At 39.0% G+C, this 57,671-nt stretch carries 60 protein-coding genes and 5 pseudogenes (1 of these 65 running past the window's edge); 64 read left to right on the forward strand and 1 reads right to left on the reverse strand.

The window, feature by feature from the left end; all coding sequences use genetic code 11:
* Nucleotides 1-130: 130 nt before the first annotated feature.
* From ACOMA9_RS01345 to ACOMA9_RS01565, 45 genes and pseudogenes are all read left to right on the forward strand, one after another.
* Nucleotides 131-769: a peptidylprolyl isomerase gene (locus ACOMA9_RS01345; RefSeq protein WP_371507341.1), complete on the forward strand. Its 639-nt coding sequence runs from the start codon at nt 131-133 to the stop codon at nt 767-769.
* Nucleotides 770-807: 38 nt separating this feature from the next.
* Nucleotides 808-1,896 (forward strand): DNA primase, encoded by a 1,089-nt coding sequence (locus ACOMA9_RS01350; protein ID WP_421424410.1) that lies wholly within the window; start codon nt 808-810, stop codon nt 1,894-1,896.
* A 54-nt stretch (nt 1,897-1,950) separates the two neighbouring features.
* Nucleotides 1,951-2,178, forward strand: coding sequence for a DUF5965 family protein (locus ACOMA9_RS01355; protein ID WP_007520115.1), 228 nt, complete (start codon nt 1,951-1,953; stop codon nt 2,176-2,178).
* On the forward strand, nt 2,175-2,564 hold the full coding sequence (locus ACOMA9_RS01360; protein WP_058669452.1) for a DUF5945 family protein: 390 nt from the start codon (nt 2,175-2,177) through the stop codon (nt 2,562-2,564). The genes ACOMA9_RS01355 and ACOMA9_RS01360 overlap by 4 nt, the downstream gene beginning before the upstream one ends.
* A 43-nt stretch (nt 2,565-2,607) precedes the next feature.
* On the forward strand, nt 2,608-2,895 hold the full coding sequence (locus ACOMA9_RS01365; RefSeq protein WP_421424411.1) for a hypothetical protein: 288 nt from the start codon (nt 2,608-2,610) through the stop codon (nt 2,893-2,895).
* A 69-nt stretch (nt 2,896-2,964) separates the two neighbouring features.
* Nucleotides 2,965-3,441: a type II toxin-antitoxin system antitoxin PezA gene (gene pezA, locus ACOMA9_RS01370; protein ID WP_003024006.1), complete on the forward strand. Its 477-nt coding sequence runs from the start codon at nt 2,965-2,967 to the stop codon at nt 3,439-3,441.
* Nucleotides 3,441-4,229 carry a type II toxin-antitoxin system toxin PezT gene (gene pezT, locus ACOMA9_RS01375; protein WP_421424413.1) on the forward strand — a complete coding sequence of 263 codons (789 nt, stop codon included), beginning with the start codon at nt 3,441-3,443 and terminating at the stop codon, nt 4,227-4,229. Before pezA ends, pezT begins: the two co-directional genes overlap by 1 nt.
* Nucleotides 4,230-4,331: 102 nt before the next feature.
* Complete coding sequence (locus ACOMA9_RS01380; protein WP_150867728.1) at nt 4,332-5,354, forward strand: nucleotidyltransferase domain-containing protein; 1,023 nt, start codon at nt 4,332-4,334, stop codon at nt 5,352-5,354.
* Between the two features lie 8 nt (nt 5,355-5,362).
* On the forward strand, nt 5,363-7,129 hold the full coding sequence (locus ACOMA9_RS01385; RefSeq protein ID WP_421424415.1) for a ThiF family adenylyltransferase: 1,767 nt from the start codon (nt 5,363-5,365) through the stop codon (nt 7,127-7,129).
* Entirely contained in the window at nt 7,107-7,571 is a 465-nt protein-coding gene (locus tag ACOMA9_RS01390) for a Mov34/MPN/PAD-1 family protein (protein WP_041791155.1), read from the forward strand. The genes ACOMA9_RS01385 and ACOMA9_RS01390 overlap by 23 nt, the downstream gene beginning before the upstream one ends.
* Before the next feature lie 6 nt (nt 7,572-7,577).
* Nucleotides 7,578-8,432, forward strand: coding sequence for a hypothetical protein (locus ACOMA9_RS01395; protein WP_003036855.1), 855 nt, complete (start codon nt 7,578-7,580; stop codon nt 8,430-8,432).
* 391 nt (nt 8,433-8,823) lie between these two features.
* Complete coding sequence (locus ACOMA9_RS01400) at nt 8,824-9,183, forward strand: SAG1252 family conjugative relaxosome accessory protein (RefSeq protein ID WP_150867729.1); 360 nt, start codon at nt 8,824-8,826, stop codon at nt 9,181-9,183.
* Between the two features lie 9 nt (nt 9,184-9,192).
* A complete protein-coding gene (locus ACOMA9_RS01405) occupies nt 9,193-9,558 on the forward strand; it encodes a MobC family plasmid mobilization relaxosome protein (protein ID WP_150867730.1) in 366 nt (121 codons plus the stop codon).
* Nucleotides 9,545-11,422 carry an SAG1250 family conjugative relaxase gene (locus ACOMA9_RS01410; protein WP_150867731.1) on the forward strand — a complete coding sequence of 626 codons (1,878 nt, stop codon included), beginning with the start codon at nt 9,545-9,547 and terminating at the stop codon, nt 11,420-11,422. The genes ACOMA9_RS01405 and ACOMA9_RS01410 overlap by 14 nt, the downstream gene beginning before the upstream one ends.
* Before the next feature lie 161 nt (nt 11,423-11,583).
* Nucleotides 11,584-12,339, forward strand: coding sequence for a DeoR/GlpR family DNA-binding transcription regulator (locus ACOMA9_RS01415; protein ID WP_024052547.1), 756 nt, complete (start codon nt 11,584-11,586; stop codon nt 12,337-12,339).
* A 199-nt stretch (nt 12,340-12,538) separates the two neighbouring features.
* Complete coding sequence (gene lacA, locus ACOMA9_RS01420) at nt 12,539-12,964, forward strand: galactose-6-phosphate isomerase subunit LacA (protein ID WP_191620833.1); 426 nt, start codon at nt 12,539-12,541, stop codon at nt 12,962-12,964.
* An 18-nt stretch (nt 12,965-12,982) separates the two neighbouring features.
* Nucleotides 12,983-13,498: a galactose-6-phosphate isomerase subunit LacB gene (gene lacB / locus ACOMA9_RS01425; protein ID WP_024052545.1), complete on the forward strand. Its 516-nt coding sequence runs from the start codon at nt 12,983-12,985 to the stop codon at nt 13,496-13,498.
* A 12-nt stretch (nt 13,499-13,510) separates the two neighbouring features.
* Nucleotides 13,511-14,440, forward strand: coding sequence for a tagatose-6-phosphate kinase (locus ACOMA9_RS01430; protein ID WP_024052544.1), 930 nt, complete (start codon nt 13,511-13,513; stop codon nt 14,438-14,440).
* A gap of 3 nt (nt 14,441-14,443) precedes the next feature.
* Nucleotides 14,444-15,424 carry a tagatose-bisphosphate aldolase gene (gene lacD / locus ACOMA9_RS01435; RefSeq protein ID WP_150867733.1) on the forward strand — a complete coding sequence of 327 codons (981 nt, stop codon included), beginning with the start codon at nt 14,444-14,446 and terminating at the stop codon, nt 15,422-15,424.
* 391 nt (nt 15,425-15,815) lie between these two features.
* A complete protein-coding gene (locus tag ACOMA9_RS01440; protein WP_049512063.1) occupies nt 15,816-16,649 on the forward strand; it encodes a PRD domain-containing protein in 834 nt (277 codons plus the stop codon).
* A gap of 20 nt (nt 16,650-16,669) precedes the next feature.
* Nucleotides 16,670-16,987, forward strand: a complete 318-nt coding sequence (locus tag ACOMA9_RS01445) for a PTS lactose/cellobiose transporter subunit IIA (protein ID WP_002894735.1) — start codon at nt 16,670-16,672, stop codon at nt 16,985-16,987.
* Nucleotides 16,987-18,693, forward strand: coding sequence for a lactose-specific PTS transporter subunit EIIC (locus ACOMA9_RS01450; RefSeq protein WP_024052540.1), 1,707 nt, complete (start codon nt 16,987-16,989; stop codon nt 18,691-18,693). The genes ACOMA9_RS01445 and ACOMA9_RS01450 overlap by 1 nt, the downstream gene beginning before the upstream one ends.
* 95 nt (nt 18,694-18,788) lie before the next feature.
* Nucleotides 18,789-20,195, forward strand: a complete 1,407-nt coding sequence (lacG, locus tag ACOMA9_RS01455) for a 6-phospho-beta-galactosidase (protein ID WP_150867734.1) — start codon at nt 18,789-18,791, stop codon at nt 20,193-20,195.
* Nucleotides 20,196-20,291: 96 nt separating this feature from the next.
* Nucleotides 20,292-21,185, forward strand: a complete 894-nt coding sequence (locus ACOMA9_RS01460; protein WP_150867735.1) for an aldose 1-epimerase family protein — start codon at nt 20,292-20,294, stop codon at nt 21,183-21,185.
* A 224-nt stretch (nt 21,186-21,409) separates the two neighbouring features.
* Complete coding sequence (locus ACOMA9_RS01465; RefSeq protein WP_150867736.1) at nt 21,410-21,631, forward strand: helix-turn-helix domain-containing protein; 222 nt, start codon at nt 21,410-21,412, stop codon at nt 21,629-21,631.
* 276 nt (nt 21,632-21,907) lie between these two features.
* Nucleotides 21,908-22,036 carry an SHOCT domain-containing protein gene (locus tag ACOMA9_RS01470; protein ID WP_306665188.1) on the forward strand — a complete coding sequence of 43 codons (129 nt, stop codon included), beginning with the start codon at nt 21,908-21,910 and terminating at the stop codon, nt 22,034-22,036.
* Nucleotides 22,037-22,091: 55 nt separating this feature from the next.
* The gene (locus tag ACOMA9_RS01475; RefSeq protein ID WP_421424423.1) at nt 22,092-23,873 is read left to right on the forward strand and encodes a recombinase family protein; all 1,782 of its coding nucleotides are present in this window, start codon (nt 22,092-22,094) and stop codon (nt 23,871-23,873) included.
* Nucleotides 23,833-24,150 (forward strand): annotated as a pseudogene (locus tag ACOMA9_RS01480) (23S rRNA (uracil(1939)-C(5))-methyltransferase RlmD); the annotation flags it as partial. The gene ACOMA9_RS01475 and the pseudogene ACOMA9_RS01480, both read left to right, overlap by 41 nt.
* 18 nt (nt 24,151-24,168) lie before the next feature.
* Nucleotides 24,169-24,450: a CD1845 family protein gene (locus tag ACOMA9_RS01485; RefSeq protein WP_006526032.1), complete on the forward strand. Its 282-nt coding sequence runs from the start codon at nt 24,169-24,171 to the stop codon at nt 24,448-24,450.
* A gap of 87 nt (nt 24,451-24,537) precedes the next feature.
* A complete protein-coding gene (locus ACOMA9_RS01490) occupies nt 24,538-25,317 on the forward strand; it encodes a replication initiator protein A (RefSeq protein ID WP_040627765.1) in 780 nt (259 codons plus the stop codon).
* Nucleotides 25,314-26,165, forward strand: coding sequence for an ATP-binding protein (locus ACOMA9_RS01495; protein ID WP_018365309.1), 852 nt, complete (start codon nt 25,314-25,316; stop codon nt 26,163-26,165). The genes ACOMA9_RS01490 and ACOMA9_RS01495 overlap by 4 nt, the downstream gene beginning before the upstream one ends.
* Entirely contained in the window at nt 26,162-26,647 is a 486-nt protein-coding gene (locus ACOMA9_RS01500; protein ID WP_421424427.1) for a PcfB family protein, read from the forward strand. The genes ACOMA9_RS01495 and ACOMA9_RS01500 overlap by 4 nt, the downstream gene beginning before the upstream one ends.
* Nucleotides 26,644-26,973: pseudogene (locus ACOMA9_RS01505) on the forward strand (VirD4-like conjugal transfer protein, CD1115 family); the annotation flags it as partial. The gene ACOMA9_RS01500 and the pseudogene ACOMA9_RS01505, both read left to right, overlap by 4 nt.
* A 59-nt stretch (nt 26,974-27,032) precedes the next feature.
* Nucleotides 27,033-28,871: a DUF4368 domain-containing protein gene (locus tag ACOMA9_RS01510; RefSeq protein WP_421424430.1), complete on the forward strand. Its 1,839-nt coding sequence runs from the start codon at nt 27,033-27,035 to the stop codon at nt 28,869-28,871.
* Nucleotides 28,872-28,951: 80 nt separating this feature from the next.
* Nucleotides 28,952-29,134, forward strand: a complete 183-nt coding sequence (locus ACOMA9_RS01515; RefSeq protein ID WP_009428460.1) for a transposase — start codon at nt 28,952-28,954, stop codon at nt 29,132-29,134.
* Nucleotides 29,135-29,303: 169 nt separating this feature from the next.
* Complete coding sequence (locus ACOMA9_RS01520; RefSeq protein WP_009429000.1) at nt 29,304-29,921, forward strand: DNA alkylation repair protein; 618 nt, start codon at nt 29,304-29,306, stop codon at nt 29,919-29,921.
* Nucleotides 29,922-30,049: 128 nt separating this feature from the next.
* Nucleotides 30,050-30,370, forward strand: coding sequence for a DUF3847 domain-containing protein (locus ACOMA9_RS01525; RefSeq protein WP_009429568.1), 321 nt, complete (start codon nt 30,050-30,052; stop codon nt 30,368-30,370).
* A 243-nt stretch (nt 30,371-30,613) separates the two neighbouring features.
* A complete protein-coding gene (gene mobQ / locus ACOMA9_RS01530; protein ID WP_009428357.1) occupies nt 30,614-32,074 on the forward strand; it encodes a MobQ family relaxase in 1,461 nt (486 codons plus the stop codon).
* 6 nt (nt 32,075-32,080) lie between these two features.
* Nucleotides 32,081-33,133 (forward strand): DMT family transporter, encoded by a 1,053-nt coding sequence (locus tag ACOMA9_RS01535; protein ID WP_019117184.1) that lies wholly within the window; start codon nt 32,081-32,083, stop codon nt 33,131-33,133.
* A 158-nt stretch (nt 33,134-33,291) separates the two neighbouring features.
* A pseudogene (locus ACOMA9_RS01540) lies at nt 33,292-34,758 on the forward strand (VirD4-like conjugal transfer protein, CD1115 family); the annotation flags it as partial.
* Between the two features lie 164 nt (nt 34,759-34,922).
* Complete coding sequence (locus tag ACOMA9_RS01545) at nt 34,923-35,234, forward strand: single-stranded DNA-binding protein (protein ID WP_421424434.1); 312 nt, start codon at nt 34,923-34,925, stop codon at nt 35,232-35,234.
* Nucleotides 35,235-35,237: 3 nt separating this feature from the next.
* Nucleotides 35,238-35,366: pseudogene (locus tag ACOMA9_RS01550) on the forward strand (Maff2 family mobile element protein); the annotation flags it as partial.
* A gap of 657 nt (nt 35,367-36,023) precedes the next feature.
* The gene (gene tet(W), locus ACOMA9_RS01555) at nt 36,024-37,943 is read left to right on the forward strand and encodes a tetracycline resistance ribosomal protection protein Tet(W) (RefSeq protein ID WP_000691721.1); all 1,920 of its coding nucleotides are present in this window, start codon (nt 36,024-36,026) and stop codon (nt 37,941-37,943) included.
* 81 nt (nt 37,944-38,024) lie between these two features.
* Entirely contained in the window at nt 38,025-38,480 is a 456-nt protein-coding gene (locus ACOMA9_RS01560) for an XRE family transcriptional regulator (RefSeq protein WP_001071126.1), read from the forward strand.
* A gap of 255 nt (nt 38,481-38,735) precedes the next feature.
* Nucleotides 38,736-39,479: a class I SAM-dependent methyltransferase gene (locus ACOMA9_RS01565; protein ID WP_106052388.1), complete on the forward strand. Its 744-nt coding sequence runs from the start codon at nt 38,736-38,738 to the stop codon at nt 39,477-39,479.
* A 41-nt stretch (nt 39,480-39,520) separates the two neighbouring features.
* Here the strand turns inward: ACOMA9_RS01565 and ACOMA9_RS09775 are convergent, their stop codons facing one another.
* Nucleotides 39,521-39,982 carry a hypothetical protein gene (locus ACOMA9_RS09775; protein ID WP_021659603.1) on the reverse strand — a complete coding sequence of 154 codons (462 nt, stop codon included), beginning with the start codon at nt 39,980-39,982 and terminating at the stop codon, nt 39,521-39,523.
* 82 nt (nt 39,983-40,064) lie between these two features.
* Here ACOMA9_RS09775 and ACOMA9_RS01575 point away from each other — a divergent pair, with 82 nt between their 5' ends.
* The 19 genes and pseudogenes from ACOMA9_RS01575 to ACOMA9_RS01665 all read left to right on the forward strand — a co-directional run.
* Nucleotides 40,065-40,262, forward strand: a complete 198-nt coding sequence (locus ACOMA9_RS01575; RefSeq protein WP_001909500.1) for a helix-turn-helix domain-containing protein — start codon at nt 40,065-40,067, stop codon at nt 40,260-40,262.
* Nucleotides 40,263-40,393: 131 nt separating this feature from the next.
* Nucleotides 40,394-40,585, forward strand: a complete 192-nt coding sequence (locus tag ACOMA9_RS01580) for a hypothetical protein (RefSeq protein ID WP_000841357.1) — start codon at nt 40,394-40,396, stop codon at nt 40,583-40,585.
* A 646-nt stretch (nt 40,586-41,231) separates the two neighbouring features.
* The gene (locus ACOMA9_RS01585; RefSeq protein ID WP_001126628.1) at nt 41,232-41,630 is read left to right on the forward strand and encodes a plasmid mobilization protein; all 399 of its coding nucleotides are present in this window, start codon (nt 41,232-41,234) and stop codon (nt 41,628-41,630) included.
* Nucleotides 41,602-43,269: a relaxase/mobilization nuclease domain-containing protein gene (locus ACOMA9_RS01590; protein ID WP_009249723.1), complete on the forward strand. Its 1,668-nt coding sequence runs from the start codon at nt 41,602-41,604 to the stop codon at nt 43,267-43,269. The genes ACOMA9_RS01585 and ACOMA9_RS01590 overlap by 29 nt, the downstream gene beginning before the upstream one ends.
* 10 nt (nt 43,270-43,279) lie before the next feature.
* Nucleotides 43,280-43,645 (forward strand): cysteine-rich VLP domain-containing protein, encoded by a 366-nt coding sequence (locus ACOMA9_RS01595; RefSeq protein WP_446197452.1) that lies wholly within the window; start codon nt 43,280-43,282, stop codon nt 43,643-43,645.
* Between the two features lie 72 nt (nt 43,646-43,717).
* Nucleotides 43,718-44,512, forward strand: a complete 795-nt coding sequence (locus ACOMA9_RS01600) for a replication initiator protein A (RefSeq protein ID WP_001205019.1) — start codon at nt 43,718-43,720, stop codon at nt 44,510-44,512.
* The gene (locus ACOMA9_RS01605; protein ID WP_000200031.1) at nt 44,509-45,348 is read left to right on the forward strand and encodes an ATP-binding protein; all 840 of its coding nucleotides are present in this window, start codon (nt 44,509-44,511) and stop codon (nt 45,346-45,348) included. Before ACOMA9_RS01600 ends, ACOMA9_RS01605 begins: the two co-directional genes overlap by 4 nt.
* 14 nt (nt 45,349-45,362) lie before the next feature.
* On the forward strand, nt 45,363-45,551 hold the full coding sequence (locus tag ACOMA9_RS01610) for a transposon-encoded TnpW family protein (RefSeq protein WP_000427739.1): 189 nt from the start codon (nt 45,363-45,365) through the stop codon (nt 45,549-45,551).
* A 111-nt stretch (nt 45,552-45,662) separates the two neighbouring features.
* Nucleotides 45,663-47,282 carry a recombinase family protein gene (locus tag ACOMA9_RS01615; protein WP_421424442.1) on the forward strand — a complete coding sequence of 540 codons (1,620 nt, stop codon included), beginning with the start codon at nt 45,663-45,665 and terminating at the stop codon, nt 47,280-47,282.
* An 85-nt stretch (nt 47,283-47,367) separates the two neighbouring features.
* Nucleotides 47,368-47,463, forward strand: a pseudogene (locus tag ACOMA9_RS01620) (Maff2 family mobile element protein); the annotation flags it as partial.
* A gap of 19 nt (nt 47,464-47,482) precedes the next feature.
* Nucleotides 47,483-48,346: a VirB6/TrbL-like conjugal transfer protein, CD1112 family gene (locus ACOMA9_RS01625; RefSeq protein WP_006525981.1), complete on the forward strand. Its 864-nt coding sequence runs from the start codon at nt 47,483-47,485 to the stop codon at nt 48,344-48,346.
* A gap of 17 nt (nt 48,347-48,363) precedes the next feature.
* Nucleotides 48,364-48,627, forward strand: a complete 264-nt coding sequence (locus tag ACOMA9_RS01630) for a conjugal transfer protein (RefSeq protein ID WP_421424443.1) — start codon at nt 48,364-48,366, stop codon at nt 48,625-48,627.
* 3 nt (nt 48,628-48,630) lie between these two features.
* A complete protein-coding gene (locus tag ACOMA9_RS01635) occupies nt 48,631-49,020 on the forward strand; it encodes a PrgI family protein (protein ID WP_421424445.1) in 390 nt (129 codons plus the stop codon).
* Entirely contained in the window at nt 48,932-51,361 is a 2,430-nt protein-coding gene (locus tag ACOMA9_RS01640) for a VirB4-like conjugal transfer ATPase, CD1110 family (protein ID WP_421424448.1), read from the forward strand. Before ACOMA9_RS01635 ends, ACOMA9_RS01640 begins: the two co-directional genes overlap by 89 nt.
* A 3-nt stretch (nt 51,362-51,364) precedes the next feature.
* The gene (locus ACOMA9_RS01645) at nt 51,365-53,497 is read left to right on the forward strand and encodes a CHAP domain-containing protein (RefSeq protein WP_421424450.1); all 2,133 of its coding nucleotides are present in this window, start codon (nt 51,365-51,367) and stop codon (nt 53,495-53,497) included.
* 11 nt (nt 53,498-53,508) lie between these two features.
* Nucleotides 53,509-53,748, forward strand: a complete 240-nt coding sequence (locus ACOMA9_RS01650) for a conjugal transfer protein (protein ID WP_187327789.1) — start codon at nt 53,509-53,511, stop codon at nt 53,746-53,748.
* Nucleotides 53,723-55,186, forward strand: coding sequence for a CD1107 family mobile element protein (locus tag ACOMA9_RS01655; RefSeq protein ID WP_421424453.1), 1,464 nt, complete (start codon nt 53,723-53,725; stop codon nt 55,184-55,186). Before ACOMA9_RS01650 ends, ACOMA9_RS01655 begins: the two co-directional genes overlap by 26 nt.
* A 96-nt stretch (nt 55,187-55,282) precedes the next feature.
* Nucleotides 55,283-56,989 (forward strand): DNA topoisomerase 3, encoded by a 1,707-nt coding sequence (locus tag ACOMA9_RS01660; RefSeq protein ID WP_421424455.1) that lies wholly within the window; start codon nt 55,283-55,285, stop codon nt 56,987-56,989.
* A gap of 84 nt (nt 56,990-57,073) precedes the next feature.
* Nucleotides 57,074-57,671, forward strand: the 5' end (the start) of a protein-coding gene (locus ACOMA9_RS01665) for an RNA-binding domain-containing protein (RefSeq protein ID WP_421424457.1). The gene runs 869 nt beyond the window's last position; 598 of the gene's 1,467 nt are visible here — the first part of the coding sequence; its start codon is at nt 57,074-57,076; its stop codon lies beyond the right edge, outside the window.

A 57,671-nucleotide genomic window follows, 5' to 3' on the forward strand; every position in this document is an offset into this window, starting at 1 on the left:
TCTCCTACCGATAACAATTTATTATCACTAGTATATCATAAATTATAATGATTCTTACGATATTTTTGTGATAACTTTTCCAAGGCAATCTTGTTATGATGTTGCTATCTTGTGAAAAAAGGAGAAAGCCATGTTAAATAAAGTAAAGGCTAGATTTCTGATTGGAGTAGGAGGTTTAGTCGCAGTAAGTTTTATGGCCATGATTGGCTATACGATTGGCTCACAATCCGTTTCAAAGCAAACTGAGCATCAAATACGAGCAGAAGCAAATAAACTTGTGACAAAGGAAAAGCAGGAAGAAAAAGCAACAGTCTTATCAGATGAGTTTGTCAAAGAATTTCTCACTCAATACTACACTAAGGAAAGGCTTGGCGAGAACAACAATCGTATCAAGCCCTATATGACGGATTCTGCTTATAAGGAAGAAGTGGCTCGCCAAGAGGATTCCATCAATCAGGTCTATAAGGACTATATTTTGGATTACCGCTTTGAAACCGCTCATATCTATGTTAATACGGAAACCAATGAAGCTCTCGCAGAAGTATCCTATCAAGTGACCTATGTATCTGATTTGAGTAAGCAGCAACAACGAACTACTCAGACAGAAACTAAGACGATTAAGTTGTCCTACTCCAAGGTTTCAGACAAGCTCCTGGTTAATCATCTAACCATTTGTAATGGAAAACTAGAGAACTTAAAAGAAGCTACTGATGGGGCTAACTCTAGTATTCCAAACATTCAAGGAGATACCACACATGAGACAAACTAGCAGGAGAGATTCTTCTGCTTTTTTGATAGGGAGATGAGATGACAATAATTAAAGCAGTAAAACAAAAGTCCATTTTAGATGTGGCTGAGAGTCTGGGTTATTCCTTTAGACGTTTATCAGGACAAGTTTATGAACACCCAGAACATGATTCCTTTCGGATTTTTGCTGATACCAATACTTTCAAATGGTTTTCAAGAGATATACAAGGAGATGTGATTGACTTTGTTCAGTTAGTGGCAGGTGTTTCTTTTAAAGAAGTCGTGTCCTATCTTGAAACTGGAGATTTTAAACAGGCTAAAACGATAGAAGAAACTTATCGCCCTTTTCGTTATTATTTGCCTGAAGAAACTTTTCAGCAAGCAAGAACTTACTTGACCCGGGTTCGTGGATTAAGTGATGATGTTATTAATGCCTTCGGTAGAAAAGGAATCTTGGCTCAAGCATGTTACCAGACAAAGACCTTTCAGGAATCTATCCTTGTCTTTAAGAGCTACAACCACCATGGTCAGCTAGAAGGAGCAAGCCTTCAAGGTCTCGTCAAAAATGAACAAAGACATGATCGAGGATACTTGAAGAAAATCATGAAGGGGTCTCATGGTCATGTGGGTATTAGTTTTGATGTTGGCAAACCTAATCGACTCATCTTTTGTGAATCGGTTATTGATATGATGAGCTATTATAAGCTTCATCAAAAGCAGCTATCAGATGTTCGCCTGGTTTCAATGGAAGGCTTAAAACTTTCAGTGATTACATACCAAGTCTTGCGTCTAGCAGCAGAGGAACAAGGGAAACTAGATTTTTTAGACATCGTCACACCTAATCGGTTAACCAACTACCTATATGCCATCAAAGATACGACACTCTATTTTAATGAACACCCTGAAATGATAACATTGGCAGTTGATAATGATGAAGCCGGGAGAGACTTTTGTCAGAAATTGTCAGAGAAAGGTATTCCAATCGTTCAAGAATTGCCACCATTACAGGGATTTGAAACCAAGTCAGACTGGAATGATTTGGTGAAACAACAAAGGGAAATTTCTTTAGGGGAAGTTATCCAATCAGTCCAAGCACAAGTCATTAGGAATCATCCTCCACCTAAACGAGAGACTGTTTTAGAATTGTGATAACAAAATCAAGAGTCTTGTCATAAGCTAGAGTGTGACAAGGAGGAATGTTTTATGAGTGTGATTGAACGTCTGGCTGAAAAAGTGGCTAGACAAGAAGAAAAAGTCTCGCGAGAGACGGAAAAATTGGAAAACTATCGTGACCAACTTCAAACAGTTATGTACAGTACCTTTATCAAACGGCAACAATCTAGTCATTTATCCTTTCATGAAGCTTTAGAACAGGCCTTTGGTAAAGAAGCCCCACTCCACCCAAATGATAGAAATGAGGATACAGAATGAGTAAATCATGGAATTTTGATCAGCCACTAGACGATGCGACACCAACATCTTCAAATGAAGAGCGAGCTAAAATCGCAGCACTCTTCCATAAAAAGGATGATCAGCCAAATGAAGAAGTGGATTATGTGGCTGCTTTTGAAAAGCAAAAAAAGAATCCAGAAGCTAAAGTAGAATCAAAGACTGAAGAAAAAGATAAGCAAAGTCAGTCGCTGAAAGTAAATATCACTAGTGACTACAAACAACATTTGGCGAATACAATTGCACAAAACAACAATGACATTTCAGCTTGTCAAAAGCAAATTGAAGAACTCCATCAGCTGATTGATGAAAAGAAGATTCAAAATAAAAAGCTACAGGCTATTTCCGCAGCTATTGATGACCTATAAGCGAGAGCAGTCCAGCTGGACTGCTTTTTATAAGGAGAAAAATATGCGATTATTCAGAAAGAAAACTCATAACCAGAATAGCTTTAAACGTCTCATTCATCGCTTATCAGGGATGTCTGAAGCCGAATTATTTAAGGTAGACCAATTACTAGATGTTGTCTTTGATTCAAAAACTCAGACCACTAGAGCAGAAGAAACCATCTCAAAACCTATACCAAGGGAACGAACTTTAGATGAAACCATTACTGATGCCAAGAACAAACTTAATTCAGAGCAACTGGCGAAACGGATTGAAGAATTTAAGCAGGTAAAGAAGCCGAAGAACGGATAATGCACCAATTTTGGTGCATTATCCGTTCTTTGTGGTATAATAAGAGTAAATACAAGGAGGAAACAGTATATGATTGGAGATAATATTAAGTCCTTACGAAAAACTCATGATTTAACCCAGCCAGAATTCGCAAAAATTGTTGGGATTTCACGCAATAGCCTAAGTCGATATGAAAATGGAACTAGTTCTGTTTCAACAGAACTCATCGACCGAATTTGTCAGAAATTTAATGTTTCATACGTTGATATTGTAGGGGAGGACAAAATGCTAACACCCCTTGAAGATTATCAATTGACCTTAAAAGTAGAAGTGATAAAAGAACGTGGAGCGGCCATTTTATCCCAACTCTATCGCTACCAAGATAGTCAAGATATTGCTTTTGATGACGAAACCAATCCTTGGATTTTGATGAGTGATGATTTGGCTGAATTGATCCATACAAAGATTTACCTTGTTGATACTTTCGATGAAATAGAGCGTTATAATGGCTATTTAGACGGTATAGAGCGGATGTTAGACACGGTGTATCATCGGGTGGTGGCTTGATGAGACTGGAAGAATTTAGTGAGGATGAATTTCAGAAAGCCTTACAGCGAACGATTCGAGCTCTAACTCTAACTCGTGGAAAGACGATTCCAGACCAACCGAAAGCCATTTTGCTTGGTGGGCAAAGCGGAGCAGGAAAGACGACCATCCATCGAATTAAGCAAAAAGAATTTCAAGGGAATATCATTATCATTGACGGTGATAGCTATCGTTCTCAGCACCTAAATTACTTAGCTCTGCAAGAAAAGTATGGTAAAGATAGTGTGGATTATACAAAGGGATTTGCAGGAAAAATGGTAGAGCATCTAGTTGATGAACTCAGCACACAAGGCTATCATTTGTTGATTGAAGGGACTTTGCGAACCACTCAAGTCCCACGGCAGACTGCTCAATTACTACGAAAAAAAGGCTACCATATTTCTTTGGCTGTGATTGGCACCAAACCAGAACTTTCCTATCTCAGTACCTTGATTTGTTATGAGGAACTTTACACAATAAATCCTAATCAGGCCAGAGCAACCCCTAAAGAACATCATGATGGTATTGTAGAGCATTTGGTTGATAACCTAAGAGAGTTAGAAAACGATAAACTCTTTGACCGCATTCAAATTTACCAAAGAGATAGGACTTGTATTTACGATTCTGAAACGGATGAGATTTCCGCAGCAACAGTTCTTCAAGAATGCCTTTTCGGAAAATGGAGTAAGGTTGAGGAGGAGATGTTGAAAGTGGGACAGGAACGGTTGAGAGATTTGTGTTGGAAGAACGGTAGTAGTGGTATCTTCTAAAATCATATTTAGATTAGATAATTAATTGGAAATTCAAGAAATGGTCGTAGAAAGTGATATAATAAAAGTTAGATATAACAAAATAATTTAAGGAGAAAATTTATGGCTACTTTGCAGTCACAGTTTATTAAATTTCACGATACTATTAAGCTAGATGCTGATGATAAAAAGGTTTTAATCGAAAAACGTAAAGAGGTTGAAGAAATAATTAATAATGGCGTTTCAGAATTTGAAAAAAGCTTTTTCAACCAAGGAAGCTACTCAACTTACACAGGTATTTTGCCAATCGATGAAGGAGATTATGATTTAGATAGAGGTTTAAAAATCGATGTTGATAGACACTCGAATTCTCCTAAAGAGGTAAAGAAATTTATTTTTGATGCACTGGCCTCCGAATTTGGTGAAAATAGAGTCAAAGTAAAAAATCCATGTGTGACAGTATCATTTCCTGAAGATAATGTTCACATTGATATAGCGGTATATTGTACTGAAAATGATAACTATTTTTTAGCCAGAGGAAAACTTAATAGTACTGACGAAAACATTAAATGGGAGGAAGCAGACCCTGTAGAATTAACGAAAAAAATTAATAATGCTATGGAGAACTCCGAAGACAGAAACCAATTTCGAAGAGTAATTCGTTACTTAAAAAGATGGAAAGATCTCAAATTTAAAAATCAAGATAATAGACCGACAGGCATTGGGATTTCAGTTTTTGCTATCAATAATTTTTCTGTAAGCAAAAAAGTAGACTATTTATCTGGAAACACTACTTATGATGATATTTCAGCTTTAAGAAATTTAGTAAATACTATGATTAATTCATTTTCGGATACATATGATGTTGATAGAAACTTATTTTATCCGAGATTAGAGGTTTTCTTACCGGTTAAGCCATATACTGATGTATATGAAAGGGTATCAAATATACAAATGGAAGCCTTTAAGAATAAATTAGAAAAATTAAGAGCTTCACTAGATGAGGCAATAGATTCTACTGATTTAAGTGAGTCTACAAAAATATTGAGTAAACAGTTTGGAGACGATTTTCCTATTATTGAACAAAAAGAGACAGCAGAAAACTTTGGAACTCGGGCTATAATCAGTGATTATCCAAGTGCTTAGAGGCGTGTATGTTAGAAAAAAAAGAAATATTCCAGATGTACTTTGATGAAATACCTTCAGAGAGCTCGGAGTTCGAAGATAAGGAATGCTATTTTTATCAATATAAAAAATTTACCTTAAAAATTATCGTTTCTAATGACTTTCCTCATTCGCTTCCTGAAGTCTATCTTTCAAATTATATGGATTTTAATAAATGGTATAGCCATGTCGGTTCCGAAGGGAAATTGTGCTACATTTCAGATGATAATCTAATTTGGGACTTTAACAATCCAAGTGGATTATTGAAAGATTGCTGTGAAAAAGTAAAGGAATTACTGGATAGTTGGGATACACCAAAAATGACTGAAGAGCTCAGGAAAGAGTTTCTGTCATATTGGTATATCAGTTGTTTGAAGTCAAAAATAAAATATATAGATATTCGAAGTTATTTATCCAGGGTTAGTACATTTGAGAAACATGAATTAGTCTTGTCGAATCAGAAATTCCATCTTTTTAATTATGGTTCACAACTCAAAGGGAGTGTTGCGCCACATTCTAAAAAAAGCAGAGATGTTTATATACTTCCACTTAAAGATTCGAATTCTGTGATTCCTCCTAATCCCCTGAATGAACTAACAGAAGCAACGTTTAAGAAAATGATCACAGGAAATCTATCTTCGGGTGTTAGACGCCGCTTCCAAAAGTGGTGTAAAACGAAACGAAAGTCATTCACATTAATTTTATCACTTCCTATATCTGATAATGATTATATTTTGTTTGGTGCGAGCTTTGAGTTTAGTACTTCCAAATTTCCATTTAAATTTGATAATAAGGTGCAACAAAAAAATAAAAATAGAAAAAACATTGATTCTAAGGCAAAAAAATCAAAAGGTGGAAGTTGCAAAATCACTCCAGTATACATTACAAGATTCGATAAGGAGTATAGAGTGAGTAGGACATCCCAAGAATATGGTTTCCTGAATAAAAAAGTAGTCATTATTGGACTTGGATCTGTAGGATCATTTATTGCAAACAACTTATCTAAAATGGGGATAGCGAAACTTCTTTTAATTGATCCTGATTTTTTAACGGCAGATAACATTTCAAGGCATTACTTAGGCATGGATAGTTTAAATGACAATATTCAGAAAGTAGACGCTCTAGAAGATAGACTGAAAAAAGAAAATCCAGATTTAGAAATCGAATGTGAGGGTATTAGATTTCAAGAAATAGTTCAGAAGAATCCAAATTTATTTCATGAATATGATTTTATTTTTTCTTGTGTCGGTGATACTAAAACAAATTTTGAAATTAATCATTTTTTCAGAAAGATTGGAAAGACGGTATTATTTTGTTGGTTAGATCCATATGGGGTTGGGTATCATAACCTGCTAATTTCTCCACAAAATAATGGATGCTATATGTGTATGAATTATGAAGATGGACATCTTGTTAATAATAGGGCTTCTTTTGCAGAGAAAAATCAAATATTTGAAAAGCGTCTAGCTAGCTGCTATTCTTCATTTATTCCATATAATGTTATTGCGCCTAGTTCATTGGCAAATAAAGCTATTGAAGTATATTTACAGTACTTGGGTGGGGAGTTTTCTGCTGAAAATAGATTGATATCAGTAATTGGTTCAGATAAACAGTTTGGAAAAGAAGGATTTACTTATAGTGTTCGATACTACAATTGTTTAAAAAATAATGATTTATTAAATGTTGCTTTAAGAACAAATACTTCTTGTCCAGAGTGTAATGGAGAGTATAAAGTTGATATATATAAGTCTGAATAATAAGTCCCAAATTGTAATACCATCTGATATTTTTAATTCATTACTAGAATTTAGGCAACTGGGTTCGGAACCTGAAGCAGGCGGTATCTTTGTTGGTAAGAGACTTTTAAATAATTCGATACTTATTATAAATTTTTCAGGACCACAGGATAATGATGTAAGAAGCAGATACAAATTTTCAAAAACTTCTCCAAACCACCAGAAATTTGCAGATGATTATTTTGGTAAAAGCTCAGGTTTTATAAGTTTAATTGGAGAATGGCATACCCATCCTGAAGATATACCTACTGCATCTTATGTTGACATTGAATCATGGGAAAAAATTATCTCAGATAATGATGACAGATTATTCTTTTTGATAGTTGGACTTCGGGCTGGTAGATTCTACTTTAGGGAATCAAATAAGTGGCAATCCACTCTAATCTATTTTAAGGATGTATAGATACGTATGAATCGAAAAAATAAATTATTTAAGAAATGCTTTTTTTGGTCTCAAAAATTTTATTTACCATTAGTATTAATTTTTATATTTCCAATTCTTATTTGTTATTTGATTGGGAAGAGTTTAACCCTAGTTGAAGTTGAAAAGATATCAAATACCAATTTTTTTACAAGAGCTATTTTTGAAATAACTCCTGATAATTCTACCGCTACTTATATAGTTCTTTATTTATTAATCTCTACTTCATTACTAATGATTTTTAGAAAAAACAATGCGGAACGAACATTTAATGATGGTCATTCTGTATATCTTCATAACTGTTATAAAAGACTGTGGATCGCAGCAAATATATTAGGCTATCGAAAGTTACAACTTATAGGTGTCTCAATACCAATGCAGTTTGAACTTATTATTAATGGATTTTTTTCAGAATTTATCTCTGAATCATCAGTTGTTCAATATGATGAATTTCAAGGAGAAATTATTGTTGAGTATCCAATTGAAAACAAGAAGAATAAGGTTGTCAATTTATTAGTATGTGATACATATGATATTCCTTTAGAAAAATTAGCAGCTGACTATTTGGAAAATACAACAGTAAAAATTTCATCGCAACGAAAGTATAGTGGTAACAGATATAATAATCCTCAATTAGTTAGTACAGTTAGAGAAGAGGTACAAAAAATAGTTAACACCTATAATGAGGTTAATCTATTTATGACAACAAATCCTTTAAATACACAAAGAATTGTAGGAAAGTCATTTTTAACATTAGATAGATCAGGTTTTGATAAAGTTTCGGTGATACAGATGGATGAAACCCAAATTTATAAAGATCCATTTGTAATATACGAAAATTAAATGGATGCCAATGGATGAGGATTATAACATTCTTCTTAGCATTCGACTGCATATTATTTCTCTGAGAGCTGTTTGGCTCTTTTTTCTTACCTTTATTTCTATGATGTGATACCTTTTCCAAATCATCCTTGTTATCCTAATATCATTCCTAAGAAAATCAAACCTCAATATTTCATTGGGGGTTTGGGGGCGGAGCCACCAAGTTATCTTATCGTTAGCTGTCAAAACTGTAAGGTTTTGATCAGCTGGCGATATGATTTTTGGGATATTGTGGACACAATATCTGAGCTCGCAAAGACCTAACAAGAAACGAGTGAGAGCTTTAGAAATTCTCCGTATGTATTACGGGGGCGGGTTAAACCCGAGAAATGATAAAAGTGAGGGAACTGAGATGGTTGAACAATATCGAGATGTCCGAAAAGAGGTCAATCTAACTGCGGAGGAGCTGGAACAAATTGAAAAACTGATGAATCAATCAAATTATAGGCATTTTTCTCCTTTTGTAAGGGATAAATTATTGGCCTATGATGAAGAAAAGTTAGCTATAAAAGCTTGGTTTTCACTGTGGCAATTGCAAAAGCTAGAACAAATTAGCCGTGATGTTTATGAAGTATTGGTTATAGCCAAAGTAAGTAATCAAGTGACTCAAGACCATGTTTTACTTCTTTTAAATTGTGTTCAGGAACTGATTAAAGACGTGAGCCGAACTCATCAACTCAGTCCAGAGTTTTGTGACAAGTATTTGGGTTAGGAGGGTGCTATGGAGCATCGTTATCGAACGAACTTGAAAAAAGTTTTTCTGACTGACTCGGAATTGAACCAACTAAATAATCATCTTTCTAAGAGTAGATGTAAAACTTTTTCTGAATATGCTAGAAAAGTTTTGCTTAACCCTAATATGAACTTCCTCACGATTGATACGGCAATTTATCAAGACTTGATTTTTGAACTCAAGCGTATTGGAAATAATGTCAATCAAATTGCGCATGCAGTTAATCAAAGTCACATTATTTCTTATGAACAGTTTCAAGAGTTGCGTCAAGGAATGGCAGAGCTTGTATCAGAGGTGGAAAAAGATTTTCAAATTAAGGTAGAGAAATTAAAGGAGTTTTATGGTAGTCACTAAACATTTTGCGACTCATGGAGAAAAATATCGCAGACGATTGATTAAATATATCCTCAATCCTGACAAGACAAACAATTTAAAGTTAGTATCTGATTTTGGTATGAGCAATTACTTAGACTTTCCAATTTATGAAGAAACAGTGGAGATGTACAATACTAATTTTCTGAATAACGATGCTCTCTATAATTTCCGAAATGATCGTCAAGAAAAGCGCCAACAAAAGATTCATGCCCATCATTTGATACAGTCTTTTTCTCCTGATGATAACTTATCTCCAGAAGAAGTCAATCGCATAGGATATGAAACAATTCAAGAATTAACTGGTGGGCAGTTTCGATTTATTGTAGCAACTCACACTGATCACTCGCATCTTCATAACCATATAGTAATAAACTCTGTTGATATCAACTCATACAAGAAACTTAAGTGGGACTATGCTCAGGAAAGAAATTTTCGTATGATTTCTGATCGCATTTCTAAAATAGCTGGAGCAAAAATTATTGAGAATCGTTATTCACATCGTGATTATGAGGTCTATAAAAAATCGAACCACAAGTTTGAACTGAAACAACGCCTTTATTTTTTGATGCAGCAGTCTGATTCTTTTGAGGACTTTTTGAAAAAAGCAGAGCAGCTTCATGTTAAAATAGACTTTACTCGCAGGTATAGTCGTTTTTTGATGACAGATAGAGATATGAAGCGGATTATTCGTGGAAACAAACTTAGCAAACGGGATTTGTATGATGAAGAGTTCTTCAGAACCTATTTTGCCAAACAAGACATTGAAAACCGATTGGAATTTTTGCTTGAGAAAACAAATTCTATAGAAGAATTACTTTCAAAAGCTAGAGAACTAAATCTTACCATAGACTTCAAACGGAAAAATGTGAACTTTACCCTAGAAGAAGATGGACAAAGAATCAGTTTAAATCATAAAAAAATAAGTGATAAGAAACTCTATGATGTTCAATTTTTTCAAAGTTATTTTGAAGAGAGAAAAATAATAACGTTAGAAGAACAGGGGAATTTACAAGAACAATATCATAACTTTAAGGAAGAGCGGAAACAGGAAAAGGTTAATCTTGATGAGACTGAATCAGCTTATGAGAAATTTAAGAAGAATCGAGATGCTGTACATGAATTTGAGGTTGAATTAGCAGAAGATCAAATTGAGAAGTTGGTTGATGAAGGAATATACATCAAAGTTTCTTTTGGAATAAGACAAAATGGTATCATCTTTATTCCTAACTACCAGCTAGATACCATAGAAGAAGAGGAGTTTAAAAAGTATAAAGTCTACATTCGAGAAACCACATCTTACTTTGTCTATAATAAAGAGAGTTCATACAAAGATCGCTACATCAAAGGGCGCACTCTGATAAGACAGCTAACACAGGATAGTCAAAAACTTCCCTATAGGAGACCAACTGTCGCTAATATCCAACAAAAAATTTCTGAGATCAATCTCTTGATTGAGCTGAATACTAGTGATAAGAGTTATCATGAAATTAAGGAAGAGTTTGTAACGGAAATAGCAAAACTAGATATTAGATTACATGAGACACAAGAAAAAATCGCTGCCTTAGATAAGATGGCAGAAGTTTTTATCAATCTAAAAAGTGATAATCAAGAAAGCCGAAAACTAGCTAAATATGATTTTGCAAAATTTAATTTGTCAGAAACTCTCAGCTTGGAAAAAGTGAATCAAGATATCTTTAAACTTCAAAAACAATTAGATAATTATCTAGAAAATTATGAAGATGTAGCAAGGAGATTGGAAAACTTTGTAGAAATCTTGAATAAAGAATATACAGAAGCCTCCAAATTCAAGTATCAAGAATCATTAGATCAACCTGAAATATAGAAATTTTCAGAGGTACTAATGCAAGTCGAAAGTGTTTGAATTAAACATGAAATGTTGAAATGTTAAACAGAAAGAGTTATAATGAATACTAGAATCTTTCTGTATAAAATATCAGAATAAACAATGAACAATTGGTAACAATGTAGATAAGGGGATAAAGGATGAACAAACATCAACGACTGGATGAATTAGTCAAACTAGTTGATAGAGCGGGAACAGTCACTGTTTCTGAGATTATGGACAGTTTGAAAGTTTCTGATATGACGGTGCGGCGTGATTTAACAGAGTTAGAAAGTCAAGGAAAACTGACTCGAATTTTTGGTGGAGCCAAAAGTAATAAATCCCAATTCTATCGTGAACTCCCCCATGAAGAAAAGCTATTAAAGAACATAGAAGAAAAGAAGAAAGTAGCCAAGAAGGCTGTAGAATTAATTAAGGATGGGGACACCATTTTTCTTGGCCCAGGAACTTCTGTCGAGGTTCTTGTTGATGAGATTACGAATGAAAACCTTCGGGTGATTACTAATTGTCTACCAATCTTTAATGATCTACAGAAAAAGAAATCTGATACGTTTAAAGTATTTCTCTTAGGTGGAGAAATGAGAGATGCCACTCAGGCTTTTGTTGGAGAGATGACAAATGCCATTATGGATCGGATGTATTTCTCCAAGATGTTTTTTAGTGGGAATGGAATTAAGAATGGTCAGATTATGACTTCGTCTTTTGAAGAAGCTTACACTCAAAAGCTAGCCCTGGAACGATCCACTGAAAGCTATCTTTTGATAGATTCCTCTAAAATCGGGAAGGAAGATTTCACTTCTATCTGTTCCTTATCAGATATCACCGCTGTAATCACTGATCAATCTTTAGATAAGGTACAAGAAAAGGTAGAGGAGTATACAAAAGTGATTTTATAACTTACTCTGATTATATTGTCTAAAAGCTCTTTTTAGGGCTTTTTTTGTTTGACTTAATCAGATTAATAAAAATATTGATTAAATTAAACAAAAAGTGTTGACAATAAACTGAAAAAGGAGTATATTATGATTATGAAAATCAGATTGTGTTGGTTAAAAACAACAATCTGTTCAAATAAATCAAAAAAGGAGAATGCTCATGGCAATTATTATTGGAGCAGATGCTGCAGGAAGCAAGCTGAAAGATGTGGTCAAAGATTATCTCGTTGGAGAAAGCTTTGAAGTAGTCGATGTGACAAAGGAAGGCCAGGATTTCATTGATGTGACACTAGCGGTTGCCACTGAAGTGAATGAGCAAGAAGATAATCTTGGTATTGTCATTGATGCATACGGAGCAGGTCCGTTCATGGTCGCAACCAAGATTAAAGGAATGGTAGCCGCAGAAGTTTCAGATGAACGCTCTGCTTATATGACTCGCGGCCACAACAACTCTCGTATGATTACGATGGGATCAGAAATTGTTGGTGAAGGCCTTGCTAAGAATATTGCAAAAGGATTCGTCAATGGGAAATATGACGGAGGTCGCCACCAAATCCGTGTTGATATGCTCAACAAGATGTGCTAAGGAGAGAGGAGAATTTAAATGAAAATTGCAATTGGATGTGACCATATCGTAACTAACGAAAAGATGGCTGTTGTTGATTTTTTGAAATCAAAAGGCTATGAAGTTCAAGACTACGGAACATACGACCATGTACGGACTCATTATCCAATCTATGGTAAAAAAGTCGGAGAAGCAGTGGCCAGCAGAAAAGCAGATCTAGGAATCTGTATCTGCGGTACAGGGGTCGGCATTAATAATGCGGTTAACAAGGTTCCGGGAATCCGTTCAGCCCTGGTCCGTGATATGACTTCAGCTCTCTACGCTAAAGAAGAATTAAATGCTAATGTTATCGGGTTTGGTGGCAAGATTACCGGAGAACTTCTCATGTGTGATATCATTGAAGCTTTCATTCATGCAGAATATAAACCAACGGAAGAAAACAAAAAGTTGATTGCAAAAATTGAGCATGTCGAAACTCACAACGCTCATCAAGCTGATGAGAACTTTTTCACAGAATTTTTGGAAAAGTGGGATCGCGGAGAATACCACGATTAGTGAGGTAACCAGATGATTCTTACAGTTACAATGAATCCTTCCATTGATATCTCTTATCCGTTGGAAGAGTTTAAGCTAGACACTGTTAATCGTGTTGCAGAAGTCAGTAAAACAGCTGGCGGAAAAGGTTTAAACGTAACAAGGGTTCTAGCAGAAATTGGCGATCATGTCGCCGCAACAGGATTAATTGGTGGAACAAATGGAAAATTCTTGCTTCAGAATCTCCATCAGAATGTGCAGCAGTCTTTTTATGAAATTTCTGGGGATACCAGGAATTGTATCGCCATTCTGCACGAGGGTAAGCAAACGGAAATCCTGGAAGCTGGGCCAAGAATTTCTGCATCAGAGGCAAATGGCTTCTTGCATCATTTCAAGCACTTGATGGAATCGGCTGATGTAGTCAGCATCTCAGGTAGTTTACCGGCGGGTCTACCAGTTGAGTATTATATTCAGCTTATTGAAATTGCCAATCAATTTGATAATAAAGTCGTCCTGGACTGTTCAGGTGCTGCCTTGGAAGCCGTTTTGAAATCGAATGTAAAGCCAACTGCAATCAAACCAAATAATGAGGAGTTATCCCAATTATTAGGTAGAGAAGTTTCAAAGGATATTGGCGAACTCAAATCTGTTTTGTCTGATCCTTTATTTGAAGGAGTCGAATGGATTATCGTATCACTTGGTGCAGATGGTGCCTTTGCCAAGCACTGGGATACTTTCTACAAGGTAGATATCCCTAAAATTGAAGTAGTCAATCCAGTTGGATCTGGGGACTCGACTGTTGCAGGAATTTCTTCAGCTCTGAGTCATCATGTAGATGATGTCTCTCTATTGAAAAAAGCAAATGTTCTTGGCATGTTAAATGCTCAAGAAAAGATGACTGGACATGTCAATGTTTATCATTATGACGGTCTTTATGAACAAATAAACGTAAAAGAGGTATAAACAATGGTATTAACTGAGCAAAAACGTAAATATATGGAAAAACTTTCTGATGAAAATGGTATCATCTCTGCCCTGGCCTTTGACCAACGTGGAGCCTTGAAACGATTGATGGCTCAATACCAAGAGGCAGAACCAACAGTTGCGCAAATGGAAGAACTGAAAGTTCTGGTAGCTGAAGAACTGACCCCATACGCTTCCTCCATGCTGCTTGATCCAGAATATGGCCTTCCAGCTACAAAAGCCCTGGACAAAAATGCCGGTTTGCTGCTGGCTTATGAAAAAACAGGTTATGACACCTCCAGCACTAAGCGTCTACCGGACTGTCTCGATGTCTGGTCTGCCAAACGTATCAAAGAACAAGGGGCAGATGCAGTCAAGTTCTTGCTTTACTATGACGTAGACAGCTCTGAAGAATTGAACCAGCAAAAACAAGCTTATATTGAACGTGTCGGTTCAGAATGTGTTGCGGAAGACATTCCTTTCTTCCTTGAAATCTTAGCCTATGATGAAACCATTGCGGATGCTTCCAGTGCCGAGTATGCCAAGGTGAAGCCTCGCAAAGTTATTGAAGCCATGAAAGTTTTCTCTGATTCACGTTTCAATATTGATGTTTTGAAGGTTGAAGTACCAGTCAATGTGAAATATGTAGAAGGCTTTGGGGATGGTGAAGTGGTGCATACGAAGGAAGAAGCTGCAGCTTTCTTCAAAGAACAAGATGAAGCAACCAAGCTGCCTTATATCTATCTGAGTGCCGGTGTGTCCGCTAAACTCTTCCAAGAAACACTTGTTTTTGCTCATGAGTCTGGTGCGAATTTCAATGGTGTTCTTTGCGGCCGTGCCACTTGGGCAGGTAGTGTCAAAGACTATATTGAGCAAGGGGAAGAAGCTGCTCGTCAATGGCTTCGTACGACAGGCTTTAAAAACATTGATGAGCTCAATCAAGTGCTTAAGCAAACAGCGACTTCTTGGAAAGAAAGAGTCTAATTCTGCTATTTTATAATGAAATTTTTAACAGCTCTGATTTAAAATAGAAGGGGGAAATAAAAATCCAACGTAAGCGTTTCTGCATAAAATAGAGCTTCTGGAAATTTCCTAAAATAGGATCAGTCATTGGTATCCATTTAGGGAGAGTTATCAATGACTGATTTTCGTTTAAAATCACCAAAAAAAGAAAAAAATGTTTAAAAAGCTCAAAGAAAGGGTTTACAAATTATTAACCTTATGATATACTATAGTCACAAGTTAATAAAAGGTGAATGTTAGTAACTAAGATTACGCATGATCACAGACGAATTAGAGGTAAAAAACTTTCTAAGGGTGTTTGTGGTCATTTTTTATTTTCACAATTCTTGAATATTCAAGTAAGGAGGTTACCATGTATCGGATTCTAAATCCAATGAACCACAATGTCGCTCTTGTCAGAAATGAAAAGGGGGAAGAGTTGGTCATTGTTGGGAAGGGAATCATTTTTGGTAAAAAGAAGGGTGATTTTATCCCAAAAGAAAAGGCTGAGAAAGTCTTTCGGATGAAAACGGAGGAATCGAGAGAAAACTTTGTGAGTCTTCTCAAAGATGTTCCGCTGGATTTCATCACTGTGACCTACGAAGTGATTGACAGTCTTTCAAGGAAGTACAGCTATCCGGTTCAAGATTATATCTATGTCACTTTGACGGACCATATCTACTGTTCTTATCAAGCAGTACAACAGGGACGCTACAAGGACAGCGCTCTTCCAGATGCTAGAGAGAAATATCCAGTTCCTTATAAAATCGCTCAAGAAGCTGTAGCGATTTATCGTGAACGCTTATTAGATACCTTTCCAGACGATGAAATCAATAGAATTGCCTATCACTTTATTAATGCAGAAGGAGATTCTAATTCAGAAGGACAGAACCATCTAGATAAGCGGAAAGAAATTCTAGGTGAGGTCGAAGCCGAGCTAATGAAAAATGGAATTAGAAGAACAACTGATAATAGTAACTTCTATGACCGTTTCATGATTCACCTTAATTACTTCTTAGACTATTTAGATAGGAGTCGGGATGATAATGTGTCACTCCTTGAAATGGAAAGTCAGATAAAGCTGACTTATCCAGAAGCCTATCAAATTGGAAGTACCATTTACGAGATTGTCGCTCAACAAACTGGAGTAGATGTATACAACAGTGAGCGAGTCTACCTTGTTTTACATATTCAACGATTACTTTAACTAAAAAAGGAGGTTCTGTCATGAACAGAGAAGAAGTAACATTACTTGGTTTTGAAATTGTAGCCTATGCAGGCGATGCCCGTTCCAAACTGTTGGAAGCCTTAAAGGCTGCAGAAGCGGGAGATTTTGCTAAGGCAGATGCCTTGGTGGAAGAAGCCAATGGCTGCATCGCTGAAGCTCATCATGCTCAGACCAGTCTCTTGACAAAAGAAGCTGCTGGCGAGGACTTGGCTTACAGTGTGACCATGATGCACGGCCAGGATCACCTAATGACTACTATCTTGCTAAAAGACATGATGCACCATTTGATTGAACTATACAAAAGAGGAGTAAAATAATGAACAAACTCATCGGACTTATTGAGAAAGGGAAGCCTTTCTTTGAGAAGATTTCTCGGAATATCTATCTCCGTGCTATTCGGGATGGCTTTATCGCTGGTATGCCAGTCATCCTCTTTTCATCTATCTTTATCTTGATTGCCTATGTGCCAAATGCTTGGGGCTTCCACTGGTCTAAGGACATTGAAACTTTCCTTATGACTCCTTATAGCTATTCGATGGGGATTCTGGCATTCTTTGTAGGCGGAACAACCGCTAAGGCTCTGACAGACTCTGTCAATCGTGATCTGCCAGCGACAAACCAGATTAACTTCTTGTCTACGATGCTGGCTTCCATGGTCGGCTTCCTCCTGATGGCTGCTGAACCTGCTAAGGAAGGTGGCTTTCTGACTGCCTTTATGGGAACCAAAGGTCTTTTGACAGCTTTCATCGCAGCCTTTGTAACGGTTAATGTCTACAAGGTTTGTGTGAAAAATAATGTCACCATTCGTATGCCAGAAGAAGTTCCACCAAATATTTCCCAAGTATTTAAGGACTTGATTCCATTCACTTTGTCAGTGGTTATCCTTTATGCCTTTGAACTGATTGTTAAAGCATCTCTTGGTGTAACTGTTGCAGAATCTATCGGTACGCTTCTGGCTCCTCTCTTCTCTGCAGCTGATGGTTATCTCGGAATTACCCTTATCTTTGGTGCTTATGCTTTCTTCTGGTTTGTGGGTATCCATGGTCCATCAATCGTTGAACCAGCTATTGCAGCCATTACTTATGCCAATATCGATGCCAACCTGCACTTGATTCAAGCTGGTCAACATGCGGATAAGGTCATCACCTCTGGTACACAAATGTTCATCGTTACCATGGGTGGTACTGGTGCAACCTTGATTGTTCCATTCCTCTTCATGTGGCTCTGTAAATCAGAACGAAACAGGGCTATCGGACGTGCCTCTGTTGTTCCTACCTTCTTTGGAGTTAACGAACCAATCCTCTTTGGAGCTCCTATCGTATTGAATCCAATCTTCTTCATTCCATTCATCTTTGCCCCAATTGCCAATGTCTGGATTTTCAAATTCTTTGTCGATACCTTGAACATGAACTCCTTCTCAGCTAACCTTCCATGGGTAACCCCTGGACCTCTGGGAATTGTTCTTGGTACCAACTTCCAACTCTTGTCATTCGTCCTTGCGGCTCTTCTGGTTGTAGTGGATATTATCATCTACTACCCATTCGTCAAGGTTTATGATGAACAAATTCTGGAAGAAGAACGTTCTGGTAAATCAAACGATGCTCTGAAAGAAAAGGTTGCGGCTAACTTCAATACAGCTAAAGCAGATGCGATTCTTGAAAAAGCAGGTGCTGCAGAAGAAGCTCCAGCTCAAAATAATATTACAGAAGAAACAAATGTCCTTGTTCTTTGTGCTGGTGGTGGGACCAGTGGTCTCTTGGCTAACGCTCTCAATAAAGCGGCAGCCGAGTACAATGTTCCTGTTAAAGCAGCAGCTGGTGGCTACGGAGCTCACCGTGAAATGCTTCCTGAGTTTGACCTTGTTATCCTGGCTCCTCAAGTCGCTTCTAACTTTGAAGATATGAAGGCCGAGACAGATAAATTAGGCATCAAATTAGCTAAGACAGAAGGAGCACAATATATTAAGCTCACTCGTGATGGACAAGGCGCTCTGAAATTTGTTCAGGAACAGTTTGAAGACTAAATCAGTTAGCTTATTTGAGATGAAGCAAAATAAGTACTTTCCCTGTTTCCTTTCCAATGCTTCATCTCAAATACTATTATAAAGAGGAGAAAAAGATGGCAAAAACACTCCCAAAAGATTTTATTTTCGGTGGGGCTACGGCAGCTTATCAGGCTGAAGGAGCTACTCACACAGATGGTAAAGGTCCCGTTGCTTGGGATAAATACTTAGAAGATAATTATTGGTATACGGCAGAACCTGCCAGTGACTTTTATCATAAATATCCAGTTGACCTGGCATTGGCTGAGGAGTACGGTGTGAATGGTATCCGTATTTCGATTGCTTGGTCTCGCATATTCCCAACTGGATATGGTCAAGTCAACCAAAAAGGTGTCGAGTTCTACCACAATTTGTTTGCGGAATGTCATAAACGGCATGTGGAACCATTTGTGACCCTTCATCACTTTGATACTCCGGAAGCCTTGCATTCAAATGGTGATTTTCTCAATCGTGAGAATATCGAACATTTTGTGGACTATGCAGCTTTCTGTTTTGAAGAATTCCCAGAAGTTCGCTATTGGACGACCTTTAATGAGATTGGGCCGATTGGAGACGGCCAGTATCTCGTTGGAAAATTTCCGCCGGGCATCCAATATGACCTAGCCAAGGTCTTCCAATCCCATCACAATATGATGGTCTCTCACGCTCGTGCAGTAAAGCTCTATAAGGATATGGGCTACAAGGGTGAAATCGGAGTTGTTCATGCACTCCCTACCAAGTATCCTCTTGATCCGGAAAATCCGGATGATGTGGTTGCAGCAGAGTTGGAAGACATTATCCATAACAAATTTATCTTGGATGCGACTTATCTGGGATATTATTCCGAAAAAACCATGGCTGGAGTCAATCATATTCTGACTGCCAATGGTGGTACTTTGGATTTACGAGATGAAGATTTTGAAGCACTCGAAGCGGCTAAAGACCTCAATGACTTCCTCGGAATCAACTACTATATGAGTGACTGGATGCAAGCTTTTGATGGCGAGACTGAAATTATTCACAATGGTAAGGGCGAAAAAGGAAGTTCTAAATACCAAATAAAAGGTGTTGGTAGACGGGTTGCTCCAGACTATGTTCCAAGAACAGACTGGGATTGGATTATCTATCCGCAAGGACTCTATGACCAAATCATGCGGGTTAAGAAGGACTATCCAAACTACAAGAAAATCTACATTACGGAAAATGGTCTGGGCTACAAGGATGAGTTTGTAGATAATACTGTCTATGATGATGGACGGATTGACTATGTTAAACAACACTTAGAAGTCTTATCTGATGCCATTGCTGATGGAGCAAATGTCAAAGGTTACTTTATTTGGTCGCTGATGGATGTCTTTTCTTGGTCTAATGGTTATGAAAAACGTTATGGGCTTTTCTATGTGGATTTTGATACGCAAGAACGCTATCCAAAGAAGAGTGCTCACTGGTATAAACAAGTAGCTAAAACACAAATTATTGAGTAGGTTTTAAAGATACTTCTTTATTATAATTTCTAATATAAAACGAGAATGTGAGTCTTTGAACTGATATTCTCGTTTTCTTTTGTTTTGGAGGAAAAAATGGTTATTGAATTAAGAAATAATGAATTAACTGTACAGTTTAAGGAGTTTGGAGGTGCTTTATCATCAATTAAAGATGAAGATGGAATAGAATATCTTTGGCAAGGGAATCCACAATATTGGAGTGGCCAGGCCCCTGTTTTATTCCCCATTTGTGGAAGTGTTCGTGACGATAAAGTTAGTTTTGATTCTGACAACAAAGATATTCTAAGGATTATTCCTAGACACGGTTTAGTTAGAAAAGAAAATTTTTTATTTAGACAGATTGATGAGCAAACGATAGCTTTTACTTTTAAATCCACAGAAGTTACTTTGAAAAATTATCCTTTTAACTTTGGATTAAAAATTATTTATCGCTTACACGAGTCAACGATAACGACTCAATATCAAGTGACGAATACTGAAAATAATAGGATATTACCCTATTTTATTGGAGGACATCCAGGTTTTAATTGCCCGTTAATAGATAGCGATATTTACGAAGATTATTATTTGGAATTTTCTGAAGAAGAGACTTGTAGTATCCCTAAAAGTTTCCCAGAGACAGGGTTGCTTGATTTACAAAATCGTACACCGTTTCTCATGAATGAAAGAAAGATTGATTTAGTACATTCACTGTTTTCTCATGACGCCATTACATTTGACAAACTTAAGTCTCGTAGTGTCAGTTTGAAATCTAAGAAAAGTAATAAAGGACTGAGAGTGGATTTTAAAGATTTTTCTAACTTAATTATTTGGTCAACAACTAATAATGGTCCGTTTATTGCTTTAGAACCATGGAGTGGTTTATCTACTTCACTTGAAGAAAGTGATATTTTTGAAGAGAAACGACAAGTGACATTTGTGGAACCAGGAGAAACAAGTATTAAATCATTCGATATTACAATTTTGTAATCACAAGAAGATCAATATGTCCAGAAAAGTTAAAAACTAGTTTCAAAAAACATGCATCTGTCTTATGAGAAAAGGAAAAATATTATACCATTTTTTGATAGCTAACAGCATTAGAAACCTCAAATGGCATTCAGATAAGGATGATATAAATTTTGCTGTCATAACATGACAATTTCCCAGCTTTTTTCTGAAAGTGACATATACTTTTCTTAGGAGAAAGCTAGATGTACCAACGTATAAGAGATTTGAGGGAAGATCATGATTTCGCTCAAAGATATGTTGCAGAAGTGCTTTCCTTTTCTCATACTAACTATGCAAAAATTGAGAGAGGGGAGGTGGTTTTAACAGCCGATGTTCTTATAAAACTCTCTAAACTCTATAACGTTAGTACAGATTATATTTTAGGACTAACTGATTATCCTCATAAAATCAATTTTAAAAAATAGTCTCTCCTTGATTTGTTCTTTGACAATTGAATAAACCGAGGTGGGACTTTCTTATTTGTTGAGCAGCTTAGTATGATACGCTGGGATATGAGCGGTAATTGTCAGCTATAAAATAGAGTGGTCCTCTATATGCCAAGATTACAAATAAGGACAATGATACTTCTGAACGTTCAGGCTGCCAGCGTAAAAGGACAGCGGGTGAAATGCCCATGAGTGATCTAACCAATCATACCCACGGAGGATTTTATATAGTACAATTTACGAGGAGGGGAGAGTTTGAATCAATCAGCAGTAAAATATAGTATGCAACTATCAATGCTTAACTTTTTATACTCAAAAAATATGCTATCGAAAAATGAGTATGAAAAGATAAAAAACAAACTGCGTATTAAGTACACAAAATAGCTGACCTTTTTGTTTGAACGCGGTAATATAGAATCAAAAAGGAGGAATTTCAGTTATGAAAAAAAATAATGTTGAAATAATAAAGGCTGATTCTTTAGTTAGACGAAGAGGTATCAATGTAGAAAGACATTTAAAAAGGGTTGCTGCGTATTGTCGAGTGAGTTCTGATAGTGAGGATCAAAAAAACAGTTATGAATCTCAAGTAAGACATTACAAAGATTATATCTCTCAGCGTTCAGATTTGGAACTTGCAGATATTTATGCAGATGAAGGAATTTCAGGAACACAAGCAGGAAAGAGACAAGATTTTCAACGTTTAATAACTGATTGTATGAATGGAGAAATCGATTATATTGTCACTAAAGCAATTGCTAGATTTGCAAGAAATACCTTAGATACTTTGAAGTATGTCAGAATGTTAAAGGATATGCAAATTGGAGTATATTTTGAAGAAGAAAATATAGATACCCTCACAATGGATGGAGAACTGCTTCTGACTATTCTGAGCTCCGTTGCACAGCAAGAAGTAGAGAATACTTCTGCCCATGTGAAAAAGGGATTGAAAATGAAGATGCAACGTGGTGAATTGATTGGTTTTCAAGGGTGCTTAGGCTATGACTATGATATAGAAACTAAGAAACTTTCTATAAATAAAGAAGAAGCAATAATAGTTCGTTATATTTTTGAAAGATACTTAGAAGGTATTGGAGGGAAAGTCATAGCAAGGGAACTTGATGAACTAGGTTACAAATCTCCAAGAGGATTAGATCATTGGAATGATACAACAGTCTTAGGAATCATAAAGAATGAAAAATATAAGGGTGATATTCTTATGGGAAAAACTTTTACAGTTGATCCAATAAGCAAGAGACGGTTGAGTAATTTGGGAGAAGAAGATAAGTACTATATCAAAGATAATCATGAAGCAATAATATCTAAAGAAGATTTTGAAAAAGCTCAGGAAATTAGATTGCGTCGAGCAGGAAATAAGAAGACTGCTGCAAATGTAAATGGCAAACGTGAACGCTATTCAAAAATGTATGCTTTTAGTAGCATGTTAGAATGTGGTTTTTGTGGTTCATTATTGTCTAGAAGAAGTTGGCACTGTCGTTCAGATTATCGAAAAGTTGTGTGGCACTGTGTTACTTCGATAAAAAAAGGGAAAAAATATTGTAAACATAGTAAAGGATTAGAGGAGGTAGCTATTGAGGGAGCTTTCATGGAAGCTTACAGACAACTATATCATTCAAACGAAAATATAATGACAGACTTACTTGAAACGATTGAATCTGAATTGAATGACAATAGTCTCAATAAGGAGCTAAAAAAAATTACTAATAAACTTCATGCATTGTTAAAAAAAGAGGAGAATCTTGTAAATTTAAGGCTAGAAGGGGAAATTAGTGATTCTATCTATACCGAAAAATACAATGAGATTTCATCAGAAAAAGAGTATCTTGCTGAAGAAAAAGTAAATATTGAAGCAACTTTAAAATCAGAAATCGATGTAAAGAAGAGACTTACTGAGTTTAAGCAATTACTATCTTCTCAGAAAATACTCACGGAGTTTGATCGTACAGTTTTTGAAAGCATTGTTGAGAAAATTATCGTAGGTGGTGTTAATAGTGATGGAAAAATTGATCCAGCAATGTTAACTATTATTTTCAAAACAGGAGAAACTCAAAATAAGAATGGAAAAAAATTTAAAAGTAAACGCAAAAATGCTAAACTAAAATCAGATAAATTGTGTTCTCAAAACAGTGACGAGAATAAAAAATTGTATTCCCAAGAGATAGACAACACACGTGGAGACGGTAGCGTTATTGTCCAAACTTGATGTCGATAAACATATAGATGTTGAAATTAAGCTTGATGAGCTTGATTTGACAAGTGCTGAAAGTAAAGCGACTTATGCACAAATCAAGAAATATATATTGGAAAAGTTTGATTTAAAGGTTTCGACACTCTATATTGCACAGATTAAAAAGAAATGTGGAATTGCATTGAGGGAGCATTATAATAAATCAAAAAAAGAGAAACAGGTTATTCCACAATGCACACCGGAAAAAGAGGAAGCTATCATGGATGCGTTAAGGCATTTTAAGATGATTTAATAGAAATGGAGGGTATTTATGAGATGGATATTAAAAATAATCTTATTTCCAATTAGATTGCTGTTAAGTATCCTCACTGCATTTCTGACATTCCTGCTCGGCATAGGAACAACTATTCTATATTTCTTGATGCTGATGTGTATCGTTGCTGCAATAGGATCATTTATACAAAAAGATATATCACTTGGAATTGAGGCGTTGGTATTAGGATTTTTGTTAAGTCCTTATGGAATACCGATGGTCGGAGTAGCTGTTATAGCATTCCTTCAGGGAATCAATGAAGCAATAAAATCAATCTAAAAAATTTCATAAAAACGGTTACCAAAGGCGATAGAAGAAAAACTATCGTCTTTTTCTTTGCAAATTTTTTGGGGAGGAGGTGAAGCGATGGACTTTGACTATTTCTATAACAGAGAAGCGGAAAGATTTAACTTCTTAAAAGTACCGGAGATATTAGTTGATGGAGAAGAATTTCGGGGCTTATCAGCAGAAGCAATTATCCTTTATTCCATGCTTCTGAAACGCACAGGAATGTCTTTTAAGAATAACTGGATAGACAAGGAAGGCAGAGTATTTATCTATTTTACTGTTGAAGAAATTATGAGAAGAAGAAATATCTCAAAGCCGACAGCTATAAAAACATTAGATGAACTCGATATGAAAAAAGGAATCGGACTGATTGAAAGAGTAAGGCTTGGGCTTGGTAAGCCGAATGTCATATATGTTAAAGACTTTATGAGCATATTAGCGGTAAAAGAAAATGACTTTCAGAAGTCAAAAAACTTAACTTCAGAAGTAAAAGATTTTAACCTCAGAAGTAAAGAAAATGAACTTCAGGAAGTTCAAAATCTTGACTCTAACTATATAGAGAATAATAAGAGTAAGTATAGTAAGAGAGAATATAGTTTTGGTGAAAACGGGCTTGGAACATTTCAAAATGTATTTTTAACGGCAGAAGATATATCCGATTTACAAATCATAATGAACTCACAGCTTGATAATTACATTGAGAGATTATCTGCATATATCAAAAGCACCGGAAAGACCTATAAGGACCATAAAGCGACAATCCTTTCTTGGTTTTATAAAGATCAGGGGAGAGGAAAAGAAGTGAAAACATCAAATATCCCGACATGGGAAGAATATGATAAAGGAGAACACCTATGATGAAAGAATTAGAAAAAGTAATGATAGAAGATGTAGAGTATTCTTACGATCCTGAAAAAGAATATATCAAGGATGGACACGCATTTTGTAAAGTTTGCCATGAAAGAAAAGACGGAAAAGTGATGGAGTTCTTTGATAACAAGATGATATTTAAGATTTCTTGCAAATGCGACAGAGATAGAGAGGAAAGAGAAAAAGAAAGACAAAAGCAGATGGAGATTGAACGATTAAAGAGTAGCTGCTTTAACTCGATTATTCAGTGGTCATACACATTTGAAAATTATCAGGGAGAAGAAAATCAAAGCCTTATCATTGCAAAGAACTTTGTAAAAGACTATGAGGAAATGAAAAAAGAAAATATCGGACTTCTTTTTTATGGCTCAGTAGGTAGCGGAAAGACCTATCTTGCCTGCTCCATTGCAAATAGCCTTATTGAACAGTATCAAATAGGCGTTAAAATAAGAAATTTTGCACAGATTATCAATGAGCTGCAAAAGGGAGGTTTTGATTTTGATAAGAACGCATATATTGAATCCCTTGTAAATACTTCCGTTCTGATTTTAGATGACTTGGGAATAGAAAGAGATACAAGCTATGCCAAAGAACAGGTATATAACATCGTGAATAACAGGTACTTAAAACAGAAACCGACTATCTTCACTACTAATCTTTCCTACGACACAATCCAAAATTGTAAGGATAGCGTAGAGTATCAAAGAATCTACTCAAGAATCATAGAGATGTGTATTCCTGTTATGGTTGTAGGAGAAGATTTTAGAAAGGTTATTCAAAAGGACAAACTGAATCGGAATAAGGACAGACTGCTGAATGGAGGTGAGAGAAGTTGATCAATGAAGAAATAGCAAGAAAAACGCTGAATATGGAAGTTAGAGCTGCTAAAGTAACAGGAAAGCTAATTCTGAACTTATTAAAGAAATTGATGAAAGAAGCAGAAAAACTTGGAGGACTTGAAAAGCTGGTTAATGCTAACGGAAATGAAGTAAAGCTAAAAGATATGGTTAAAAAAGGACAGCTTGAAGAAATTCCGGTTGAAGAAGCGGAGCTTAAGGAACTAAAAAAGGAACTTAATCGGTATGGGGTAAAGTTTTCAGTCATGAAAGATAAGGAAAGTGGGAAATACTCAGTATTCTTTCAAGCTAAAGATATGAAGGTTATGGATAAAGCATTTAAGCACGCTCTTTCAGAATCAGAAAAGAAAATGGAAAGGAAAGAATCTATCCATAAGAATATTGAGAAGTTCAAGGAGATGGCTAAAAACTCTGTTTCCAAAGATAAAGTTAAGAATAAACAAAAGGAGCAGAGCCTATGATAGATAAAATATTAAAGGACATCAAAGGCTTATTTAAGGTGCAAGATAAGGTAAAGTTTCTAAAGCAGAACATTCCCTATCTTGCATTTTTCTATATAGGTAATATCTTTTCACATCATGTAAGAGCATATATAGGTGGCGATATTATTGACAAAATTTTTCAAGGGATATTAGAGATTAATACGATGAGCTTTCTTCCAAGCCTTCATCCTACGGATATTATAATGGGCGTGGTAGTAGCTGTTTTAATCAAAATTATCGTATATGCCAAAGGGAAAAATGCTAAAAAGTTTAGACAGGGGAAAGAGTATGGCTCAGCAAGATGGGTTGCATAATATTAACTGAACAGGAGTGATATATAGACACAAAAAAGGAGGATAACGCCATGATGGAATATGCAACCAAAATCACAGCGCTATACTCCCGCCTTTCAGTTGGTGATGAGGACAGGGACGGTGGTGAAAGCAACAGTATTGTAAATCAAAAGGCATTTTTAGAGAGATATGCAAGACAGAACAAATTGATGAACATTCGCCACTATATCGACGATGATGAAAGCGGTAGGTTCTTTGACCGCTCCGCCTATACACAGATGATAAGCGATGTAGAAAGCGGAAAAATCGGCATTGTCATTATGAAAGATATGACAAGGTGGGGACGAGATTATCTCCAAGTGGGAAACGCTATGGAGATATTTAGAAGAAACAATGTACGCTTTATTGCCATCAACAATGGTATAGACAGCCAAGACCAAAATACATTAGAATTTGCACCCTTTATCAATATCATGTCAGAGTGGTACGCAAGGGACATCAGCAAGAAAGTCAAAACAGGCATTAAGACCAAAGGAGCAAGCGGAAAGCCTGTTGCAACAGAAGCCCCCTACGGCTATATAAAAGACCCTAACAACAAAGATTTTTGGATAGTCGATAAAGAAGCTGCCGAAGTCGTAAAACTCATTTTTAGACTGTTTATGGATGGGAAAAACAGAAATCAGATAGCCGTTTACTTGAAAGAGAAAGAAATACTAACCCCAACCTTTTATATGAAACAGCAAGACAGAGGAACGGCGAAAAACAGAAAGCTGAATGAAGAAAACCGTTATAACTGGAACAAAGCAACCCTAACACACATACTGAAAAGGCAGGAGTATTGTGGCGATGTAGTCAACTTCAAAACTGAAAAGCATTATAAAGATAAGCGAAACCATTATGTAGATAAAGACAAGTGGCAAATAATCCCTGATGTACACGAACCAATCATAGATAGAAGTACCTATGAAAATGTACAACGGATATTAAAAAATGCACCGGTAAAAAGACCAAACGGAGATGGAGAAATCCACCCATTATCGGGACTGATGTACTGTAAAGATTGCGGTACAAAAATGCACATACGCACCATACACAAGAACAATAAGGTACAGCATGTAACCTATTGCAGCGAATATGCCAAAGGAAAATCCAAACACCCGAAATGCCATTCTCCCCACCGTATTGATGTCGATGATGTGATGGAAAATCTCACAGAGGTTTTGCGAAAGATAGCTAAATTTTCATTAGAAAATAAAGAAGAATTTGAAGCCTTGATAAAAAATAGCCTTGCTGAAGAACAGACCGAAGAAATCAAGAAACAGAAAAAGCGTATACCACAAATCACAGACAGAATGGAACAGATAGAAAGAGTTATGAATAAGCTGTACGAGGATAATGCACTGGGAAATATCGAGCCGAAACGCTATGAACAGCTATCGGAAAAATATGCAGAAGAATATTACAGCTTAAAAGCAGAACAGGAGCAAATAGAGGAACGCTTATCCGAATTTGAAAACGCCAACCAAAGAGCAAAGAACTTTATCAAACTGGCAGAAAGCTACTCAGATTTTGAAGAACTTACCCCCACCGCCATCAATGAATTTATCAGTAAAATTGTAGTGCATGAAAGAGATGTCAAAAGAGCAAAATATGCCGTTCAGCGTATCGAAGTGTATTTCAACTATATCGGAAAATTTGAAAATGAACTTACAAAAGAGATAGAGCCGACAGAACAAGAAATGATACAGATGAGGGAAGAAATCGAAGAAGCCAAGAAAGAAAAAACAAGAGCATATCACAGGGCATATTCCAAAGAATACCGATCTAAAAATATTGACAAATTCAGAGAGTATGAACGGATAAAAGCACGAGAATATAGAGCAAGAAAGAAGCTACAAGCGGTAACCTAAAATTAAATATCAATCAAAATGAAAAGAGGTTTCCTAATTACAGGAAATCTTTTTTTGTGCAAGTAAAAAGGAGGAATTGAATGACAGAAAAACAAGAAGCACAGACTAAAGATGAACGAGCCATGTCCCGAAAACCTGATGGCATTTTAATAAAAAAGATTAGAGGAAAGACCTTTGTAAGCGAGATATATTTTGATAAAGAGAGCAAGGATACCTTTCAAGATAGGCTGTTAAAGATAGTGCAAGCGGAACGGAAAGAATAAAGGAAAAAGATAATTTTTGTATCTATCTTTTCTATTATTTTTCTGTATGTCCTGATAAATTCCTGAGGGCAAGTAGGAAATCTGACAGTGGAAAAAAACCATTGAAAATGGCATAATACTTTCAAATGATTTATAGAAAAATTAGAATTTGAAAGCGAGGTGAGTTCCTTTGAAAGAGTATATTGGGAGTTTAGAAAAAGAATTTTCTTTGATAGAAAATGGTTTCAAAGAGGAAGAAAAAAGAGCCTTAAACGATTATAAATCTAATGATAAAGAATATGTCAAGAAGTTGGCATTTTTAGCTTATAAATCTCACACATATCAAGTAAGAATGTACGGCGTATTTCTTTTTGGATACTTGTCAGAACAAAATGATATTCTGGCATTTATGAGAGATGAAGTTTCTAAAGATGATAATTGGAGAGTTCAAGAAGTATTAGCAAAGGCATTTGATGAATTTTGTAAAAAGACAGGGTATGAAAAAGCACTTCCAATCATTGATGAATGGTTAGAAAATAATAATTCGAATACGAGAAGAGCAGTTACAGAGGGGTTGAGAATATGGACGAGTAGACCATATTTCAAAGATAATCCGAATGAAGCTATTAGACGAATTGCCAACTTAAAAGAAGATGCGAGTGAATATGTTAGGAAATCAGTAGGAAATGCTTTAAGGGATATTAGCAAAAAATTTCCAGAGTTAATTAAAGTTGAACTTAATAACTGGAAGTTGGAAAGCAAAGAAATAAATCAAGTGTACAAGTTGGCAAGTAAACTTATTAGCTGACAACTCCCAGTTTTTATCTAACTTAAACAACTAAATACAAGCTGTAACATAGCAGTTCACAAAACAGTAAATCAAATCGGTTTACTGTTTTTTCTTTGCTCAAAATTAGAAAGAAAGGAAAACAGAAAATGAAAAACATAGATGAAAAAATTTTAATGGCAGAAGAAGAAATCAAGCAGTTACAAAACAAAAGAAAAAAGCTCATCAGTCAACAGAAACAGGAAGAACGAAAAAAGAGAGATAGACGCATTTATGAAAAAGGAGGAGTCTTTGAAAGTATCTTTACCGAAAGCAAGGATTTTACTAAAGATGAATTTTATCAGCTAATCACATTTCCGAATATAAAAGAAGAAGTCAATCAAAAAATCTTAAAAATCATAGAGAAGCGAGGACAAGGCGAAAATCAAAATACAGAAATGCAAGAGGAAGTAACGGGAACAGAGGAATAGTCCCTTGTTTACAAGGGCGCACATATACACCTTAACAGGTGCGTGCGTTCTCCGAAGGCTCTTAGCAGAGGGCATATCAGCTAACGCTGATACAGGGGGAGCTACACTCCCCTACGGAAATAAATTTCCTACCCCTTGTGTACTTCCCAAAAGAAATCGGATAAAAAGCTATCCGATTTTTTTAGGAAGTTCTATCTATCTCCACCATAACCATATCAGAAAATGGAAAGGAGGTTTTTTACTATGGCGATATATCATCTTTGCATAAAGATTATTTCAAGAGGTAAAGGCAAAAGTGCAGTAGCAGCTTCCGCCTATCGAAGTGGCGAGAAGATAAAAAACGAATATGACGGTATAGTCCATGACTTTACAAGAAAAGGTGGAATAGCCCATACAGAAATTCTTTTACCACAAAATGCACCACAGGAATTTTCAGATAGAGGGACATTATGGAATAGTGTTGAAAAAATAGAAAAGAGTAAAAACTCACAACTTGCAAGAGAAATTGAAGTAGCCTTACCCAAAGAATTAGACCGAGAGAAACAAATAAATCTTGTACGAGAATATGTAAAAGAAAATTTTGTAAAAGTAGGTATGTGTGCCGATATTGCAATACATGATAAAAATGATGGAAACCCACATTGTCATATATTACTTACCATGCGACCACTAAACGAGGATACAACATGGGGAGCAAAATCAAAAAAGGAATATATCCTTGATGAAAACGGAGAAAAAGTAAAACTCAAAAATGGAAATTACAAAACACGAAAAATCAATACAACAGATTGGAATGAGCAAGACAAAGCAGAAGAGTGGCGAAAAGCATGGGCAGATATCACAAACAAATATCTTGAAGAAAACAGCATACAGGAGAAAGTGGATCATCGCTCTTATCTAAGGCAAGGAATAGAACAAATACCGACCATTCATTTAGGAGTATCAGCAACACAAATGGAAAAGAAAGGCATATCCACAGACAGAGGATACATCAACAGAGAAATCATACATCAAAACAAGATATTAAAAGAAATCTCAAGAAGAATAAAGGCATTGCTAAATTGGATAAGGGGAATTGGAAAAGAAGAAAATACAGAAAATGAAAATACAAAGTTCACCCTCCCACTCAAAGAAAATTTGCAGTCAATCTTTGAAAATCTTATCCGTGAAAATGCAGATAAGAATAATGCTGATTTAGAAAAATATATTGAGAGTTATCAGCTACTCAAAGATAAAAATATCACTTCATTATCCCAGCTAAAAGAAAGTATAGTTACCTTACGAGATAAGAATTACAAGACCACAAGAGCCTTAAAAGATACCGAAAAGAAAGTTGATGATAAAACAAAACTCATAGACCAGTCAGAAAAATATTTGAAGCATAAGGACACCTACAAAGCCTATACCAAGACAAAGAAAAGCAAACAGGGGAATTTTTATAACGAGCATACGGCAGAAATTATTTTATTTGAAAGTGCTAAGAAATATTTGAAAGACCATTTAGGAGAAAGTAAAACCTTAGCCATCAGTAAATGGAAATCAGAACTTGCCACTTTGAAGAAAGAGAAAAAGAACCTATACAGTCAAATATTGGAGATACGAGAAGAAGTTGAACAGGCTGAAAAAGTTAAAACCTGTATAGAGCAAATAGAGGGACACGAAAAGCGACTATCACAGGTAAAGAGGAATGAGTTAGACCTATAAAACTAAGTGAAAAAATGGTATAATATTAAAAAAGATAGAAAGGGGGCTTTGACACTGAGTAAAAATAAAACAGCTACATTTTTTGCAATATTAGCAGCAGCATTATATGCAATCAATGTACCAATATCGAAAATATTATTAGCAAATGTGTCTCCGACAATGCTTGCCGGTTTTTTGTATTTAGGAGCAGGTGTTGGTATTGGGATATTACTTGGAATAAAGAAAACTCAAAACAAATTGACTGACGAAAAATGGCTTAATATAAATGATTTACCTTATACAATTGCAATGGTTGTTCTTGATATAGCAGCACCGATATTTCTGATGTTTGGCATTGCCAATACAAATTCTGCTAATGTCTCGTTAATTAATAACTTTGAAATTGTTGCAACATCGGTCATTGCCCTTTTGATTTTTAAGGAAAAAATTTCTAAAAGATTATGGATTGCTATTGTCCTTGTACTTTTATCAAGCGTCATTCTTAGCTTTGAGGGGATGGAAGCATTAGCACTGAATAAAGGTTCAATGTTTGTTTTATGTGCTTGTATTTGTTGGGGGATTGAGAATAATTGTACAAGAAGTATAAGTGATAAAAGTTCTGAGGAAATTGTGTTAATAAAAGGAATTTTCTCGGGTATTGGCAGTATTGTTATTGCTTTTATCATTGGAGAACATCTACCTGAAATACTATATATACTTGCGGTTATGTTACTTGGTTTTGTGGCATATGGTTTAAGTATAAATTTTTATATTATGGCACAAAAGAACTTGGGTGCAGCAAAAACAAGTGCATTTTATTCTATAGCACCATTTTTAGGAGTGGGATTTAGTTTTATTATTTTGGGTGAAAGACCAACAGTAAAATTTTATATCGCCCTCGGCATTATGATAATCAGCACATTGATTATGATAAAAGATACGCTTGGTAACGAAAAAATATATAATGGATATGTCCATACCCACCAGCATAAGCACGGAAAAGTAGTACATTCGCATGAGCATAGACATTTTATATTTAACCCTATGCATATACACAGTCATTCTCATGCAAACACATAAATGATTGGAAAATGGCTTAACTTATATAACCGTTAAGAAATAAGCATAATACAACAAAGAGAAACAGTGAATCAAAAAAGGTTTACTGTTTTTCTTTGCTTAAAAGTTAATACGGCTTACAGAAAGAGCGTCCATAAATATAAAAAGGTACTTGACAAAACGCTTCCTGGGGAACGAAAAAAGATATAGGGCCATATATGGATGAAAAGTTTCAAAACAATATCCTGCTTACGCAAACAGAACGATTAACCATGAATGGCAGACCGGCTAATCCTAAATATGCTCGTAACAAAAATGTGCTTGTAATCGGTGGATCAGGAAGTGGAAAAACGAGATTTTATGTAAAACCGAATCTTATGCAGATGCACTCGTCATATTGTGTAACCGATCCGAAAGGAACGATAGTCCTTGAGTGCGGCAAGATGCTTGAGGATAATGGCTATGAGATAAAAATCCTAAATACCATCAACTTCAAAAAGAGTATGAAGTACAATCCATTCGCCTATCTGAGAAGTGAAAAAGATATACTCAAATTGGTGCAGACAATCATTGCGAACACTAAGGGAGAGGGAGAAAAAGCAGGTGAGGATTTTTGGGTTAAAGCCGAGAAACTCTACTATACAGCTCTGATAGGTTATATATTTTATGAAGCTCCAAGAGAAGAAAAGAACTTTGCAACACTACTGGATATGATAGATGCTTCAGAAGTAAGAGAAGATGATGAAACCTATATGAATCCGATAGACAGACTCTTTGAAGCACTTGAAAAGAAAGAGCCTACACACTTTGCGGTGAAGCAATATAAAAAGTACAAATTGGCTGCCGGAAAAACAGCAAAGTCTATTCTTATTTCATGTGGTGCAAGGCTTGCTCCGTTTGATATTCAAGAGCTTAGGGACTTGATGAAAGAAGATGAACTTGAGCTTGATACCCTCGGAGATAGAAAAACAGCACTATTTGTTATCATCTCTGATACAGACGATACTTTTAACTTTGTAGTTTCCATTATGTACTCACAACTTTTTAATCTCTTATGTGATAAGGCAGATGATGTATATGGCGGACGATTACCTGTCCATGTGAGATGCTTGCTTGATGAATTTGCAAACATCGGCTTAATTCCAAAGTTTGAGAAACTTATAGCAACAATCCGTTCCAGAGAAATATCAGCAAGTATCATACTTCAAGCACAATCTCAGTTAAAGGCAATCTATAAGGATAATGCCGATACAATCGTAGGTAACTGTGATAGTACCTTGTTTCTTGGTGGCAAGGAGAAAACGACACTAAAAGAATTGTCTGAAACACTGGGAAAAGAAACGATAGATTTATATAACACATCGGAAACAAGGTCAAATCAAAAGAGCTTTGGACTTAATTACCAAAAGACAGGCAAAGAACTGATGAGTCAAGATGAGATTACTGTAATGGACGGTAGTAAATGTATCTTTCAGCTTAGAGGTGTCAGACCTTTTCTTTCAGATAAATACGATATTACAAAGCATAAGAACTATAGATTACTTGAGGACTATGATAAGAAGAATTTGTTTGACATAGAAAGCTATATGAAGCGAAAAGGAAAAGCAAAATTAAATAGAGAAACGGTTATAACAAGAATGCAGTAAGTCTTAAAAAGATTTGCTGTTTTTTTATTCAAAATCAGGAGGCAAGATGATAAGGATCAGAAGTCCCACTTAAAAGAAAACTAAATAGTAAGAGTATCAGCGATTGGAAAAGTAATACTTCTGGTCGCTTTTTTTATTGAAATGAAAAGGAGAAATTTAAAAAGATGAAACAAGAAATGATTAACATCAACGCCAACTTAGTGGCGGAACCAACTTTTTCAAACTTTGAAAAAGACGGAGAAATGGTAGAAGTTGCAAACTTCACGCTTGTAAAAAAGTACGGTAAAGGCAAGGAGTACATCAACTGTGCAGCCTATGGAGAAAAAGCAGAGAAGGCAAATGACTTTGAAAAAGGTGATTTAATCCACATCTTTGGCTACTTTAAGAAGCGTGAAAAAGAGGGAAAGACTTACAAAAACTTTGTAGTGAAGTCCTACAACAAAATTGAAAAGAAAGAAGAAAATGAGGAGGAATAACTTATGGCATTTTTTACACAGGCAGTTAATGTATTAAAGATTTTGGTTATGGCAGTAGGTGCAGGACTTGGAGCATGGGGCGTTATCAACTTGATGGAAGGATATGGTAATGACAATCCCGGTGCTAATGCTCATGTACGGTAAAGAAGCAAGCAACCGAAAACAATAGATAGACCGCCAGCACTACACTATTCCGAACCAAAGACCAAAAGATAAGCATTTTGAGAAAATCTAAACTTTTGGATTTTCCTACAATGCCGACTACGGCGGAATCCCTCCCACTCCTTATATATTTCTTTCTGTATACATTGAATTTGTATTTAGTAAAATGCAGACAACACCACGGATCGGCTTTTGGCTGGACAATTCCAACCAAACACCGCAGCAGACAGTAGAAACCATTCTGAACGTTAGGAAGCCGGTATGATTGTTACATATAAGGGGAAGAAAAATTTCTTTTAGATACTTGTTTTCCTAAAACTGATGTGATATAATAATTCAATTCCAGAAAAGGAGTAAAAAATATGCGGCAAGGTATTCTTAAATAAAACTATAATCAAATAGTGGGAACAAAGGATTATGATAGTCCCTTTTGTAGGGGCTTAGTTTTTTGTACCCAATTTAAGAATACTTTTGCCTTATCAATTTTGACATATCCCCAAAAACAGCACTCACAAACAGGTGTATGCTGTATATGTGTATGTCCGCAAATTATCATCCCCAGTGGTAAAAGTATTTTACTGCTGGGGATTTTTATGCCCTTCGGGGCAGTAAAGGGAGGACAATCACATGAAAATAATCAATATTGGAATTCTTGCCCATGTAGACGCTGGAAAGACGACCTTGACGGAGAGCCTGCTATATGCCAGCGGAGCCATTTCAGAACCGGGGAGCGTCGAAAAAGGGACAACGAGGACGGACACCATGTTTTTGGAGCGGCAGCGTGGGATTACCATTCAAGCGGCAGTCACTTCCTTCCAGTGGCACAGATGTAAAGTCAACATTGTGGATACGCCCGGCCACATGGATTTTTTGGCGGAGGTGTACCGCTCTTTGGCTGTTTTAGATGGGGCCATCTTGGTGATCTCCGCTAAAGATGGCGTGCAGGCCCAGACCCGTATTCTGTTCCATGCCCTGCGGAAAATGAACATTCCCACCGTTATCTTTATCAACAAGATCGACCAGGCTGGCGTTGATTTGCAGAGCGTGGTTCAGTCTGTTCGGGATAAGCTCTCCGCCGATATTATCATCAAGCAGACGGTGTCGCTGTCCCCGGAAATAGTCCTGGAGGAAAATACCGACATAGAAGCATGGGATGCGGTCATCGAAAATAACGATAAATTATTGGAAAAGTATATCGCAGGAGAACCAATCAGCCGGGAAAAACTTGTGCGGGAGGAACAGCGGCGGGTTCAAGACGCCTCCCTGTTCCCGGTCTATTATGGCAGCGCCAAAAAGGGCCTTGGCATTCAACCGTTGATGGATGCGGTGACAGGGCTGTTCCAACCGATTGGGGAACAGGGGAGCGCCGCCCTATGCGGCAGCGTTTTCAAGGTGGAGTATACAGATTGCGGCCAGCGGCGTGTCTATCTACGGCTATACAGCGGAACGCTGCGCCTGCGGGATACGGTGGCCCTGGCCGGGAGAGAAAAGCTGAAAATCACAGAGATGCGTATTCCATCCAAAGGGGAAATTGTTCGGACAGACACCGCTTATCCGGGTGAAATTGTTATCCTTCCCAGCGACAGCGTGAGGTTAAACGATGTATTAGGGGACCCAACCCGGCTCCCTCGTAAAAGGTGGCGTGAGGACCCCCTCCCCATGCTGCGGACGTCGATTGCGCCGAAAACGGCAGCGCAAAGAGAACGGCTGCTGGACGCTCTTACGCAACTTGCGGATACTGACCCGCTTTTGCGCTGCGAGGTGGATTCCATCACCCATGAGATCATTCTTTCTTTTTTGGGCCGGGTGCAGTTGGAGGTTGTTTCCGCTTTGCTGTCGGAAAAATACAAGCTTGAAACAGTGGTAAAGGAACCCACCGTCATTTATATGGAGCGGCCGCTCAAAGCAGCCAGCCACACCATCCATATCGAGGTGCCGCCCAACCCGTTTTGGGCATCCATCGGACTGTCTGTTACACCACTCCCGCTTGGCTCCGGTGTACAATACGAGAGCCGGGTTTCGCTGGGATACTTGAACCAGAGTTTTCAAAACGCTGTCAGGGATGGTATCCGTTACGGGCTGGAGCAGGGCTTGTTCGGCTGGAACGTAACGGACTGTAAGATTTGCTTTGAATACGGGCTTTATTACAGTCCGGTCAGCACGCCGGCGGACTTCCGCTCATTGGCCCCGATTGTATTGGAACAGGCATTGAAGGAATCAGGGACGCAACTGCTGGAACCTTATCTCTCCTTCACCCTCTATGCGCCCCGGGAATATCTTTCCAGGGCTTATCATGATGCACCGAAATACTGTGCCACCATCGAAACGGTCCAGGTAAAAAAGGATGAAGTTGTCTTTACTGGCGAGATTCCCGCCCGCTGTATACAGGCATACCGTACTGATCTGGCCTTTTACACCAACGGGCAGAGCGTATGCCTTACAGAACTGAAAGGGTATCAGGCCGCTGTCGGCAAGCCAGTCATCCAGCCCCGCCGTCCAAACAGCCGCCTGGACAAGGTGCGCTATATGTTTCAGAAGATAATGTAACGTCTTGCGCAATGCAAGCGTTCATTGCTGGCTATTGCGAAATATCATTGATAAAATCAGTATCAGAGAGGAGAAACTATTTTGAACCAGGAACAGACGAATATTACAACAGGAAAGCAAATACGTCATCTGCGAACACAATTGGGAATGACACAGGAAGAACTAGCCGGGGAATTGAATGTTACCCGGCAGGCACTATCGAATTGGGAGAGAGATGTTAATGAACCCGATTTAAATATGTTGAAAAAAATTTGCTTTCTTTTTGGAGTCAACATGGACGATTTTGCGAAGGAGGTAATAACAAAGATGGAAACATATGAAAAAAAGGAGAAACGACAATTTAATAAGTACGATATGGCAATTGGACTTTTTTATGGTGTTGGTATATTTCTTGGCATTGGTATTTTCTTTGTTGGCGGTTTTATGACAATGTCAGGTGCAGGGTGGGGAGCATCACTATTTGGCGGTGGCTGTTTTTCTCTTGTATTTGGCTTGATATGCCATGCAGTTATTACATTGAGAAGAAATGACAAATGATGACATATCCTGCTTTCTATACTTTTCGGTAATACCGAGTAAAAAAAGCCGCTGCTTTTGGCTTTCCAATAGCGGCGGCTTAATGCAAGCGGCGGCAAAGGGAAATATCCTTTGAATACCTTACAGAAGAAAAGTTTTGCAGCATTACAAAAATAAAAGCCTATACCATTTTGGAAAGAAAAGATACATAATAGTCAAGACGACAACAATCAGAAGTTATGGAGGGTAACAATGGAATATAGTAAGGAAGATTTAATGGAAGCAAAAAAGCAAATTTTGGGAGTGGGAGAGAACATGGGAACAGAGGAAAGTAAAAAAATCTGGGAGGAGAACGCACAATTTTGGGATAATGCAATGGGTGACGAATCTAATGAATTTCACAGAGAGGTAGTGCGCCCCAAAGTAACGGAACTTCTATCTCCTAATCCTGCGGATTACATTTTGGATATTGCGTGTGGCAATGGAAATTATTCTTCGTATCTTGCACAAAGAGGTGCTTCGGTTGTCGCTTTTGATTACAGCAAAAAAATGATAGAATTGGCTAAAAGACGGCAATCACAATATGCAAAACAAATTGAATTTTGTGTGGCGGATGCGACCGATAGAAAAAGTATATTAGAATTAAAAAGAAATCGAGCCTTTACGAAAGCAGTTTCTAATATGGCAATTATGGATATTACGGACATTGAACCACTTCTTATGGCTGTTTATGAACTGTTGCAGGAAAGCGGAATTTTTGTCTTTGCAACGCAACACCCTTGTTTTGTCACGTTGACTGAAAAATATATGACACCGCACAGTTACTATGATATAGCGATTGAAGGGCAACCGAAAGAGCAGATTTATTATCATCGTTCCATACAAGATATTTTTAACCTTTGTTTTAGAGCTGGATTTGTCATTGATGGATTTTATGAAGAATGTTTCAAAACCAACAAAGAAATTCCTATGGTAATGATAGTAAGGCTTAAGAAGGTAAAACGTGATAGCTTAAAATAAATTCAAGTTTGTCGGGTAAATAGCAAACCCAGCCGAGCCAGTCAACGATAAAATGAACGCCGCTTCGCGCCGTCGTTGACAGCCCCGCCCGTCTTTGCTGGTAGGCAATCAAGGGGCGACAGCAAGGAGTACTGCCGCCCCGCACTATTATTCAGAGAGGGGGAATTTCCATGACCGAAGATGAAGCCTACAAGGTGCATATCCAGTACACATTCAATGCCTTTTGCAAGGTAGTCATTCGTCACGCAGCCATAGATAAAATCTTGAAGCTGCGCCGGAGGTGGGAACGGGAAGTTTCCCTTGATTATCTGATGAGTGAAAAGTTTGTCCAGCTTGCCGAGCCGGAGTAGCTTGAAGAATATCTTTTTACCGCCTGCGGCCAGACCGCCGTTCTGTATCATGCGGAGCTTGCCGCCGCCCTTGCCCTTTTGCCGGAGCAGACGCAGGAAGAAATTTTTCGTTACTATTTCCTGCGCCAGCCGCAGCGAGTGATCGGCGTACATATTGGCCGGACACGCAGCACAGCGGGGCGGCATATCCGGCTTGCCTTGCAGCGGTTAAGGCGGCTCATGGAGGGAAATGACTATGAGTAAACTTCTCCCCTATGAAACAATCGTCAAAGCCCATGAGGGCGACCCGGACGCAATCGACACCATTCTTTCCCACTATGCCGGATATATCCGCTACTGTTCCAAAGTACACGGGAAAGTCAACGCCGAAGTTGAGGAACATATAAAGCAACAGCTCATTGCCGCCCTGTTCAAATTTCGCTTTGACCGATAAACAAAGAACAAACACTGGCTGTCATTAGCGGTTTCACTCCAGCCAGTTTACAATTCATCTATTCCTAAAGGAAGCAGGTCATAGTATAATAGAACCAACGACAAATATACTTTTAGGGGAGATATAGCAATATGAAAAGTAATAAATACTTAACTATTGGCTTATTAACAGGATTTATTGTCGGTGGTTGCATAGGTGTGTTGGCATGGGCGTTTTTGCAAAATCTTTTTGCTATTTCTATTTGTGCAGGTATCGGAATGTTGATTGGAATTGTTATAGGTACATTGATTGATTATGAAAAAAATAATCATCAAGAGAAATAGAAAAAATGCACAATGCCTTAAAGGGAAAACAGGAATTTATTGTGCTATCCATCATCGGGCCAACCTGACCTGAACTTTCAAAACTGAATATCCACCGCCCATCGGCGGCCAGCGAAAGCAGTAAGTCTGAAAAAGATTTGCTGCTTTTTTCTTTATCCGTTTGGCAAAATCGCAAAGTCATCCGTAGTAGGTAGGTGAAGCCGGAAACAAAAAATTTTCTGCGGCGGTAGCCAAATCTGCATTTTCTGTATTTCTAAGGCAAAGGAAAATTTGAGAAAATTCCCGGCAAGCGGGTAGCTGGCGGCCTTTGAAATGTATCTTTAGCGGAAAGAAAGAACTGCGGGTAAAAATCGCCCCACGCCGTAAGATTTTTGCAGAAATCCGGCCAAAACAGGCGGCAGCTATACGAGTAGTAAGTGCAAGGGGAAATCTACGGCTTACTTAGAGCAAGTTTCTACCACGGTGCCAAAATCCGCAATTCTGCGGTTTTGCCCCTCGCGGGAAACTTGTTGGGGAGTGCCTTCCCCAAACCCTGCTATGCGGCTTACGCCGCAAAAATATTTCTGTCCGGCAGACAGGAAATGCCCCGAAAATAGCTAACAGACCAGCCCATTTTTTGTGATAAGTGAAAGGAGGTTTACAGCCCATGCCGAAGCGATACAACACCCCCCACCGCAGCCATGTTGTGAAAACCCGGCTGACCGATGAAGAATACGCCGACTTCACAGAACGGCTTGCGCCCTATGGTATCAGTCAGTCCGAATTTCTCCGGCAGGCCATCCGGCGCACTACCATACGCCCCGTACTCCATGTGTCGTCAGTCAATGACGAGCTGCTCTCCGCTGTCGGGAAGCTCACAGCCGAGTACGGCAGGATTGGCGGCAATCTCAACCAGATTGCCCGCACCCTCAACGAGTGGCATAGCCCCTACCCGGCTATGGCAAAGGAATTGCGGGAAGCGGCCGCCGACCTTGCCGCCCTCAAGTATGAAGTCCTAAAGAAAGTAGGTGACGCCGTTGGCAACACTCAAGCATTTAGGCTCTAAGAACGCCGACTACGGAGCCGCCGAACAATACCTGCTCTTTGAGCATGACGAATTTACTATGAAGCCCGTCCTTGATGAAAACGGCAGGCTTATCCCCCGTGAGGATTATCGCTTGTCCACGCTGAACTGCGGCGGCGAGGATTTTGCCGTTGCGTGTATGCGCTCCAATCTCCGCTATGAGAAAAATCAGCGGCGGGAGGATGTGAAAAGCCACCACTATATCATCAGCTTTGACCCACGGGACGGGCCGGACAACGGCCTGACCGTAGACCGGGCGCAGGCGTTGGGGGAGCAATTCTGTAAAGAGCATTTCCCCGGCCATCAGGCCCTTGTCTGCACCCACCCGGACGGGCATAACCACAGCGGCAACATCCATGTGCATATCGTCATTAACAGCCTGCGGATAGAGGAAGTGCCGTTCCTGCCCTACATGGACAGGCCAGCGGACACGAAAGCCGGGTGCAAGCACCGCTGCACCGACGCAGCCCTACGCTACTTCAAGTCCGAGGTCATGGAGATGTGCCACCGGGAAGGACTTTACCAAATCGACCTCTTGAACGGCAGCAAGAACCGTGTCACAGACCGGGAATATTGGGCGCAGAAAAAGGGACAGGCCGCACTGGACAAGCAGAACGCCCCCATGATTGCAGGCGGTATCACGCCCCGGCAGACCAAGTTTGAAACGAACAAGGAGAAGCTGCGGCAGACCCTACGGAAAGCCCTTGCCACCGCTGCCAGCTTTGACGAGTTTTCCTCTCTGCTGTTGCGGGAGGGTGTGACCGTCAAGGAGAGCCGGGGGCGGCTGTCCTACCTCACGCCAGACAGGACGAAGCCTATCACCGCCCGGAAGCTGGGCGGCGACTTTGACCGCACCGCCGTCCTTGCCGTTTTGGAGCAGAACGCCCAGAGGGGCGTAACGGTTCGCTACACCCCGCAGCACCAAGCCGCCAGAGCCGCCGAACAGACCGCAGCCATACCCGAATACCTACACGCCGGGAAAGGCCGCTTACAGGGCGAAAAGACAGGGAAAATCGACCCCAGACAGGACAGTGTGCAGCGGCTTGTGGACATTGAGCAGAAGATGGCCGAGGGCAAGGGCAAAGGCTATGAACGATGGGCGAAGATACACAATCTGAAACAGGCCGCCAAGACCCTGACCATCTACCAACAGTACGGCTTTTCTTCCCCGGAACAGCTTGAAGCCGCCGTTGCTACCGCCTATCAGGAAATGCGCCAGACCAGCGGCGAACTGAAAGCACTGGAAACGAAGCTGCAAGGGAAAAGGGAGTTGCGGCAACAGGTACTTGCCTATGCCAAGACCAAGCCCATCCGCGAGGGGCTGAAAGCGCAGAAATCCGAGAAAGCCCGCGCCGCATACCGCCAGGCAAACGAGAGCGATTTTATCATAGCCGAAGCCGCCGCCCGGTATTTCAAGGCACAGGGGCTTACCAAGCTGCCCGGCCGAAAAGCGTTGCAGGCCGAGATCGAGCAGCTTATCTCCGAGAAAGACGGCCTGTACAACACCTATCACGAACAGAAGCAGCGGTTCAGGGAGTTGCAGACCGTCAAGCGGAACATCGACCAGATTTTGCGCCGGGAAGAGCCGCACCGCAGAAAGGAGCAGAGCCATGAACGATAAGCCGTCCCGCATGGACTACCGCCAGCACCAGGCAGCCCGCCGCCTTGTGCATGAGTGCTGTAACTACGACGAGGGGAACTGCCTGCTGTTAGACGACGGGGAGCCTTGCGTGTGCGTCCAGAGCATTTCCTATTCCCTCATGTGCCGCTGGTTCCGTGTGGCTGTCCTGCCCCTTGACGGGGAGCTGGCCGCAGCCCTCTTGTACCGGGGGAGCCGGAAACGCTGCGCGGTCTGCGGGGCGGCCTTTGTCCCCAAATCCAACCGGGGGAAATACTGCCCCGGCTGCGCCGGGTGCATGAAGAAACGCAAAGCCGCCGAGAGAAAGCGGAAACAAAGGCAGAAATGTCACGCTTTAGAGCCTTTCAAACCCGCATAAATCAAGGCTTTTTTCGTGGGTGTCAAAGGGTATGCGATACATTTATCCTTTCCCCCCGGAAATGCCGTCCTAATGCGTGACAAAGCCCAAAAACGACACAACACAGAGGGAGGTGATACTATCGCTGATTATATCAGGGCAGACACCACGCTGCCCGCCTATCTTCCATACCCCCGTTTCCTGCTGAAAATGGAGATTTCACAGACCGCCAAGCTGCTGTATGCGCTTTTATTAGACCGCTCCACCCTGTCACAGAAGAACGGCTGGCAGGACGGCGAGGGCAGGATATTCATTGTCTACCCCGTTGCGGAGATAGCGGAAATGCTGGACAAGGGTTGTACCGCCATCAAGGGAGCCTTGAAAGAACTGGACGCAGCCGGGCTTTTAGAACGGGAACGGCGGGGCTTCTCCGCACCCAATCGGCTTTATGTGAAAGTGCCGCCTGTCCCAGTGGTACGGTTTTCCGACCAACTGATGGCCGGAAAAGCGACCCTCATACAGTCGGAAAAGCGACCTTATGACGGTCGGAAAACCGACCCTATGATGGTCGGAAAACCGACCCCTAACAAAACTAATATAAACAACTTAATAGAGAACCAAACAATGAGAGCGAGTGGGGAGCCGCCCACAGCTTATGGCCGATATGAGAATATTTTTCTGTCAAAGGACGAATATGACGAGTTACAGGCAGAATACCCGGACAGGCTGGAACGGCTGATTGAGGAAATGAGCCATTACCTTGCCGCCAGCGGGAAAGCCTACCAGAATTATGCCGCCGCCTTGCACAGATGGGCGGCCAATGACAAAAAGGGAGCCGTAAAACAGGGCATCCCCGACTATACCTGTATGGAGGGAGAAAGCTTATGACAAGTGAAATCAAAGATATTTTGGAGAACATGACAACCGCCGCCCCGGAGATGGAGGACTATATCGGCGAGGACGGACTGCTTTACTGCGGAAAGTGCCATACGCCGAAAGAAGCCTACTTCCCGGAGGGTAAGGAGCTGTTTGGCCGTGACCGCCACCCGGCAGAGTGCGACTGCCAGAGAGCCGCCCGTGAGCAGCGGCAGGCCGCCGAGGAACACCGCCGCCATGTGGAAGCCGTGGAAAATCTGAAACAGAGGGCTTTTGCCGACTCAGCCATGCAGCAATGGACATTCGAGAACGACAACGGCAGAAACCCGCAGACCGGGATTGCCCGGCGGTATGCGGAGCATTGGGAAGAAATGCAGGCCGAAAACATCGGCTGCCTGTTCTGGGGGAACGTCGGCAACGGGAAAAGCTACCTTGCGGGCTGTATCGCAAACGCCCTCATGGAGAAAGAAGTCCCCGTATATATGACGAACTTCGCCGTTATCCTGGGCGACCTCTCTCCCGGCTTTACAGGCCGGAATGAGTATATTTCCCGCCTTTGCCGCTATCCGCTGCTTATCATTGACGACTTCGGCATGGAGCGTGGCACCGACTATGGACTGGAACAGGTATTCCATGTGATTGATACCCGATACCGCAGCAACAAGCCGCTGATCGCCACCACCAACCGCCCGCTGGACGAGTTGAAAAAGCCGACAGACACGGCCCATTCCCGGATTTATGACCGACTGCTGTCCATGTGCGTCCCGATACGCTTTACTGGCGTCAACTTCCGGCAGGAAACCGCAAAGCGGAAAATGGAAACCATGAAGAAACTGCTGGCTGAATGAAAGGAGTATTGCCTATGGAGAATATCAAGCAGCACGACCACCGTACCACCCGCCGCCCCGACTGCGTGACGGAAATCCGCATGGGGAATACCGTTCTTGTCGTGTCCGGCTTTTTCAAGAAAGACACCACCAGCACCGCCGCCGACAAGATGGCGAGGGTACTGGAAGCGGAAGCCGCTGCTACACAAAAAAAGGCGATTTGACAAGCTGTAAAGAAGCAGATTTATCACTTTTACCGCTGTACAGCCGCCCCTGTTCCGTGGTACAATGAAACCACGGAATAGTGGGGCTGGCTGTCGGAAACGGAGGATTTTATGTTAAGACAAGCCACCCAAAACCTCATTACCGCCCTTTATCCGAGATTGTCCCATGAGGACGAATTGCAAGGCGAGAGCAATTCCATTTCCAACCAGAAACGGATTTTGGAAGCCTACGCCAAGCAGAACGGCTTTACCAATCTGCGCTGGTACACCGACGACGGCTACTCAGGTGCGAACTTCCAGCGGCCCGGATTTCAAGCCATGCTTGCAGACATTGAAGCCGGGGAAGTCGGCACCGTCATAGTCAAGGACATGAGCAGGCTGGGGCGTAATTACTTGCAGGTGGGATTTTACACGGAAATGCTGTTCCCTCAAAAGGGCGTGCGTTTTATCGCTGTCAATGACAACGTGGACAGCGCAAACGGCGGCATGGACAATGATTTTACCCCTCTGCGGAACTTATTTAACGAATGGCTGGTGAGAGATACGAGCAAGAAAATCAAGGCAGTAAAGAAAGCAAAAGGCATGAGCGGCAAGCCTGTAACCAGCAAGCCAGTCTATGGCTATCTCATGGACAAGGACGAGAACTATATCGTTGACGAGGAAGCCGCCCCGGTTGTCCGGCAGATTTACCAGCTTTGCCTTGCGGGAAATGGCCCGACCAAGATTGCCCGTATGCTGACGGAGCAGCAAATCCCCACGCCGGGGACGCTGGAATACCGCAGGACGGGCAGCACCCGACGCTACCACCCCGGCTATGAGTGCAAGTGGGCGACAAACACCGTCGTCCATCTGCTGGAAAACCGGGAGTACACTGGCTGTCTGGTAAACTTCAAGACGGAGAAGCCCTCTTACAAGGTCAAGCACAGCGTTGAGAACCCCATCGAGAAGCAGGCTATCTTCCCAAATCACCATGAGCCGATTATCGACACGGAAACATGGGAGCGTGTGCAGGAGTTACGCAAGCAGCGAAAACGCCCGAACCGCTATGATGAAGTGGGGCTGTTCTCTGGTATGCTGTTCTGCGCCGACTGCGGCCATGTGCTGTATCAGCAGCGGTATCAGAACAAGAACCGCAAGCAGGACTGTTATATCTGCGGCAGCTACAAGAAGCGTACCCGTGACTGTACGGCACACTTTATCCGCACCGACCTTTTGACGGCGGGCGTGCTTTCCAATCTCCGGCAAGTGACGGAATACGCCGCCAGGCATGAGAGCCGCTTTGTAAAGCTGCTCATCCAGCAGAACGAAATCGGCGGCAAGAGAAAGACCGCCGCAGCCACGAAGCAGCTTGAACAGGCCCAGACACGCATTGCCGAAGTGAACCGCATTATCAAGCGGCTGTATGAGGACAATGTAAGCGGCAAAATCAGCGACGAGCGTTTCATGGAGCTGTCGGCGGACTATGAGCAGGAGCAGCGGGAACTGAAAGACCGGGCTGCCGCTTTGCAGGAGGAACTTTCCAAGTCGCAGGCCGCCACCGTCAACGCCGAGAAATTCATGGGGATTGTGAGAAAGCACCTTGCTTTTGAAGAATTGACCCCCACCCTCTTGCGGGAAATGATTGAGAAAATCGTCGTGCATGAGTGCAGCTATGACGAGAACGGCACCCGCAGGCAGGACATTGAGATTTATTACAGCTTTGTCGGCAAGATAGACTTGCCGGAAGCCTAACGCCTGACCTATCCGACACAGCCCTAAGTGCCGGATAGGAACGGCAAAATTTTTTACACTTCTATTACTTCTTTATCGCACATTAGCAAAGAGCCAAGGTATTAAGCAGCTTATGGCTGGAGGAGGGATCGTTCTTATCGGACTTAAGCTCATTCCACTACTTGCCAATGTACTCAATTAAGAAGAAAAGGAGAGCTTAGATGTTTGGAATATTCGACAAGATAGAAGAATTCTTTAAGGAGCTTCTACTGGGCGGTATTCAAGCAAACTTAGAGTCCATGTTTCTTGACATCAACGATAAAGTTGGTGCAGTTGCAACAGATGTAGGTAAAACGCCTATGGGGTGGAACGGAGATGTATTTGCCTTTATCAAAAGCATTAACGATTCCGTTATCATTCCAATAGCGGGACTAATCATCACAGCAGTTCTTTGTATCGAGCTTATCAATATGGTAATGCAAAAGAACAATATGCACGATACAGATACTTTTGAATTTTTCAAGTACATCATCAAGATGTGGATTGCTGTATGGTTAGTATCCCATGCCTTTGAGTTTTCAATGGCAGTTTTTGATGTGGCACAGCACATGGTAAATAAGGCGGCAGGGGTAATAAATACCTCTGCCACCGTTTCCGGAGATCAGATAGTGGCAATGATGGATACCCTAAAAGAAAAGGGTCTTGGAGAACTTGTCATGATTCTCTTTGAAACCTCACTCATCAAGGTTGCTATACAGGTAATATCCGTTGTGATTATGCTTGTAGTTTACGGAAGAATGTTTGAGATTTATGTTTATTCATCGGTTTCAGCCATTCCATTTGCCACAATGGGAAACAAGGAGTGGGGACAGATTGGAACAAACTACATCAAAGGACTATTTGCACTTGGACTACAAGGACTCTTTTTAATGGTTTGTCTTGGAATTTACGCAGTTTTAGTTAAGACGATTAAGATAACAGATATACACACAAGTACCATGACGATACTTGGCTATGCGGTTTTGCTGGGGTTAATGATGCTAAAGAGCGGAACACTGGCCAAAAGCATATTAAATGCACACTAAAAGAAAGGAAAGATAGTATGGATAAAAGAAAAACAACATTTACAGCAGTAATAATAGTCGCAGGTATTATGGCGGTAATTGATAGAATCAGGATTCATAACAGGCTTGAGGATTTGGAAGAAAAAATAGATGACATCGGTCGCTGCCATAATGATTTTTACCTAATGCAGCAAAGATATAACAAGAATATAGATGAACAACTTGCAATTATTCAGGATGAAATCGGATCTGTATATGAACACTTTGAGGAGCTGCCAAAGGACAAAGAAGATGGGAGGTAAGCTATGGCGTATGTACCAATACCCAAGGACTTAAAGAAGGTAAAGACAAAGGTAGCCTTTAACCTTACAAAAAGGCAGCTCATAGGCTTCATACTTGCAGGACTGGTTGGAATACCAGTCTATTTATTTATGAGGAAGTTTGTGCCAAATGACATAGCTGTCATATTTCTTATCGTATCCACGCTTCCTATCTTTTTCATCACACTATTTGAAAAAGACGGACTGACATTTGAGAAATACTTTAAGTACATTTATCTTCATAAGTTTTATCAACCGCAAAAGAGAGTGAGAAAGGAGGTTTACCTTGGACAAGAAAAGAAAAATTCAGCAAATAAAACTCATGCAAAACGAAAAGGCATTGAGAAGTCAAAAGCGGGACTTAAAGAAAAGTAATTGCAAGTCAAAAAAAGATAAGGGAGGAATCCTTGACCTTATCTTTAAGAAAGAACCGAAAAGATATACGGTAGAAGATACCATTCCCTATCTAAGGCTTTTAAAAAGCGGAATATGCCAGCTTGATGAAAAGCACTTCAGTAAAAGTATAGCCTTTCAGGACATCAACTATCAGCTTGCCTTAGATGAAGATAGGGACTTGATTTTTAATCAGTTTGCAAACTTCCTAAACTCTTTTGATCCAAGTATCAGCATTGAGTTTTCATATATCAATCAGCTCGGACGAAACGAAGAAATGAAGTCGGCAATTCAGATACCGGATAAAAAGGACGGTTTCGACGATATACGCTTTGAATTTAGAGAGATGCTTAAAAGTCAGATTGTAAAGGGAAATAACGGACTTAAAAAATCAAAATATATAACCTTTACAGTAGAAGCAGACAATTTAGAGCAGGCTACATCAAAACTTGAAAGACTGGAGATAGATATATTGTCTAATCTCAAAAGTATGGGGGTTCGTGCTGAAAGTCTTACAGGAGAAGAAAGGCTAAAGATACTTCACGATATATTAAATCCGAATAAGACCTTTGAGTTTTCCTATAAGGACTTAAAGAAAAGAGAAAGCACCAAGACATATATTGCTCCTGATGAATTTAACTTTATGCCAAGCAGATATTTTAAGTTTGGAAAATTTATCGGTGCAGTCAGCCACTTTCAAATCCTTGCAAGTGAGCTATCTGACCGTATGCTATCTGAGTTTTTGGATATTGATGATAACATCAATATCTCTTTTCATATTAAGGCAATTGATCAGTCAGAAGCCATTAAGATGGTAAAAAGAAAAAACACCGATATTGATAAGATGCGAATTGAGGAAAACAAAAAGGCGGTAAGGTCAGGCTATGACATGGACATTCTTCCAAGTGATTTAATTACTTACGGAGAAGATGTAAAGAGCCTATTAAAAGACTTACAGACAAGAGATGAGCGAATGTTTGTGGTAAGTATCGTCTTTATGAACTTTGCAAGGACAGTGCAAAAGCTCGATAACACAATTGCTCAAATAAGCTCCATTGCAAATAAGCATAACTGTAAGCTGAAAAGACTTGACCATTCTCAGGAACAAGGTTTAGTGAGCGTGCTGCCTCTTGGTGTAAATAAGATTGAGATAGATAGAGGCTTGACAAGCTCATCAACGGCAGTATTTATGCCATTTACCACAGAGGAGCTTTTTATCAATTCAAGCAATAGTCTTTACTACGGACTAAATGCCCTAAGCCATAACCTGATTATGGCAGATAGAAAGAAATTAAAGAACCCAAACGGTCTAATCCTCGGAACTCCAGGCAGCGGTAAATCCTTCAGTGCCAAAAGAGAAATGGCAAATGCGATTTTAGTAACAGATGATGATGTGATTATTTGCGATCCGGAAGGAGAGTATGGAAACCTCGTAAGGCAGTTTAAGGGAGAAGTCATTAAGGTCAGCAGTAAGTCGAAGGATTACCTGAATCCTCTTGATATAAACATGAACTACGGGGATGGGGATGCACCGCTGAAAGACAAGGCAAACTTTATTATGAGTATGCTTGAGCTTGTAGTAGGCGGTAGTGGTCTTACAGCAGAAGAAAAGTCCGTTATAGATAGATGCCTACCTAAGATTTATGAAAAGTATTTTGAAAACCCAGAGCCTTGTAATATGCCAATACTGCAAGACCTATACGATATGTTAAAAGGACAGGAGGAAAAGGTTGGTAAGAAGCTGGCAACAGAGATGGAAATCTATGTATCAGGTTCTCTTAATGTCTTTAATCACAGGTCAAATGTGGATTTGAATAAGAAGCTCCTTTGTTTTGATATTAAAGAACTTGGAAGTCAGCTAAAGAAAATCGGTATGCTTGTTATTCAGGATCAGGTGTGGAATAAGGTGTCACAAAACAGAGGAAACAAGTCTACAAGGTACTATATCGACGAGTTCCATTTGCTTTTAAAAGATGAGCAGACAGCATCCTATTCCGTAGAGATTTGGAAAAGATTTCGTAAATGGGGAGGTATTCCAACAGGTATTACGCAGAATGTCAAAGACCTACTTATGAGTAAGGAGATAGAAAATATCTTTGACAATACAGACTTTGTCTTAATGCTAAATCAGGCTTCAGGAGATAGAGAGATACTTGCAAGAAAACTTAAAATCTCACTTCCTCAGCTTAGATATGTTACCAACTCCAATGAGGGTGAGGGACTACTATTCTTTGGAAATACCATTGTGCCTTTCATTGATAAGTTTCCGAAAGATACAATTTTATATCAGAAGATGACTACCAAGCCGGAAGAAGTGAGGTAGCCTATGGGAAAGAAGCTGAAAAAGGATTTTAAGGAAAGGCATAAGGCAAGCCTTGAAAGAGAGATGTTTCATAGTAAAACAGATACGATACCTGAAGAAAGTAAGCTAAAACATAACGATGATTACAGAGGTAAAATCGTTCATGAGAAAGAACGGTTTCAGGATAAAGTGCATGAAAAAACAAGTAAGGTAAGTGCTGATAATGAAAAGTCTTATGGAACATCCAAGAGAAACGAAAAATATAGAGCTTCAGATAAGGGAGACGTAAATTCTGCAATTGAAACGGGAAGATCAGATTATATTACGGAGGTTAAGGATGGAAAAATCTATGATCCTTTAGGAAAAGACCTTGATAATGATGGGATTATAGACAGATACGACAATGACTTTAGGGATAGCGACTACTTTGAATCAACCTATGATGTAGAGGATAATCTACCACAAAAAGAAAAATCATTAGAAAATCCATCTAAAAATCATAAGGTTAAAAAGAGCAAGTATAAAAGGAAAAACTATACCGAAAGCCTTTATACAAGGAAAAAGGATGATGTGTTAAAGGAGAATAAGCCTGAAGATAAAAAGACTGGAAAAGATACTGCAAGCAAAAAAGTTCATAGCAGTATTTATAAAGAGCAGAAGAAAAAGCTAAAAAAAGACATGGTAAAAGTATCTGCCCTTTCAGGACTTGCTAAAGGAAGTGAAACCGTAAGAGATTACTTATCTCATGGAAGTGATGAAAATCAAGGAGTGGAAGCAGGAGAAAAGACAGCAGATACAAGCTCCAAGCTCATTCATGGCATAAAGAAGTATTCTGATAAGAAAAGAGCTAAAAGAGGCTATGACCTTACAAATAAGGACTATAAAATCAGAAAGCGTAAGTCAAAGTTGGAATTTCGTGATGCCAAAAAGGAACTGAAAAAGACGGATGAGTATAAAAGAGCAAATGCCTATAAAAGATTTCAAAGGAAAAATCAGGTAAAGGCAGCAATTTCTCGTGAGAATAAGTCAAGGCTTAGAGATCGAATTAAAGAGGGACTTATCGGAACACTGAAAAGCTCAAAGGATATGATTATCCGAAAAGCAAAAGGACTAATGCTTATTTTCATAGGTATCATTATCTTAGGGACTTTTGTGATTAACTTTGCAGGAACGGGAATGACAGGCTTTATGAACTCTACAAGCTCTGTGCTTACAACAAGCTATTTATCAAAGCCAAATGTCCTAAGTGAAATCAATCAGAAATTTTCAGATATGGAGGGTGAGCTTCAAAGTGAAGTTGACCATGTGAAAGAAAATTATCCTGGATATGATGAATATATCTTAAATAATACAGAATACATCGGTCATAATGTCCATGAGCTTTTATCCTACATTACATCAAGGTGCGGAGAGGTAAAGAGTGTATCGGAAGTAGAATCCATATTAAAAGAATTATTTGAGTCCATGTATGACCTTGAGTATAGGGAAGAAATTGAAATCAGATACAGGACAGTTACAGAAAACTATACCGATGAAGATGGTAATGAATATACAGAAAGCCACGAAGAACCTTATGAGTATAAAAAACTCATCGTAACGCTTCATAAAAAAGAGATGGACAGCATTATCCGAAAGTTCTTTGCAAACTATCCCGATAATCTAAAGCATTATGAAGCCTTGTTCCTTGCACAAGGCAATATGAGAGAAGCCTTTGGTAATTCTGACCTTATCAGTGCAAATGGAGGTATCGGCGGTGGAAAAGAGTATGAGGCATCTACGGAAGTACAAAAGAAGATTGTTAATGCTGCATACATTACGCCATCTCCGGGTGCAGGATGGTGTGCCATGTGGGTATCACAGGTCTATCAAAATGCAGGACTTGGATATATAGGTGGGAATGCCTGTGATATGTACCGAAACTATACCTTTACATCAGACAGGTCAAAGCTAAAGGTCGGAATGCTTGTGGCAGTCGAAAGCAGCAGTAGCGGAAGCAGTGCAGGGCTTACCTATGGTCATGTAGGTATTTACATTGGAGATGGAAAAGTGATTGATAACATCGGTCGAATAAGAGTAACTACCTTAGATGATTGGATAGCAACATTTTGTAAGCACCATCCCGTAGGATTCGGTTTTCCGCCAAATGTAAAGAAATAGGAGGTAACAATTTGAAAAAGGAACTGATAGCAGTAAAAAACAGAATAAAGAAGTTAAATGATAAAAAGGCTCTGATTGATGAAGAATTGGAGCCTTTATTCATTCGTGAAGAAGAGCTTGAAAATGAAGAGATCATTGCCATTTGCAGAAAGAATAACATCACAATCAGCGATTTGATGGCAAAGGTAAACAGACAAAAAGCAGAAATAAAAAAGGAGAAAACAAATGAAAACCAGTTTGAAAAAGAATAATAAGTTTTGGACGGTAGCACTTGCGGTAATTGTAAGTATTAGTTGTATTTTAGGTCTTTGGACGGTTGTTTATGCACAGGAGCAAAAATCTGAAGCTCCAACAAAAAACGAAGCTGTTCAAACGGAAGTTGAAGTAAATGTAAGGTATATCTTTGAAGATGAAAAGGTCTTTAAGGAAGAAAAGATAAAGGCTGAGAAAGGACAACTTATTGATAGCGGAGATCTTCCAATGCTCCCAGATGATATGAAATTCATTGATGAGTTTCTGTTTTATGAGGTAAAGGGAGATGGAAAAGATGAGATTATCCGTAATATAGCAAAGGCTGAACTTAAGGATAAGGAAACGCAGACAGAGCTTTCCAAAGAGGATATTTCCAAGATGGAAAAGCAGGCAAAAGAACTTAAATGGGAGCTTGATAAGCTAAATGGTGAGATTAAGGATAAAGATAAGTTAAGCGATAAGCAGAAGGAAAAAATCAAAGCTCTTGAAGATGAAATTGAAAGTCTGAAAGAAAAACTGAAAAAAGAAAAGGATAACAAAGATTTATCTTCTGATATTAAAAAGGAAATGGACAAGCTAAATGAAAAGATTAAAGATCTTGAAAAAAAGGCTAATGAAGTGAATAAAGCTCCGGCATCATCTAATGTTGTTACACCAATTCCACCAAATAGCAGTATAAAAACAAGTTCAGGAAATTCTCAGGCACTTGTAAATACAGGTAAGGGAAGTGAACCAAAGACAAGTTTTGGAAATACTACAAAAGATGAAAATATTAAACAATCAAAAGATAAAGAAAAGGAAATTCGTTATCCTAATAAGCTGACAGCTAAAACGCCTGCTAACAATAACAGCCAAGATTCAGCTATGGATGGCACAAGTAAGAGTGTAAATACCAATAAGGGAGTAGCTTCTGCACCGTCAAAGGCAAGAGCTTCCGTTACGGAAAATAAGGATAATGCGAATAAAGATTACCCGATTCACCATAGGGATAGCAGCGATAACAAAGAAACGGATCAATATTCCGCTGATGCAAGGCAGTTTATTACCTTTCAAACTAAAAACGGTAAGACCTTTCATTTAATCATCAATCATGATGAAGATAGTGAGAATGTAATGCTTCTTACGGAAGTATCTGAAGATGATCTCTTAAACATGGTAGAGAAAAAAGAAGCACCAAAGCAGGAAGTAGTAAAAGAAGAACCTGTTAAGGAAGAAGTAAAGCCTGAGAAGAAGGACGAAAAGAGTAATTTAGGAACCTATATTATTTTGCTTCTTGTAGTAGGTGGTGCATTAGGAGCAGGCTACTATTTTAAGGTTTTGAAAAAGAAAGAAGATAAAGAACTTGAAGCCTTAGAGGAGGAAGATGATGATTTCTTTTCTGAATCTGAAAGTGAAGAAGAAACAAATGATGCAGATGAAGCAGAAGATGAGCAGTAATGCTGCATCAAAAACAATACAGTATTTGGTGCAAATGCAGGGCGGGAGAGTAACATCTTTCGCCCTATTTTGATTTATAACAGGAGGAAAACACAGATGAAGTTAGTTATTGCAGAAAAGCCGAGTGTTGCAATCTCCATTGCAAAGGTCATTGGAGCAAATAAAAAGAAAGACGGATATTATGAAGGAAACGGATATAGGGTGAGCTGGTGCGTTGGACACATAATTCAAATGGCAAATCCGGATGCTTATGATGAAAAGTACGCCAAGTGGAATATGGCTGATTTACCGATTATTCCGAGCGACTACAAGTATGAAGTAGCAAAGGCAACCAAGAAGCAGTTTAACATCCTTAAAAAGCTGATGAATGATAAGGAGGTTGATACGGTTATCAATGCGTGCGATGCAGGTCGTGAGGGAGAAAGTATTTTTAGACTTGTATATAATCAAGTGAATTGTAAAAAGAAGATGAAACGCCTTTGGATTTCTTCAATGGAAGATAGTGCCATTAAAGAGGGTTTTGATAACCTAACAGACGGAAAAGACTATGATAATCTCTTTGAATCAGCACAGGCAAGAGCTATTGCGGATTGGTTAGTCGGAATGAATATTAGTAGGCTCTACTCTTGTCTGTATCAGCAGAATTACAGTGTTGGCAGAGTGCAGACACCTACCCTTGCCATGATTGTAAAAAGAGATGATGAGATAGCAAATTATCAGAAAGAAAAATATTACACAGTAGAGCTTTCTATGAATGGATTTACACTCTCCACAGACAGAATTGATGATGAAGTTGCTGCTGAACAGCTTATAAGTTTAGTAGGCGATAAGATTGAAATAACCGATGTCATTCAGAAAGAAAAGATTACTAAACCTGATTTACCCTTTGACCTTACAACACTTCAAAGAGAGTGCAATAAGTATTTCGGATATAGTGCTAAACAGACACTTGATTATGCCCAAAGCCTTTATGAGAAAAAGCTCATCACCTATCCAAGAACAGACAGCAGATGTTTAACGGAAGATATGATTGTAAGTACGGTCAATAACATCTTGGGTAAGAATGACTTTGACACAGGGCGTATTAAGACGGTATTTAACTCTAAAAAGGTTACGGATCATCATGCGATTATTCCGACAATCAGTTCATTAAAGGAAGATGTTTCGGAGCTTCCTCCAAGCGAAGCAAAAGTTTATTTCCTTATATCCGATAAATTTCACGCAAGTGTAGGCTATCCACTCATTGAAAATATAACGAAGATAGTAGCTGAATTTGACGGCTTTGAATTTACAAGTTCAGGAAAGGTAATTAAAGACGAGGGGTTTACAAAATATCTTAAAGAGTATAAGTCCAAGAAGAATGAGGATGTAGAACTTCCTAATGTAAATGTTGATGATGCTTTAAACATTGAAAATAAAGAGATTAAAGAAAAATTTACCCAACCTCCCAAGCACTTTACAGAAGATACGCTTCTAAAGTCTATGGAGATTGCGGGAAATGACGCTCTTGAAAAAGGTGTAGAAGTGGAAAGAAAAGGTCTTGGCACACCTGCAACAAGGGCAGGAATTATTGAAAATCTAATCTTTAAGGGCTTTGTAGAAAGGGATAAGAAAAATCTTGTAGCCACGCATAAAGGGATTAGCCTTGTAACAATAGTATCCGATACCTTTAAATCAGCAGAAACAACCGCAAAATGGGAAATGGAATTATCGGATATTGCTCAGGGAAAATCTTCAAAGGAAGAATTTTTAGAAGCGATTGAAAATGAGCTAAAAGAGGCTGTTCTGACATACGCAAAGTAAGAGGTAACTAATTTCAGAGTGGAAAAAATCCTCTAAAAATGCTATAATATAAGCAATTTATTTGTAATTGTTAGGAGAATTAAGATGGCAATAAAAAATCAAGATTATATAAAAAATTTAATCAGAGAGTTGATTTCTTTGCCAAGTGAAACAGAATGGGTTGAATTTAAGCATAATAACGATGAACCTCAGATGATAGGTGAGTATATTTCTGCTTTGGGTAATTCTGCAACTTTATGGGGAAGACCTAAAGCATATTTACTCTGGGGTATTGATGATAATACACATAAAATTGTAGGAACTACATTTGATTATAGGGAGAGTAAAAAAGGTTCGGAAGAACTTGAAGCATGGTTATCTCGAATGACAAATCCAAGAATAGACTTCAGATTTTATAAAACAGAAATTGAGGATAAAAATGTAGTATTACTCGAAATTCCATGTGCAGAAAAGCAGCCAATTAAGTTTTCAGGTGAAGAGTATATTAGAATTGGAACAAATAAGAAGAAGTTGAAAGAATATCCTGATAAAGAGAGATCTCTATGGGCAGCTTTTGATACAACTCCGTTTGAATTAAGAAATGCAAAAGATAATATTTCGTTTCATGAGGTGTTAGATGTACTGAATGTAGCGGGATATTATGAAAAGATGGGGTTTGCATTACCACAAAATAACAATAAAA

Source organism: Streptococcus atopicus (genome assembly GCF_049166725.1).
Lineage (GTDB): Bacteria > Bacillota > Bacilli > Lactobacillales > Streptococcaceae > Streptococcus > Streptococcus hominis.

Bases quoted from the DNA above. Each gene is read 5' to 3' on its own strand.
- ACOMA9_RS01350 (WP_421424410.1), top strand. From the start codon at position 808: ATGACAATAATTAAAGCAGTAAAACAAAAGTCCATTTTAGATGTGGCT.
- ACOMA9_RS01380 (WP_150867728.1), top strand. From the start codon at position 4,332: ATGGCTACTTTGCAGTCACAGTTTATTAAATTTCACGATACTATTAAG.
- ACOMA9_RS01460 (WP_150867735.1), top strand. From the start codon at position 20,292: ATGGTTATTGAATTAAGAAATAATGAATTAACTGTACAGTTTAAGGAG.
- ACOMA9_RS01385 (WP_421424415.1), top strand. From the start codon at position 5,363: ATGTTAGAAAAAAAAGAAATATTCCAGATGTACTTTGATGAAATACCT.
- ACOMA9_RS01615 (WP_421424442.1), top strand. From the start codon at position 45,663: ATGTTAAGACAAGCCACCCAAAACCTCATTACCGCCCTTTATCCGAGA.
- ACOMA9_RS01565 (WP_106052388.1), top strand. From the start codon at position 38,736: ATGGAAGCAAAAAAGCAAATTTTGGGAGTGGGAGAGAACATGGGAACA.
- ACOMA9_RS01600 (WP_001205019.1), top strand. From the start codon at position 43,718: ATGCGTGACAAAGCCCAAAAACGACACAACACAGAGGGAGGTGATACT.
- ACOMA9_RS01475 (WP_421424423.1), top strand. From the start codon at position 22,092: ATGAAAAAAAATAATGTTGAAATAATAAAGGCTGATTCTTTAGTTAGA.
- ACOMA9_RS01515 (WP_009428460.1), top strand. From the start codon at position 28,952: ATGACAGAAAAACAAGAAGCACAGACTAAAGATGAACGAGCCATGTCC.
- ACOMA9_RS01465 (WP_150867736.1), top strand. From the start codon at position 21,410: ATGTACCAACGTATAAGAGATTTGAGGGAAGATCATGATTTCGCTCAA.
- ACOMA9_RS01405 (WP_150867730.1), top strand. From the start codon at position 9,193: ATGGAGCATCGTTATCGAACGAACTTGAAAAAAGTTTTTCTGACTGAC.
- ACOMA9_RS01610 (WP_000427739.1), top strand. From the start codon at position 45,363: ATGGAGAATATCAAGCAGCACGACCACCGTACCACCCGCCGCCCCGAC.
- ACOMA9_RS01415 (WP_024052547.1), top strand. From the start codon at position 11,584: ATGAACAAACATCAACGACTGGATGAATTAGTCAAACTAGTTGATAGA.
- ACOMA9_RS01525 (WP_009429568.1), top strand. From the start codon at position 30,050: ATGAAAAACATAGATGAAAAAATTTTAATGGCAGAAGAAGAAATCAAG.
- pezT (WP_421424413.1), top strand. From the start codon at position 3,441: ATGAGACTGGAAGAATTTAGTGAGGATGAATTTCAGAAAGCCTTACAG.
- ACOMA9_RS01655 (WP_421424453.1), top strand. From the start codon at position 53,723: ATGAAAACCAGTTTGAAAAAGAATAATAAGTTTTGGACGGTAGCACTT.
- ACOMA9_RS01545 (WP_421424434.1), top strand. From the start codon at position 34,923: ATGAAACAAGAAATGATTAACATCAACGCCAACTTAGTGGCGGAACCA.
- ACOMA9_RS01490 (WP_040627765.1), top strand. From the start codon at position 24,538: ATGGACTTTGACTATTTCTATAACAGAGAAGCGGAAAGATTTAACTTC.
- ACOMA9_RS01355 (WP_007520115.1), top strand. From the start codon at position 1,951: ATGAGTGTGATTGAACGTCTGGCTGAAAAAGTGGCTAGACAAGAAGAA.
- ACOMA9_RS09775 (WP_021659603.1), bottom strand. From the start codon at position 39,982: ATGTACGCCGATCACTCGCTGCGGCTGGCGCAGGAAATAGTAACGAAA.
- ACOMA9_RS01445 (WP_002894735.1), top strand. From the start codon at position 16,670: ATGAACAGAGAAGAAGTAACATTACTTGGTTTTGAAATTGTAGCCTAT.
- ACOMA9_RS01345 (WP_371507341.1), top strand. From the start codon at position 131: ATGTTAAATAAAGTAAAGGCTAGATTTCTGATTGGAGTAGGAGGTTTA.
- ACOMA9_RS01625 (WP_006525981.1), top strand. From the start codon at position 47,483: ATGTTTGGAATATTCGACAAGATAGAAGAATTCTTTAAGGAGCTTCTA.
- lacA (WP_191620833.1), top strand. From the start codon at position 12,539: ATGGCAATTATTATTGGAGCAGATGCTGCAGGAAGCAAGCTGAAAGAT.
- pezA (WP_003024006.1), top strand. From the start codon at position 2,965: ATGATTGGAGATAATATTAAGTCCTTACGAAAAACTCATGATTTAACC.
- ACOMA9_RS01630 (WP_421424443.1), top strand. From the start codon at position 48,364: ATGGATAAAAGAAAAACAACATTTACAGCAGTAATAATAGTCGCAGGT.
- ACOMA9_RS01605 (WP_000200031.1), top strand. From the start codon at position 44,509: ATGACAAGTGAAATCAAAGATATTTTGGAGAACATGACAACCGCCGCC.
- ACOMA9_RS01660 (WP_421424455.1), top strand. From the start codon at position 55,283: ATGAAGTTAGTTATTGCAGAAAAGCCGAGTGTTGCAATCTCCATTGCA.
- ACOMA9_RS01595 (WP_446197452.1), top strand. From the start codon at position 43,280: ATGGACTACCGCCAGCACCAGGCAGCCCGCCGCCTTGTGCATGAGTGC.
- ACOMA9_RS01645 (WP_421424450.1), top strand. From the start codon at position 51,365: ATGGGAAAGAAGCTGAAAAAGGATTTTAAGGAAAGGCATAAGGCAAGC.
- ACOMA9_RS01580 (WP_000841357.1), top strand. From the start codon at position 40,394: ATGAAAAGTAATAAATACTTAACTATTGGCTTATTAACAGGATTTATT.
- ACOMA9_RS01450 (WP_024052540.1), top strand. From the start codon at position 16,987: ATGAACAAACTCATCGGACTTATTGAGAAAGGGAAGCCTTTCTTTGAG.
- ACOMA9_RS01495 (WP_018365309.1), top strand. From the start codon at position 25,314: ATGATGAAAGAATTAGAAAAAGTAATGATAGAAGATGTAGAGTATTCT.
- ACOMA9_RS01510 (WP_421424430.1), top strand. From the start codon at position 27,033: ATGATGGAATATGCAACCAAAATCACAGCGCTATACTCCCGCCTTTCA.
- ACOMA9_RS01575 (WP_001909500.1), top strand. From the start codon at position 40,065: ATGAGTAAACTTCTCCCCTATGAAACAATCGTCAAAGCCCATGAGGGC.
- ACOMA9_RS01410 (WP_150867731.1), top strand. From the start codon at position 9,545: ATGGTAGTCACTAAACATTTTGCGACTCATGGAGAAAAATATCGCAGA.
- ACOMA9_RS01635 (WP_421424445.1), top strand. From the start codon at position 48,631: ATGGCGTATGTACCAATACCCAAGGACTTAAAGAAGGTAAAGACAAAG.
- ACOMA9_RS01360 (WP_058669452.1), top strand. From the start codon at position 2,175: ATGAGTAAATCATGGAATTTTGATCAGCCACTAGACGATGCGACACCA.
- lacB (WP_024052545.1), top strand. From the start codon at position 12,983: ATGAAAATTGCAATTGGATGTGACCATATCGTAACTAACGAAAAGATG.
- ACOMA9_RS01440 (WP_049512063.1), top strand. From the start codon at position 15,816: ATGTATCGGATTCTAAATCCAATGAACCACAATGTCGCTCTTGTCAGA.
- mobQ (WP_009428357.1), top strand. From the start codon at position 30,614: ATGGCGATATATCATCTTTGCATAAAGATTATTTCAAGAGGTAAAGGC.
- ACOMA9_RS01430 (WP_024052544.1), top strand. From the start codon at position 13,511: ATGATTCTTACAGTTACAATGAATCCTTCCATTGATATCTCTTATCCG.
- ACOMA9_RS01365 (WP_421424411.1), top strand. From the start codon at position 2,608: ATGCGATTATTCAGAAAGAAAACTCATAACCAGAATAGCTTTAAACGT.
- ACOMA9_RS01585 (WP_001126628.1), top strand. From the start codon at position 41,232: ATGCCGAAGCGATACAACACCCCCCACCGCAGCCATGTTGTGAAAACC.
- ACOMA9_RS01395 (WP_003036855.1), top strand. From the start codon at position 7,578: ATGAATCGAAAAAATAAATTATTTAAGAAATGCTTTTTTTGGTCTCAA.
- lacD (WP_150867733.1), top strand. From the start codon at position 14,444: ATGGTATTAACTGAGCAAAAACGTAAATATATGGAAAAACTTTCTGAT.
- lacG (WP_150867734.1), top strand. From the start codon at position 18,789: ATGGCAAAAACACTCCCAAAAGATTTTATTTTCGGTGGGGCTACGGCA.
- ACOMA9_RS01485 (WP_006526032.1), top strand. From the start codon at position 24,169: ATGAGATGGATATTAAAAATAATCTTATTTCCAATTAGATTGCTGTTA.
- ACOMA9_RS01400 (WP_150867729.1), top strand. From the start codon at position 8,824: ATGGTTGAACAATATCGAGATGTCCGAAAAGAGGTCAATCTAACTGCG.